The sequence below is a fragment of the Paenibacillus sp. FSL H7-0331 genome, assembly GCF_001956045.1.
Genome location: NZ_MRTH01000007.1, coordinates 288,358 through 328,788 on the forward strand (window position 1 = coordinate 288,358; position 40,431 = coordinate 328,788).

Consider the following 40,431-nt stretch of genomic DNA (forward strand, 5'->3'; position numbering starts at 1 on the left):
TAAACACATCATGGCGTACAACCTTCGCATGCTCATCAAATTCCATCTCACAAGACATCGTCAGCCTGTCCACCTGCGGATTCAATGAACAAATCCCGTTCGACAGCCGATGAGGCAGCATTGGAATGACACGATCCACCAAGTACACACTACAGCCCCGATTATAGGCTTCCCGATCCAGTGGAGAGCCTTCACGCACATAATAGCTAACATCAGCAATATGCACACCTAGTACGTAATTCCCGTTATCCAACCGCTCTACATTAACCGCATCATCCAGATCCTTGGCATCCTCGCCGTCAATCGTAACAATACGTTTGCCGCGCAAGTCACGTCGTCCGGCCAGATCAGATTCGGCAATCACCTCAGGAACCGAAGTCGCTTCCTCCAATACCTCTTCAGGGAACGATTCTGGCAAGCGATGCTTGCGAATAATCGAAATAATATCGACACCCGGATCATTTTTGTGTCCGAGAATTTCGATCACTTCGCCCTCCGCAGCCGCACGACCTTCTGGATAGGACAAAATGTTAACAACTACCTTATGCCCATCCATCGCTCCATGGAAAGCTTCCTTAGGAATAAAAATATCTCGTCCTATCCGCTTATCATCCGGCAGCACAAAAGCGTATCCCTCATTCATCTGGAACAACCCGACGATCTGCGTGTTAGCCCGGGTAACCACCTTGGCTACCTCACCCTCCAGCTTTCCTCCGGCCGCTCCTCTGGTTGTAATACGAACCAGAATGGTATCTCCATTCATTGCGCCGCCCATATCGTTTGCATGAATATAGACATCCGGGTGATCACGATCCTCAGGAATAAGGAATCCAAACCCTTTGGCATGCGCCTGCAGTCTACCTCGCAATAAATTCATGCGTTCCGGTATTCCATAACGTTCCGTTCTGGACCTTACGATATGGCCCTCATTTTCCAATTCATTCAATAGCTTGAGAAAGCTTTTAAAATCCTGTGCACCTGTAATCTGAAACTGCTTCTCCAGCTCCTGGTAAGTCATCGGTTTATAATCCGTATCATGCATATATTCCAATACTTGTTCACGTTGAATCAAGCTTCATCAACCTCCTTCTTTTCTATATGTAAACTATAAATAGTCCTTCTTCTTAGTTTTACCCAATTTTCAATTATGAATCATCCCAACACATGCCGGGCACTATAGTTTACGTAAATTAACAGTAACCGGTAACGGCGGTTTTGAGTCATTCGTGCTTGGCAGAGGCCCGATTTCCAACAAAAAAACAGCAGGAGTAAAGGTCCCCTGCTGTGTTGCTTGTTATTTAAATATGCTTAACGAAATAAGCTACAACCACCGATAGAATGAAAAACGTTGCAGCCAAGCCCATAGTTAAACGAGATAAAAAGAGCTCCATGCCACGAGCCTTTTGTTTACCAAATAAATGCTCTGCACCTCCGGAGATGGCACCGGATAAACCCGCGCTTTTCCCTTGCTGTAGCAATACCGCAGCGATCAAACCCAAGGATGCAATGACCAATATTATTTTCAAAGCAATTTCCATATTCCCACCTCGATCCTAAATTACACAGTACTATTATAATAACATAGCCTTGTCCGGCTGGCAAACCTAATCTCCTTCTTAGCACCTAGACAAATGAAGCACACATACAAACCGACGCCGCAGAACTTTAACTCCGATATCATGGCACAATAAATCAAGCCAACCAACATCATGTCTGGTTAGCTTGTTTCTTGCCTTATTTCAATTTCAGTACACGCATGGCGTTTAAAACCGCAATCAGGGTTACACCCACATCTGAGAAAACAGCCTCCCACATCGTCGCGATTCCGAAAGCGCCAAGTAAAAGGAAAACACCTTTGACCGCTAAAGCAAAAATGATGTTTTGCCAAACAATCCGTCGTGTACGTTTCGCGATATCGATTGCAGCGGCTATTTTAGAAGGTTCATCCGTCATAATTACAATATCTGCTGCTTCTATCGCAGCGTCCGATCCTAAGCCACCCATCGCGATTCCCACATCTGCACGAGCCAGCACCGGCGTATCGTTAATCCCGTCTCCCACAAAAATGATTTTCTCATTTTTGGTTTTCAGCTTATCTAATTTTTCAATTTCTTCCACTTTGTTCTGTGGGAGCAGTTCCGCATGAACTTCATCAATTGCCAGTTTACGGCCTACAGCCTCAGCAACAGCTCTCGCGTCCCCTGTCAGCATGATCGTCTTTTTGATCCCAAGACCTTTTAACAAACGGATCGCCTCTGCTGAATCTTCTTTCACTTCATCAGCTATGACAATGTATCCAAGATACTGTTTCTCAACGGCAATATGAACAACCGTTCCCACTTCTTCAGGTGATAGAAAAGTAATCCGTTCCTTGCTCATCAGCTTGGCATTCCCTGCAAAAACTTCTTTTCCCTGAACCATGACCTGAATCCCGTGTCCGGAAATTTCATTATAGTCTTTAATATCCGCTTCGTTGATCTCTTTCCCAAAGGCGGCTCGAATCGATTCAGCGATCGGATGCGTGGAATGTGCCTCCGCATATGCGGCAATCTGCAATAGCTCATCCTTGGATGTGCCACCTACCGACTTGATTTCTGTTACTTTAAAGGCTCCCTTGGTCAAGGTACCGGTTTTATCGAACACCACATATTTCACATCATTTAATGCTTCCAGGTAATTGCTCCCTTTAATCAAAATACCAGATTTGGATGCCGCACCGATTCCACCGAAGAATCCAAGGGGAATCGAGACCACCAAGGCACACGGGCAAGAAATAACCAGAAATATCAAAGCACGGTAAATCCAATCTGAGAAGGTTGCCCCATTTATGATCAAAGGAGGTACCACAGCTAATAATAAAGCCACAATGACGACAACAGGCGTATAATAACGTGCGAATTTAGTAATAAACTTTTCGGTTGGCGCTTTTTTGCTGCTCGCATTTTGAACCAATTCCAAAATCTTTGAAACGGTTGATTCTCCGAAGCTTTTCGTAACCTCCACGGTTAATACACCGTTTTTGTTAATAAATCCGCTTAATACATCATGACCGGCTTCAACCTCCCGCGGCACCGATTCCCCAGTCAGCGCTGATGTATCCACCATGGAGCTGCCTTCTAGAACTTTACCGTCCAAAGGCACCTTCTCACCGGGTTTTACAACAATATAATCGCCAATATTTATGGCTTCAGGGGATACACGCTTCGTATCGCTGCCGATTTTAAGGTTGGCATAATCCGGGCGTATGTCCATCAGCGAGCTAATCGATTTACGTGAGCGATTGACCGCGATACCCTGGAACAATTCTCCGACCTGATAAAATAACATAACCGCAACACCTTCGGGATACTGGTTAACGGCAAAAGCTCCAATCGTAGCAATGGCCATTAAAAAGTTTTCATCAAATACTTGGCCTCGAATCACATTTTTGGCAGCCTGAAGGACAATGTCCCCACCTACAATCACATAGGCCAGGAGAAATATCCCAAGCTCCCATAATCCTGAAACCGGCGCAAACATCCCAATCGCGGTTAAAACGACGCCGATTCCTAAACGAATCGACATTTTTTTGGCACTACCGCTGCCGTGATCATGGGTGTGACCTTCTGCTCCGTGATCGTGTGCATGATCTTCTGATCCATGTGCGTGAACGTGTCCCTCGGTTCCATGATCATGAGAGTGACCCTCAGACCCATGGTTATGGGTGTGACTATGTGTTCCATGATCGTGAGAATGTCCCTCAGTTCCATGGTCATGAGCATGTATGTTAGAATCCATACTGTTAGCTTGACCTGCAGCACCATGGTCCCGATGCGCTGATTGTCTCGCAGTGCTTCCTATTGAGGTTGCTTTTACTTTTTCCATCACTTGAATGTGAGGCTCTAACCTATTCACCTTTTTCTTCGCTTCTGCTATTATCGCTTCATCCTGACCTTTTTCAGTTTCCACAGTTAATGTCTTGGTAACAAAATTAACGGAGCACGAGGAAACACCTGGTATTTTTTGTACACCATTCTCAATTTTCATAGCACAGTTGGCACAATCCAAACCCTCTAATATCAGCTCACGCTTCACATGTTCTTTGGTTTCCATTGCGATCAGCCCTCTTTTCAACAATCATATGAGCACATATTCATATATTAGTGTATAAATCATTATATTCACTCTATCACTGGAATGTCAATCCCTTTTCACGTCGTTTATTATGCGGAGTTGTACCGATAATTAAATCACTTTGCTCCTAATGTGCTCAAATTGTATTCAATAGACTATGGTTTAAAATAGGTGAACGCAAAAAGGACTGCCTAATGGCAGCCCTTAGCTCATTTATAAGGTTAAACGGATCCAGGCCTACTTGTAAGACGAATAAGCTGGAGGTACTGCTTTAGGTATTCTGCGATTCAAAAATGCCCCTATTGCGCTCTTAGCGCACCATAGCGAGAAAAGCGTAAACAAGATCGCCCATACGATTGTCGGAATCCAGGTGAGCTTTGCCAAATTGGCTGCATCTCCTGCCGCCGCAGGATTATTGACCGCATAGATGATCAATGTAATTGGCCCCATAACGGACTCCTCCAACGTCAGAAATGCCAACAGCAAATAATAGCCGTCCCGCAGCCAGCGCGGCACTACGAATAACATCACAACATTGAGTGCAATAAACCCAATCGACCATATCATACCGTATCCATTACGAACAAAGAGTATTAAGGAAATGAGAGCCAGCAGCGTCATAATTTGAAGTCCGAGCTGCTGCTTGCCATAAGATTGCAATTTGAACAATAACACAGCAAATAAGGAAGCAGCTGTATACCCGGCCAATGCGATCGGCAGCAAGCTCCAACTATTGGTGACAGAGGAATACGTTACCCCACTGTGGTCAGCATTCAACTCGATAAACATCACACGACCCGACAACGCCAAAGTGGCAACAGCATGGCCGAACTCGTGGATCATTGTATCCAGACTGCGAAAATACGAAGAAAAGGGAATCCACCGCGTAAGCAAGGCAGACCCTATAAGAAAACATACAGTCTTTAACCAGTTGCTCATCGTTGATTCCCCCTGAGAAGCTGCATACGTAGAGCGCGTAACACTATTCATATGCAGCTATTATTTAATTATTTAAAATTTTTAAGGTTGTAGAATGCTTTTTTACCAGCGTAAATAGCAGTGTCACGCAATTGGTCTTCGATACGAAGCAATTGGTTGTACTTAGCAACACGGTCTGTACGTGATGGTGCACCTGTCTTGATTTGGCCTGCATTGGTAGCAACCGCAATATCAGCGATTGTGCTATCTTCGCTTTCACCCGAACGGTGAGAGATAACAGCTGTATAGCCAGCGCGTTTAGCCATTTCAATCGCATCAAATGTTTCAGTCAAAGTACCGATTTGGTTAACCTTAACCAGGATGGAGTTACCGATATTTTCGTCGATACCTCTGCCCAAACGTTCTGTGTTAGTAACGAACAAATCGTCACCAACCAATTGAATTTTGCTGCCAAGCTTCTCAGTCAACAGCTTCCAGCCTTCCCAATCATCCTCGGAGCAGCCATCTTCGATCGTGATGATCGGATACTTGTCTACCCAAGCTGCCAGGAAGTCTACGAACTCAGCGGAAGTGTAAGATTTGCCTTCGCCTTCCAGATGGTATTTACCGTCTTTGTAGAATTCTGTAGAAGCAACGTCCATACCCAGGAATACATCTACACCTGGTTTGTAGCCAGCAAGCTCAATTGCCGTCAAGATTGTAGTGATAGCTTCTTCGTTGGAAGCAAAGTTAGGAGCAAAGCCGCCTTCGTCGCCAACTGCAGTGTTCAAGCCTTTTTCTTTCAGAACTGTTTTCAGAGCATGGAAAATTTCCGCGCCTGTACGCAATGCTTCCTTGAAGGAAGGAGCGCCAACCGGGATAACCATGAACTCTTGAACGTCAACATTATTGTCAGCATGAGCGCCACCGTTGATGATGTTCATCATCGGAACCGGAAGCTGCTTCGCGTTAAATCCACCTAAGTATACGTACAAAGGAATATCCAGAGCATCGGAGCTTGCACGAGCAACTGCCATAGAAACGGCAAGAATAGCGTTAGCGCCCAATTTGGCTTTATTCGGTGTACCGTCAAGCTCGATCATTTTTTGGTCGATACCGACTTGATCCAGAGCGTCCATACCGATCAGCTCAGGAGCGATGATATCATTAACATTGTCAACCGCTTTGATAACGCCTTTGCCCAGGTAACGGGATTTGTCGCCATCACGAAGCTCAACCGCTTCATAAGCACCAGTGGAAGCACCGGATGGAACGATAGCGCGGCCTCTTGCGCCGGACTCCAAATATACTTCTACTTCTACAGTCGGGTTACCGCGGGAATCCAATACTTCACGTGCATACACATTACCAATCGTTGTCATAACTACGTAACACTCCCTCAATATTTTATTTTAGGGATGAATATCCCCTTTTAAGTCAAGGCTCTGCATGAACACTGCTGCTCTTAAACTTAAATTAATGTCGTACCCGTCATTTCAACCGGCTTTTTTACATCGAGCAGACTGAGAATCGTTGGGGCAATATCTGCCAGTATGCCATCGTTTCTTAGTGTAACATGTTTGGACGTCACAATAAAAGGCACCGGATTCGTCGTATGGGCCGTATTACGGGTTCCATCCCCATTCGTAACCAGATCCGCGTTCCCATGGTCAGCTGTAATCAACGCAACCCCGCCTTTGGCAAGCACTGCTTCCACAACTCTCCCCATGCAGGTATCGGTAGCTTCAACCGCCTTGATCGTCGGCTCCAGCAAGCCGGAATGGCCAACCATATCGGGATTGGCAAAGTTCATGATGATGACATCCTGACGCTCCGCTTCAATCTCCTTAACCGCTGCTTCTGCAAGCTCATACGCACTCATTTCCGGCTGCAGATCATAAGTAGCTACTTTAGGAGAATTGATTAGAATCCGTGTTTCCCCAGGCAACTCATGATCACGTCCGCCGCTGAAAAAGAAGGTAACATGAGGATACTTCTCAGTCTCGGCAATACGCAGCTGGGTCAGGTTATTTTGAACCAGTACCTCACCAAGAGTATTGTCGAGGTTCTTGGGACTATACGCTACATAACCGCCAACCGTTTCACTAAAAAGTGTCAAGCATACAAAATACAGATCATGCGGCCACTTGTCTCCGCGGTCGAAGCTTTGAAAATCTGTATTCGTAAACACATTCGATAATTGAATCGCACGGTCCGGTCGAAAATTGAAGAAGATTACGGAATCCTCGGATTCAACCAAGCCCACAGGCTGCCCATCTGCCTTGACGATAACCGTTGGCAATACGAACTCATCGAATACGGAAGACGTGTAAGAGTCTATAATCGCCTGCAGCGGATCGGTATAATTTGGACCCTCGCCATAAACCATCGCACGGTACGACTTCTCTACACGATCCCAGCGCTTGTCGCGGTCCATGGCATAATAACGGCCTTGAACGGTCGCGATCTTGCCTACACCGACCTCTGTAATTTTGGCCAGCAACTGCTCCATATACATCTTCGCACTGTCTGGCGCTACATCGCGGCCATCGAGGAATGCGTGTATGTAGACGTCCTCGAACTGCTGCTTCTTGCAGGCTTCCAGTAAAGCGAACAGATGAGCGATATGGCTGTGAACGCCGCCATCCGACAATAAACCGTATAGGTGCAGCTTCTTGCCGTTCAGCTTGGCATGGTTGATTGCACCCAGAATCGTTTCGTTATCAAAAAACTCTCCATCGCGAATCGATTTCGAGATTCGAGTCAAATCCTGGTATACGATACGTCCTGCTCCGATGTTCAAATGGCCCACTTCGGAGTTGCCCATTTGCCCTTCGGGAAGGCCAACCGCTTCACCGCAAGCTGTTAAGGTTGTATGCGGATATTCAGCCATGTACCGGTCATAGTTCGGTTTGTTTGCTTGTGCAACTGCGTTGCCCATGACTTCACCCCGCAGGCCGAAGCCATCCATGATAATTAAAGCTACCGGTTTAGGTCTGGACATCTTACTTAGCCCCCTGAACAAGCTGCGTATAGGATGCAGGCTCCAGGCTCGCTCCGCCTACCAAGGCTCCATCGATATCCGCTTCCTGCATATATTCGCCGATATTGTTCGGCTTCACGCTGCCGCCGTATTGAATACGAACCGCATCTGCTACGGATTGACTGTACAAGCCAGCAACCAGCTCACGAATGTAGCTGATAACTTCATTGGCATCAGCCGCTGTGGACGATTTACCTGTGCCAATAGCCCAGATCGGCTCATAAGCTACGACTACTTGAGCCGCCTGCTCTGCACTAATTCCGGCAAAAGCAGCTTCCGTTTGTACCTTACATACGGATTTGGTATCGCCTGCTTCACGCTCTTCCAGCTTTTCGCCTACGCAAACAATCGGAGTTAAGCCATGCTTGAAAGCTGCATGTACTTTTTTATTAACGGTTTCGTCAGTCTCAGCAAAGTAAGCACGACGCTCGGAATGGCCGATAATGACGTAGTCCACGCCCAGATCCTTCAGCATTACACCACTGATTTCACCTGTGTAAGCTCCGTTATCTTCCCAGTGCAGATTTTGCGCACCGATCTTCAAGGTTGTGCCTTTGACCGCTTCTACAAGCGCAGGCAAGCTGATATAAGGTGCGCAGATTACACTGTCGACACCGTCAACCTCAGCCTGTCCTTTAATTTCATTAATGAAAGCAGTTGCTTCGCTTACGGTTTTGAACATTTTCCAGTTACCTGCAATGATAGGTTTACGCATATGTGTCACTCCCTGTATTTATTTATCGTTTAATGCGACAACACCCGGTAGAGCCTTGCCTTCCATAAATTCAAGAGATGCGCCGCCACCAGTCGAAATATGGTCCATTTGGTCGGCCAGATGGAATTTCTCAACCGCTGCTGCGGAATCACCGCCGCCAATGATGGTATAACCTTCAGTAGCTGCGCATGCTTGTGCAACGGCACGTGTACCATGGGAGAAAGGCTCGATTTCGAATACGCCCATCGGTCCGTTCCAAACGACCAGCTTGGATTCAGCAATCGTTTTGGCATAGAGCTCACGCGTCTTGGGACCGATATCAATGCCTTCCCAATCTGCAGGAATTTCGTTGACAGCAACTACACGGGTATTAGCCTTCGCGCTAAAATCGTCAGCTACAATAATATCAACTGGAATCAGGAAGTTCACGCCTTTTTCCTTTGCTGTTTCAAGGAAGCTCAGTGCAAGCTCCAACTTGCTGTTGTCTACCAAAGATTTACCGATTTCGTTTCCTTGAGCTTTCAGGAATGTATAGGACAAACCGCCGCCAATGATGATATTGTCAGCAATGTTCAGCAGGTTCGTAATCACATTGATTTTATCCTTAACCTTGGAGCCACCAACAATCGCAGTGAACGGACGCTCAGGATTGTGCAAGGCTTTACCCAATACTTCTAGTTCCTTCTCCATCAATAGTCCGGATACAGCAGGCAAATGATGAGCGATGCCTTCAGTCGAAGCATGCGCACGATGAGCCGCGCCAAACGCATCATTGACATACAAATCAGCCAATCCTGCAAAAGACTTCGCCAGCTCTGCATCATTCGCTTCTTCACCTGGATAAAAACGCACGTTTTCGAGCAGCAGTACATCGCCGTCTTGCAGTGCAGCGACTTGTGCATGAACCGCTTCGCCAATCGCCTCATCCGCTTTGACAACCGACTTGCCCAATAACTCGGACAAACGTGCTGCAACCGGCGTCAAACGCAGCTCTTCAACTACTGCGCCATTCGGACGGCCTAAGTGACTTGCCAAAATAACTTTAGCGCCTCTTTCAGTTAAATATTGAATCGTCGGAAGTGTTTCGCGAATTCGTGTATCATCAGTAATGGCGCCGTTCTCCAAAGGTACATTGAAATCGACCCGCACAAACACTCTTTTGCCGCTTACTTCTACGTTACGTACGCTTTGTTTATTCATCCAGGAACGCCTCCTTGTGAGTATCTATTTATCTGCATACAAAAATTGTGGGTATGACTTTTGTGAAAAGCATCTTGCGGTAACCACAATGAGAAAAGCTCCGGAAGCCGGGGCATCTTCCCATTGTCTGTTAGCACAAGATAGTTCGTTCACAAGCTAATTGTCATAACCACAATGTGAATTACAGGCCTTTTTTCGCGATAAAAGCAGCCAAGTCTACAACACGGTTGGAGTAGCCCCACTCGTTGTCATACCAGGAAACAACTTTTACCATGTTGTCGCCAACAACCATTGTGCTAAGTGCATCAATTGTGGAGGAAGCTGGGTCGCCATTGTAGTCGCTTGATACAAGCGGCTCGTCGGAGTAGTTCAAGATGCCTTTCAAAGTGCTGTTAGCTGCTTCTTTCAAAGCTGCGTTCACTTCGTCTACAGTTACGTTCACTTTCAATTCAGCAACCAGATCCGTAACGGATACGTTAGGAGTAGGTACGCGGAAGGACATACCGTTCAGCAAGCCTTTCAGCTCAGGCAATACCAGAGAAACTGCTTTGGCTGCGCCTGTTGTGGAAGGAATGATGTTCTCAGCGGCTGCACGAGCACGACGAAGGTCTTTGTGCGGCAGATCCAATACGGATTGGTCATTGGTGTAGGAATGGATTGTTGTCATCATACCTTTAACGATACCGAATTTGTCATTCAATACTTTTGCAAAAGGTGCCAGACAGTTTGTTGTGCAAGAAGCATTGGAAATGATGTTGTGTGCTGCTGCATCGTATTTATCTTCGTTTACGCCCAGAACGATTGTGATATCTTCGTCAGTAGCTGGAGCGGAGATGATTACTTTTTTAGCGCCGCCTTTAATATGCAAGGAAGCTTTTTCTTTGGAAGTGAAAATACCAGTGGATTCAACAACGATTTCTACACCGTTTGCTCCCCAAGGCAGGTTTTCCGGGTTGCGCTCAGCAAATACTTTAATGGATTTACCGTTAACGATTAGTGCGCCTTCAGCGGCTTCAACGGTTGCATTGATTCTGCCGTGAGTCGTGTCATACTTCAACAAATGTGCCAATGTGTTTACATCTGTCAAATCGTTGATAGCTATGATTTCTACATCAGGATTACCCAAAGCTGCGCGAAACACGTTACGTCCGATACGTCCAAAACCGTTAATACCTACTTTTACCATTGAAAAAGCCTCCTAATAATGTGTATTGGATTTATGTCAAGACGGGCTATGCCCATCAAGATGTAGCATTTGCACAATCTCCATAGCAGCGGCTTCATCTGTCACAAGAATATCCTCATGTCCGAATTTCAGCACAGCAGCAATGGCCTCACCTTTACTTTTACCCCCAGCCACACCGATGACACAGTCCATTTCCTGAATGTCTTCAATGCGCAAGCCGACTGTAGGCATCTTATGCAGTATCTTCCCATCACGGTCAAAATAATACCCGAACGCTTCTGCCAAAGCCCCGTCCTGCTGTAAAATCGCTGTAGTCGACTCATCAACCTTACGCCGTCTTGCCATCAGCATAGCTTCTCCTATGCCATGAATAACGATTCGAGCGCCTCTGATGAAGGCAATGCTCTCCAATATGGAGCTGTCCTGCATCAAGGATTGATAAGCTTCCTCACCAAGCTGGTCAGGAACATGCAGCAATCGGTAGCGAGATCCGGTTTTTTTTGCCATTGTCGAAGCAATCGTATTCGCCTGGAAATCCATACTTTCTCCTAGCCCGCCGCGTGCTGGTACGAATACGCAGCGTTTGAGCGATATAGAGGAAGACAGGTGATTCGCGACTTCAGCCATTGTGGACCCACCGGTTACCGCAATGACCTCATCCTGGGTTACGTACTTGCGCAGAATGGCCGCGCCTACGAGTCCCAGTTCCTTTTTGGTGTGGGGTGAAAGTTCTGAATCGCCTGGGACAATAACAACCTGTTTCAGGTTAAAATGCAATCGAATCTGCTCCTGAAGATCAGCCAGTCCGAACAGCTCCTTGACTAACGGTTCGATTTGCTCGAGCAGTTGCCGACCCGTATCGCTGATCCGGATACCGGAAGCCTCGATTTCAAGCAGTCCCTGCGATTTCAAAAAATCGACCTCGCTGCGCATGATACGCTCCGTGGTGTTCAGTGAACCTGCCAGCGTCCTGCGGCCTACAATGCCGGATACACGAATGAAGTGCAGAATCGTATACCTTTTTTTCATCGTATCCAATAGATCGGGCAAAAGCTGTTTTTGAATATCGAGAATTTCTCTCATACTTTACACTCCCGCTATGCATTGGACTTTTTTTGTCCCACCACTACATTTTTCGTCCCACATCTTCCAAAAAAAAGCACTAAGACTTTCTTAGTAATTTCATTATAACGAATTGACTTGTTAATTTCAACAGCAATTCACAATTTGGTCAAAAATCATGTACCGACAAAACAAGGTTGCAATTTACTCCTGCATATCATATAATAACCCTTGCTCGTTCATTTTAAACTATATTTTTAAATGTGCGCCCGTGGTCCAATGGATATGACGTAGGCCTCCGAAGCCTGAGATCAAGGTTCGATTCCTTGCGGGCGCGCCATTACCTTCAACGAATTCGTGTTATTCACACAAACATCCATAGCCTTTACGATACGGTCATCAGCTTCAAGACTGCGTTGTAAAGGTTTTTTAATGCAGACCGTTTGACCTTTCTTGACCTTTGTTTATATTTCCGTTATGATGGTTATAGTGTTATCAAACATTCATGTACTTTTAGGAGGCTGCAGCTTATGAGTTTTATACCCATGGTAGTTGAACCCGATGCCAGAGGAGAGCGAGCGTATGACATATACTCCCGTTTGCTGAAGGATCGCATTATTTTTCTCGGTACGGCCATTAACGACCAAGTAGCGAATGCCATTATTGCCCAGTTGCTGTTCTTGGCCGCGCAGGATCCTGACAAAGACATTAATATTTATATCAACAGTCCAGGCGGTTCCATTACTTCAGGCATGGCCATCTTCGATACAATGCAGTTCATCAAGCCCGACGTTTCAACCATTTGCGTAGGTATGGCAGCTTCGATGGGTGCATTCCTGCTGGCTGCTGGTGCCAAAGGCAAACGTTTTGCGCTTCCGAACAGTGAGGTTATGATCCATCAACCACTTGGTGGTGCCGAAGGCCAAGCCAGTGATATTGCTATTCGTGCCGCTCGTATTATTAAAATGCGTGATAAATTGAATACAATTTTGGCAGAACGCACAGGACAAACCTTTGAACAAATCGAAAAAGACACGGATCGCGACAATTTCATGTATGCGGAAGACGCGCGGATCTATGGTCTGATCGATAAAGTCATAACCAAACTATAAGTATTACCCTATTTACATCGAGGGCCGTCTTTTCAGTAGCACAAGCTGCTGATGGACGGTTCTTTTTTTATTAAAAATAAAAGCCCTCCCCTTAATATGAAAGGGAGAGCCTTAAGCTAACGATTTGATTTATTATTTATCATCCAATGGAAAGAAGATCAGGTCAATCGGGAACGCAGACCCTGCTGGTGGTGTGAATTCAATATCCAAGGCTGCTTCCTCACCCGTCGTTCGGGCCAGAATCTGCATCCCGTCAAACGCGGTAATCACCCCTGATTGCGGTATCAGACTGATCTCACCATTGATTTTGATCGGTCCTTTAAATATACCGCCATACGCTAACAGCATGATCGCCATTTTTCTCGGCTTGTCCGAATGGATTTTGTAAACCACTCCATAATTGCCTTCGTTTAATACATTCTGCTTACGCATCGGATCGTAGCCCGGCTGGAACGGATCCGTCGTGCCATCACCGATAATCAAGCGGTTCGGCTTGGTGAACGAACTCGCATCTATATTCCATTTGACCTCTGACACCGGGAACGTCCCTCTGACATGCCCTGTAAAAGGAAGCAGCGGCAGCTGACTGAGTGTCGTTTGCGATACCTGGCTAGTAGCGACAAAGGAAAATTCAATTTCGCCATTCGTTTCTACGTCATAGAACAGGTTGACACCTTGGCCTGGATAAAATTCCGGCATTTGCGAATAGATAAAAGTTTGATTGGCTGGAATCTCCATCGAATCGCTCCGCGGATCATTCATCAGAAAGTCCACAGAGGCTTCATTACCGATCAGGTTGGCATACACAGAAGGCCACACTTCGCCCTTGTTCGTTGTTTTGATCGTAACCGGTTTGTTGGTCGTATTCTTGGCCAGAATCGCCAGAGTAACCTTTTCCTTCGTTCCATTGATGTGATCCGCGTATAGGCGACCTTTCCCATTGACCTTATCCTGATACAGAATGCCTTTTTCCGTAAATTCCTCCGGACTGTCACTCACCAGCAGCTTACGAGAGCTGTCATTGGTAACCTGCTTAGGCAGCTGTGGTAAGTTCCAAAAGTTACCCCATAGCGTACTCCAATCGGTTTTAATAAAACTGCCAACCGGCTTCATGTAGATCGGGTATTCAATCTCACTCAGATACACCTTATCTTCAATCGTCAGATTGCGCAGATAGGTTTCGCTTTTATTGCCATGTGCGTCCCATACCGTCAACGTGATCGGATACGTACCTGGTGAGAAAAACACCGATTCGTTGCCTTGCCACTCATATTTCACTAAACCTTCGGAATCGGGGTCATAGCTCAGATCGACATATTTGACTGGTTCGCCCATCTTATATGTCTGCTTGGCAAAATTGAATTTGGCCACTGGATTGGAATTGCCTGTATTCGGTATGTAAATCCCCGTTGGCGTTTTGGTATGAATAATTTCAACCCGGCGCAGCTCATCATTATAGGTATAACGTGCTCCCATATAATCAGCCAGCCAAGTCAGCTTAATTAACAGCTTGCCTTCCTTGCTGATCGCAGCAACGGAATCGAATGGGTTCAATACCCCGTTAATCCAAACTGCTTTGCGGTCACTGTCGAGCACAATGTTAAAGCCCGGTGTGGTCATTTCGATCTGACGTGTTACCGCGTTCCATTCTACCTTTAATCCCATCGCATCAGCCAAAGCTTTGGCAGGTACGAACATTTTGTCTTTGATAATGGTTGCAGGTGATTCCAGCATAATCTGCTTACCATTTATAAAAGCTTCTGCCTTATCCACATAAAGCAGCATGTAAGTCGTTGAAGTCGATTGCGCCGCAGATGCGGTGGACGAAATCAGAAGACTGAACAACAGGCTCATAACGACCAGCAGCGATAATTCTCTTTTCATCGGTTTCATTTCTCTACTCCTTCAATTGGGTAAAATAGCACGGGTCTACGCAGCAAAAAACCTTTCCACAGAAGAACTCGTCATAATAGACGCTCAGCTTCAGAAAAGGTTGCGCTTTTCTTGTTATGTTATAGGTCTTGGCTGTGTCACTGACAAGCTTCCTTAGAGGAAGCCAGTGACAATGGTTATTGGTTCTCCAGCTCTTCTTTGCTTACCAATGTGACTAAAGCGTTTACAGCCTGTTCTGCGTCCGAACCCTCGGCACTAATATAAACCTCAGTACCCGTACTGATGGCCAAACTCATAATGCCCATAATACTTTTGGCGTTTACTTTCTTCTCGTCCTTCTCAACAAAGATCTCGGAAGAGAACTTATTTGCTTCCTGAACAAAAAGCGCTGCTGGTCTGGCATGAAGGCCTGTTTTCAACTTCACAACTACTGGGCGTTTCGACATTCCAACCAATACCCCCTAAATCTTAAATTGCAAATGACCATTTAATTCAATGATCATGAAAAAGCGATTTTTCAACCATTATATCATTTTTAAATCCTTTACACTAGAACAATTGAAAATTTACATAAAATATCTGCATGAAGCACGTCCGCTCAAGCTTTTCGAATTTTTTCTGCCATCTCATCAATTTTGCGAAGCCTGTGGTTGACACCGGATTTGCTTACAGTGCCCTTTAGCAGTTCCCCGACCTCGGTTAAGTTAATATCAGGGTTTTGCATCCGCACCTCAGCTACCTCGCGCAATTTTTCCGGCAGGTTCTCCAACCCGATTTCTTTTTGGATCAGACGAATATTTTCGATCTGGCGTACGGCAGCACCGATAGTTTTATTCAAATTGGCCGTATCGCAGTTGACCAAACGATTCACAGAATTGCGCATATCCTTCATGATCCTGACATCTTCAAAACGCAATAAAGCTTGATGGGCACCAATAAGACTTAACAATTCAATGATCTTCTCGCCTTCCTTGATGTACAGCACAAAGCCTTTTTTACGTTCGATACACCGTGCATTCAATTCAAAACGATTGGCAAGATCACATAAAGCATGACAGTGCTCTTCGTACATCGATGAAATTTCCAAGTGGTAGGACGAACCCTCCGGATTATTAACAGAACCGCCTGCCAGAAAAGCTCCCCGCAAGTAAGCTCGCTGACAGCATTCATCCGGAATCAATGTCTCGTCAATACCCGGGGTAAACATAAAGCCTTCGGATACGATTCGCAGCTCGGACAGTATATCCTGGACCTGATTCGGAATCCGCACCATGTACACATTGTTTTTTTTCAGCCGCATCTTTTTACGAACCAGCAATTCGATGTGCACGTTGAATTTCTTTTTGAGCAAAGAATAGATACGACGGGCAATAGCTGCGTTTTCAGTACTGATGTCAAGGACGACTCGTTGATTCGTCAGCTGTACGGAACCGTTCATACGAATGAGGGCAGAAAGTTCAGCCTTTTCACAACAATCATCAGACTGAATTAAGGTTAGTTCTTTTTTCGTTTGTGCGGCGAAAGACACGGGGAATCACCTCTTCTTGTGCATCCAGCTCTCCACCAGCTGATAAATATGCTGACTAAGCTTTTCCGCATCGTGGCGCAGGTAAGTTCGGAATAAAATTAATTGATCTGCGATGACTTTATACCCTTGTAGAGTTACCTCATCGAGATCAAGATGAACGACCTTGGCACCCTTTTCTGCATATCGATCTTGGACCTGAGGAGGAATCTCCCCGTTATTAACAATAACATAATCGAACAGATCTTGCTCAACATGATCGTGAAGCGCCTGAATATGGTCACTCACACTGTAGCCATCCGTCTCGCCAGGCTGCGTCATCACATTGCAAATATAAATTTTGAGCGCTTTGGATTGAACTATCGTACGAGCGATTTCTGGAACGAGCAGGTTCGGCAAAATACTCGTATACAAGCTGCCGGGACCGAGCACAATCGCATCCGCCTGCTCTAGCGCTTCAATCGCTTCAGGCAGCGGGGATACATCGGCAGGTTCGATAAACACACGTTTGATGATTTTGCCTGCCTTCGGAATTTTGGACTCTCCGACAACGATGCTGCCATCGGTCATTTCCGCCTTCAGCACGATAGCGTGATTAGCTGCTGGAAGCACACGACCACGAACGGCGAATACACGGCTCAGCTCACGAACACCAGTTACAAAATCACCTGTAATATCTTGCATCGCAGCCAAAATTAGATTACCCAAACTATGGCCTGCTAATCCTTGGCCTTTCTGAAAACGATACTCCAGCATTTTGCCAAGCAGCGGTTCTACGTCTGCGAGTGCAGTTAGCACGTTGCGAATATCACCCGGGGGGACCATCGCAAGCTCCGAGCGCAGAATGCCTGAGCTGCCTCCATCATCCGCTACAGTCACAATCGCTGTAATATCCAATGGCTTTTCCTTGAGTCCGCGCAGCATGACGGATAGACCGGTTCCGCCTCCGATGACAACGATACGAGGTCGATCATTTCCCCCGTAAACATAGGTCATATTTTCACCTCAACCCGATCCCGCTCAGCGTCTCGGTGATTGACTCGCACGATCTCCGTTTCACTATTCCCCATCACTTTACCCAAATATTCAGCGATAGCCACGGACCGATGCTTGCCGCCTGTACATCCTATACCGAGTACAACCTGGCTTTTGCCTTCCTTCTTATACTGTGGAATCAGAAAGTGAAGCATATCGAGCAGTTTGACCAGGAATTCCTGAGTTTCACCCCACTTCATCACATAGTCATACACTTCGGAATCCTGACCCGTATTGGGCCGCAATGCGTCCACATAGTGGGGATTAGGCAAAAATCTCACATCAAATATTAAATCGGCATCAATCGGTATCCCATATTTAAAGCCAAACGAAATCACATTAATCGAAATTCCGTCTTTTTCGGTATGGGTGAACCGGGATACGATCTTTTCCTTCAACTGGGCCGGCTTCAAACTGCTAGTGTCAATAGCTTGCGTCGCCATACCCTTCAGTTCCTCCAGCAGCTTGCGTTCCTGCAGAATTCCTTCCAGTGGCGCACCCGCAGGAGCCAAGGGATGCTTGCGGCGGCTTTCTTTGTAACGTTGGACAAGCACCGAATCGGTAGCATCCAGAAACACAATTTCGTACTTTAAGGCCTGATTTTCCCTTAAAAAACGCAGAGACTCCGACAAGGATGTGAAGAATTCCCGGCCGCGCAAATCAATGACCAGAGCAACCTTGCCAATCCGGCCCTTTGACTGCTCAATCAATTCTGCGAATTTGGGAATCAGAACCGGGGGCAGGTTATCTACACAGAAAAAACCGAGATCCTCCAGGCTCTGCACCGCAATCGTTTTGCCCGCTCCGGACATACCGGTAATGATGACCAGCTTGCCAAGGGAATGCAATTCTTCCATGCGAGTTTCCTCCTAATTCAAGAATGCAGGTTCAAGCCTGCAGCTCCGACTACACCAGCATCGTTTCCAAGGGTAGCTGGAACAATATCTACGCCTTCTCTGGCTGTTTCCTGCGTGTACTCATGATAATACTTACGTATCGCATCGAATAAAAATTCGCCAGCCTTGGATACGCCACCACCAATAATAAAACGTTGTGGATTTAATACAACAGAAACAGCTGCCATCGATTTACCTAAATACATCGCAGCGCGGTTCACAATCCGCAAAGACACCTCATCACCGGATTTGGCTGCATCCAGCACATCTTTGGCTGTCAACACTTCGACTAATGCCAGCGACGTATGCTCGCCACGTTCGACCGCTTCCTTACCCATACGGATAATTCCCGTAGCCGAAGAGACCGTCTCCAAACAACCGTACATGCCACAGCCGCATCGAATGGCCTCAACATCCGGTACTACCTTTATATGACCCAATTCGCCAGCCATTCCTTTAAAACCTTGATAAATTTTTCCGTTTATTATAATTCCGCCGCCAACACCCGTACCTAAAGTATAGCATACCACATTCGGGATACCTGCTCCCGCACCGCTCCATGCCTCGCCAAGTGCAGCTACGTTGGCGTCGTTGTCGATTTTCACCGTTTTGCCGAGCTTTTCTTCCAGGATCTTCTTCACAGGCACATTACGCCAGCCCAGGTTAGGAGACAGCTTGATGAAGCCTTCAGGAATATCCATAAATCCGGCAATACCCGCTCCGATTCCAGCTACTTGCTCCCAATCATGTGATGAATCCGCAACGAGCTTACGTACATATTGCGCAATATTTTCCAAAACTACGTCCGAACCGTGCTCCGTTCCAGTCGGTCCTTCATACGTATGCAGCAGCTTGCCTGACTCATCGCAAAGGCCTACCTTGATCGAGGTTCCTCCCAAGTCGACTCCAACATAAACGTTCTTTCCCATTACCAGGTCACCTCATAAGCTATGATTGCATAAATCTTCATACCAACTATAAGCCAAGCCTAACTACAGGTCAAGGCAAAGGAAATTAAAAAAAGACTAAAAAACGTGGGTCCTGAACGCCCACGTTTTGTAGAAATTATAGGGACTGGCTCCAATCGTGAACCATATGACCATCCAAAAACTTCTCACAATCAAGTGCTGCCATACAACCACTGCCGGCTGCTGTAATGGCTTGACGGTATTTGCTGTCCTGCACATCGCCACAGGCGAATACACCCTCAACATTGGTAAGGGACGTGCCAGGTTTTACGATAATATAGCCAGTTTCATCTGTAGTAATTTGCCCAGCAAGAAACCCAGTGTTCGGTCTATGTCCGATCGCAACAAAGATACCGTCGGTTTCGATCACTTCTTCTGCGCCGGTTTCGTTGTCCAGTACCTTTAAGCCCGTTACTCCACGATCACCAGAAATAACAGCTACCGGCGTTTTGTTAAGTCCCCAAGATACCTTGGCATTCTCACGAGCGCGATCCTGCATAATTTTGGAGGCACGCAGCTCGCTGCGGCGATGTACAAGCTTCACATCCGTGGCAAAACGTGTCAGGAAGTTGGCTTCCTCCATCGCGGAGTCACCGCCACCCACTACAATTATTTTCTTGCCGCGGAAGAAAAACCCATCACAGGTTGCACAGGTGCTGACACCGTGACCGATACTTTCCTTCTCATTCTCAATACCCAACAGTTTAGCAGAAGCTCCTGTCGAAATGATGATGCTTTCCGCTTCAATATCGCCCAGACCTTCAACCGAAAGCTTGAATGGGCGGTTCGACAAGTCGATTGAATTTACCCAACCCGTCTTGAACTCGGCTCCAAAGCGCTCCGCCTGCTTACGCATGTTGTCCATGAGTTCGGGTCCCATAATACCTTCAGGGAATCCCGGAAAGTTCTCAACCTCGGTTGTTGTTGTCAACTGGCCTCCTGGCTCCGGTCCTTCAATAACTAGAGGATTCAGGTTCGCACGAGCCAAATAAATGGCTGCAGTCAACCCCGCAGGACCTGTTCCGATTACGATTGTTCTGTACATGATGGTATCCTCCTTCATCTTTTGCTAACAGCATCATCAGCATATTGTTAAACCTAAAATCTTCTTAAACAAAATAAAATTTTATTTAGCTTTATTATCAAAGCTGGAAAACTTCGAAAAAATAGTTTCCATTTTCTCTCGCAGGCCGCAGGCATCATCAATGATCTTCACATTTTTACTGATGGTTGTGACCGATACCTCGTATCGATGCGACAGCTCTTGATACGAAATAGCGCGACGATGCATTTTGGCCGTTAAATATTCCAAGGCCGCTGCCCAGCCTTCAACCTTTGAAATTTTGGGCGTATGATCCGGTGAGACACGAGACAAGAATTCCACCCACAGCGTCTGCAAATCATACTGCTGTACCATATCATAGCGGCGATCCATTTGCTCCAGCGCCATATCCATAATTTGCTGCCATTTGGGTTCCCAGACGGGCAAATTCGGAGAAAACGGGGAAGCAGGGACGACCAACTTCCGACCTTCCAGCACGGCTTCAACGGGCTCCTGAATACCGATACTGCGAAGCACGAAGATAGCTACTTTTTTCAAATAATCGTCTTCTCCAGGCTCCTGTACGAACTCCAGCAAGGCTTCCTTCACTTCATTGTCGGCTATCAAGCCAAACGCCTGAATAACCTGAAGCTTCGTTTCCGTGTCTCCGTGACGCAGTGCCCAGAAGAATGAAGATCTGACCAAAGGGTCACGCTTTAAATGATCCGGCAAGCCTTCCGTCGACTTCTCCAAACCACGGAACTGCTCTTCGAACGGAAGATGATAATGATAGCTCACCGAAGGTTTTTCTTCTTCATGACGTGACTTTTCAAGCATACTCAAATAGAACTTCGGTATGTCCGATCCAGGATCAAACTTATCCGCTTGCCGCCATTGGCGCTCAGCCTCGCCATACCGCTTCGTATGATAGGCCGCAACAGCCGTATAATGAAATAAACAAGGGTCTAGTCCAGCCTCACCCGTCTTCAACAATCGTTTGAACAGCCGATACGCAGTCTCATGCTCACTTAAGATACCCATTGTAGTAGCTAGTTTAAACACATGATCCTGATGAAACGGATACGTCTTGCGCAGCACATCCAGCAGCTCGCCAAGCTTATCCAAATCACCGAAATGCTGGTAAAAAATAGCAAGGTTGCACAAAGCATGCAAATTGCCATGATCCAGCTCCAACACCTGGCGAATCATGTCAATCGACTTGTCGAAATAACCCATGTAATAATAAGCCAAAGCCAAATTGTTGCGCGCAGCCATAAAGTCGCTATGTTTTTCTACAATATTCTCCAATATACGGACCGCTTCCGTAAACTTGCCTTCTTCCAGCAAAGCCCGTGCGCGATCGTGCTCGAACATGCCCTCACGGCTTTTGATTCCGGTCAATTGGGTCGGACGATCCAGCTCATAGGTAAGCAGCTCGATCATCTCTTCGGATTCCTCCAGGAATTGTCCGGATTCATCGTGCTCCAAATAATGTATAATCGCTTTTTCAGCCGATTCATAATTTTCCATATTGGCAAAATTGTTAGCCATATAAAAATAGCATTCCGTCATAGTCGGATCGACTTGATCCAGCACCTGCTGCAAAATAACATTCGATTCCTCGTAATTCCCCATCTCCGAGAGAAGCCCCGCCAAGTTGCAATGATTAACCGGGTTCTCCGGTTCATATTCAGCGGCACGACGAAAATACTTCAATGCCTTATCGTAATGATATCGGTCCAAAGACTGAACGGCTCGTTCGAAAAAGAATGTTGCATCCATTTTTATCGGTATCACTTTGTTAGGTTGAGTTTGGGCAGCACGTTTTTTCTTCTCCACTCGGCAAGGCACCTCCGGTTCCGTCTGGAATACGCAAAGAAATCAGCGTTAATCTACAAAAATTATAGCATACTAGCGAACGAATACATACGGATTAAGTCAATTTTAAATACCGCCATATTTAAACAGCGAACTGATCGAACCGCCGTCTTTAATAATCCGGATCGCATTGGACAATAGTCCCGCTACAGACAGCACCTTAAAGCGCGACGAGTGGTCCTGCGGTATCGCAATCGAATCGGTTATAATGACTTCCCTGATATTCGGGTGGTCCAGACGCTGCAAAGCAGGTCCCGAGAATACAGGGTGGGTAGCACAGATGAATACATCGTTGGCGCCCCGCTCCTTCAAGCCCTCCACTACGTTAACAATCGTTTTGCCTGTATCAATCAAGTCCTCCATAATGATCGGAGTTTTACCTTCAACATCACCGACTACATGAGTAACCGTAGCTTCATTGTGCGCATAACGCTTTTTGAACATCATAGCAATGGGTGCCTCCAGTACATTAGCCAAATTCTCGGCTCTTGTCACACCACCGGCATCCGGAGATACTACGATCAAATCTTTAATATTTTGGTTCTTGATGTGACTGCTTAACAAGTCCAGCGCCGTTAAATGGTCGACCGGTATATTGAAAAATCCCTGAATAGCCGGAGCATGCAGATCGATCGTGATCACACGATGAGCTCCTGCGGAATTTAGTAAATCCGCTACCAACTTGGCCGTAATCGGTTCACGCGGGGCAGCCTTACGTTCCTGCCGGGAATAACCGTAGTAAGGAATGACCAGATTGATCGTTCTGGCCGACGCACGTTTGGCCGCGTCCATCATCACCAACAATTCCATGAAGTGCTCGTTGATCGGATGGGAAAACGTCTGCACCAGAAACACATCACAGTTACGAATGGTTTCCTCATAATGACAGTAGATTTCTCCGCATTTGAACCGGGACAGCTTGATTTTGCCAAGTGGAACATCCAATTCCTTACAGATACGTTCGGCAAGTAGAGGATTGGATGATCCTGAAAATATTTTCAATTGGTCGCTAAACATGGTAACCTCCATCAACGGATTGTTTACATTTACAAAGATAAAATAAAAATCAACAAAAACTGCATAACCCTATTATACATGAAACCCATTGATTAAGAAAAAGTCATTTAGGTGAAATTGTGAAAATATGCTTGACCATTTTATGGATTCAGCTTAATTTCCCCATAATAAACCAATTACATCCGAAGCATCGTCCGCTGTCTCTGACGAAAAGTCGCGAGTTCAGTAAATCCAATGTCTTGTAGCAAATCAACAGCTTGGTCCAAGTACTGGGTGAGTCGATCAGGCTGGTGGGCATCAGAGCCTATTGTCAGCGGAATTCCTTGCTGATAGCAGTATTCCAGCATGCGGCGGCTCGGGAACATTTCCTTGACCGGCATCCGCAGTCCGGATGCATTAAGTTCAATGGCCATTCCAGCAGCACGTACTGCATCCAATGCTTGATTCTCCAGATGCTCAACATTTTGCTCCGGTTTGAATCCAAAACGCTTGATCACATCAATATGACCGATATAATCATAGAAACCGGTGCGAACTGCTTTGCCTACCGCGTCATAATACTGTACATATACGTCATAGGGGTCACGGCCGTTCCATTTATCGAGCTGGCGATAATCGGAAATATCCCATTCGCCCAAAAAATGGACAGAACCAATCACGTAGTCCCACGGATACGCACGGATAATGCGCTCAATGTCTTGCTCATAACCTTCAATGTAATCGCCTTCGAGACCTACACGTATATCAATCTGGTCCTTATATTGCTTCTGCAACCGGAAAGCTTCCTCCACATAACGCGGCAATTCGTCCATCGCCATCGCCATTCCCGGCAAATAGGTAGCGGGGTCTACATGGAGCAAGGGCATGTGATCGGATAGCCCCAGTTGGGTCAGTCCGAGCTCAACGCCCTTTTGTACATATTCCTCTAGCTCTCCGGATGCATGTCCACAGCGGACGTGATGAGTATGGTAATCGATGAGCATCGGAATCTCTCCTGTTATTTTTTTGAATGATGGCGACGATCCAATTCCATCATGAGCTCATCGAGCGGAAGCTTCGCTTCACGCAGCAAAACCAGCAGATGGAAAATCAAATCACTCGCTTCATAGCGAATTTCGTCGTTATCGCGATTTTTGGCGGCAATAATAACCTCTGACGTTTCTTCGCCGACTTTTTTCAATATTTTGTCGATACCTTGTTCAAACAGGTAGGTCGTATAGGATCCAACTGGGCGTTCAGCATCACGTTTGGCGATAAGAGCTTCCAATGAGGCTAAAATAGCAAAGCGATCCTTATTAGCAGAAGCGTCCGCAGCACCTGCAGTTTGTCCCTTGATCGGTACATTGTTAAAGAAACAGCTGTAAGCGCCGGTATGACAAGCTGGACCTGTTTGATCTACCAATACAAGCAGGGTATCACCGTCACAATCGTATTTTAACGCCTTGACCTTCTGGATATGACCAGAGGTCGCACCTTTGTGCCACAGCTCATTACGTGAACGACTCCAAAACCACGTTTCTCCCGATTCCACAGTCAGCTTCAAAGATTCCTGATTCATATAAGCCATCATCAATACTTCTTTGCTTGCAGCATCCTGGACAATCGCCGGAACCAAGCCTTGTGCGTCCCATTTAATAGCTGCGTTTAATTGCTCCGCGGATAACGGAAGCTGAACGTTCTCTTGCGCTTGCTGCTTACTATTACTCATCTGACTTCCACTCCCCTATGCTTCAATTGTTGCTTAACCTCTTCAATCGTCAGCTCTTTATAATGAAAAATCGTTGCAGCCAATCCTGCATCCGCTTTACCCTCGGCAAATACATCATAAAAATGATCTTTTGTTCCCGCACCACCCGAAGCGATCACAGGGATCCCAACACTTTCAGACACGGCGCGCGTCAAGGGGAGATCGAAACCATCCTTTGTACCGTCCGCATCCATACTCGTCAGCAATAGCTCGCCCGCACCCAACTGCTCGACACGCTTGACCCATTCCAGCGCTCTAATGCCTGTACTGTTGCGTCCGCCGTGCGTGAATACTTCCCAGTCTTCCCACTCCTTGTTATAGCGGGCATCGACAGCCACAACGATACATTGTGAACCGAACCGTCTGGCCCCATCCGATACCAACTGCGGATTGCGGACAGCTGCTGTATTGATCCCGATCTTATCCGCGCCCGCGCGCAGCAATCGCTTCATATCGTCAACACTGGATATACCGCCGCCAACCGTAAAAGGAATCGTGATCTCGCCTGCCGTCTTTTTAACAACCTCGATCATGGTCGAACGTCCTTCTACAGAAGCTGATATATCGAGAAATACGAGCTCATCTGCACCTTCCTGATCGTAGATCGCCGCCAGCTCAACCGGATCTCCGGCATCACGCAGATTAACGAAATTAACGCCTTTAACAACGCGACCATCTTTTACATCCAGACAAGGAATAATACGTTTTGCAAGCATCATTGATCTCCTCCAATCTTTAACAATCAAGCTAACGTTACTACAACGATTTACAGCTTGCTTAGGCCAAGAAAGTTACTCAAAAGCTGCATACCGATACTGCCGCTTTTCTCCGGGTGAAACTGCATGCCATATACATTGCCGCGCCCCACAATAGCAGTAACCTGTTGATAATAGTCCGTTACTGCCAATAAATCCGATGCTTGCTCTGGCAGTGCATGAAAGGAATGAACGAAATATACATGGCCTTCTTCGATGCCTGCAAACAACGGACTCTTTTGCTGAAACTGAAGTCGATTCCAGCCCATATGCGGAATCTTGTAGCTGCCCTGGAACCGGACCACCTTGCCTGGCAGCAGGTTCAATCCCTCGTAAGAGCCATGCTCCTCACTGCTGGTGAACAGCAGCTGCATACCGAGGCAAATACCGAGCAGCGGCTTGCCGGACTGTGCATAACGCACAGCTACTGCATCGAGGCGAGACTCACGAAGATGCTCCATCGCATCACCAAAAGCGCCTACACCGGGTAGGATTGCACCGTCTGCGGCCATAATTTCATTCTCATCAGATGTCACCAACGCTTCATAACCCAACCGCTCGACAGCTTTGCTGACGCTGTGCAGATTACCCATTCCATAGTCGATGATTGCGATCATACTACAGGACCCCTTTCGTCGATGGCACGCCTTTCACGCGCGGGTCAATGCTCGTCGCTTCGTCCAGTGCACGCCCTAATGCCTTGAAAATAGCTTCGATCATATGATGCGTATTTTGACCGTAGTGCACGATCACATGCAGTGTAATCCGCGCTTCAAGAGCAAATTTCCACAAAAATTCTTGCACCAGCTCGGTTGTAAAGCTGCCTACCTGTGCAGACGGATATTCGGCACGATATTCAAAATGCGGACGGTTGCTGACATCGATCACGACCTGAGCAAGCGCCTCATCCATCGGAATAAATACACTGGCATACCGTTTAATACCTCTTTTGTCTCCTAAGGCTTCGCGTAGTGTAGCTCCAAGACAAATTCCGATATCCTCAACGGTGTGGTGGTCATCAATATCGATATCGCCATTTGCCGTTACCTTCAGGTCAAATTGTCCATGCTTCGTGAATAAATCCAGCATATGATTCAAGAATGGTACATCGGTTTCAAGCTGTGATGTCCCTGTTCCATCTACGTTAAAGGATAGTTGTATATTCGTCTCATTCGTTTTACGATCAATATTTGCCGAACGTACGGCCTGCTGTTGGTCAGCCAATGGAATTCCCTTCTTTCTCAAGTCTGATTTGGATGGCTCTGGCATGCGCTTCGAGCCCTTCATGCTGGGCCAAACTGATAATTTTTGCACCATCACGCAGCAGTGCTTCCTTACTATAATAGATAACACTCGATTTTTTCATAAAATCGTCGATGTTGAGCGGCGAGGAGAACCTTGCGGTGCCATTGGTTGGCAGCACATGATTCGGACCGGCAAAATAGTCGCCTACCGGCTCTGAGCTATATGGACCGAGGAAAATCGCGCCTGCGTTTTCAATTTTGCTCAAATACTGGAATGGATCAGCTGTAATGATTTCGAGATGCTCGGGCGCAAGCTCGTTAACGGCTTTTACGCCTTCTTCTAGGGTTGCAACAGTCAGAATGGCGCCATTATCGCGAATCGACTGAGCAGCTATGTCACGCTTCGGCAAGGTGTCCAGTTGTCGCGCCACCTCTGCCTGCACGGCCTCAGCGAGTGCTTGCGAAGGCGTAACCAGTATGGCAGACGCCATCTCATCATGCTCAGCCTGAGACAACAAATCTGCCGCTACATAAGAGGCATCGGCCGTATCGTCGGCTAACACGACAATTTCACTTGGTCCGGCGATACTATCGATATCCACAACACCGAACACGTAACGTTTGGCCAGAGCAACGTAAATATTACCGGGACCAACGATTTTATCAACTGCTGGAATCGTGTCCGTTCCGTATGCCAGAGCCGCTACCGCTTGTGCACCACCGACACGGTAAATTTCGCTGACACCAGCTTCTGCAGCCGCCACGAGGATATGAGGATCAATACCGTCAACCCCGGCTGTTGCAGGAGGGGTGACCATTACAATTTCTGGAACGCCTGCTACCGTGGCAGGTATCGCATTCATCAGCACCGATGATGGATAGGCTGCTTTCCCTCCTGGTACGTATAGGCCAACACGCCGCAGCGGTCGGACAACCTGCCCCAGAATGCTGCCATCCGGCTGCAAATCCATCCAGGAAGTACGCTTCTGCTTCTCATGAAAGCTGCGGATCCGAACCGCGGCCTCACGCAGCGCTGTGAGAAAGCTCTCATCGACTGACGCATAGGCAGCTTCAATTTCCTCCTTGCTGACTCGCAGCTCCTGTACACTCACCCCATCGAACTGCTGTGAGAAACGACGCAGCGCTGTATCACCCTCGCTTCGCACAGCCTCGATAATAAGCTTAACCCGATCATTTTGCTCCTCTGAGCCATATTCAAGCTCGCGTCGCAGCGAAAATTCGCTTGCCGGCACAATTTTCATGGCTGACTCCCCTTTCTTTCTTATCACATCATGATTCTGTAAACTTTTCCGTAATATTAGCGTACAGACGCAAGCATCTGCTGCAGCTTGTCACAAAGCGCTTGAATGGTTACATTTTTCATCCGGTAGCTGACACGATTGGCAATCAAACGGGTCGTAATCGCAAAAATCTCTTCCTGCTCCACGAGTCCATTATCCCTCAGTGTTTGCCCGGTCTCAACCATATCCACAATACGATCTGCAAGACCGATTAAAGGAGCCAGCTCAATGGAACCGTTCAGCTTAATGACCTCTACCTGCTGACCACGCTCACGAAAAAATTGGGAAGCCACATTGGGATATTTCGTCGCTACTCTTGGGTTCAATACCGGTTGCCAATCGGGCAAGCCAATAACGGACATCCGGCAACGTGCGATACCCAAATCCAGTAGCTCATACACATCACGGTCTTCTTCCATTAATACATCCTTGCCCACAACCCCGATATCAGCCACGCCATACTCCACATAAGTGGGTACATCGACCGGTTTAGCCATAATGAATTCCATATTAGCCTCAGGCACTGGAATGATCAGCTTTCGTGAATCATCCATATCCTCAGGAATCAACAGACCCGCCTCGCGAAATAACCGGGAAGCCTGTTTATAGATACGCCCTTTGGGCATCGCCACTTTCAATACATCCTGCATAGTCCCGCTCCTTTATTCAAACTCTATAACATCCCCATAAGAAACGCCGTTCACTACAAACGTATCGTCATCCAGCCGAACAGCTGCCAATTGTCCATCTTCTTCAGAAAGCAGTCTGGTCTCAACCTTCGTGCCTTCCCGCGCACGCAGCTCCTTGGCTGTCCGAAAGGCAGCTTCTCGCCCACTAGCTTTATAAGCTATCAATACACGGAAGCTGGATTCGCTAGGCTGCTTGCTGACCACTTCCAAAATCCGGTTTGTTTTAAGCGCAAATCCCGTAGCTGGAGCTGGTCGTCCGAATTGCGTAAGCAAATTATCATACCGACCGCCGCTGCACACCGGAAAACCTAAATCAGCTGCATATCCCTCAAACGTCATACCCGTATAATAGGAAAAGTCTCCGATCATCGTTAAATCAATCAACACATGCTCACTGACACCGTAAGCCTTTAACACATCCCATACCTGACACAAATGTGCTATCGATTGCTGAGCTACCGGATCCTTTGTAACCTGTCGAGCCTGGGCACAGATTTCCTCGCCGCCACGCAATCTCAGAATACCTTCCAGCTCTGCTTGCAGCGCTTCGCTTAAACCAAGTGCCTTGATATGTTCCCGATAGCCTACATAATCACGATTCAATAAACATTCCTTCAGACTCTGCTGCTCATCCTTACGCTCCTGAAGTGTTTCATTAAAGAGCCCTGTCAGGAAACCTACGTGGCCAAGCGCAATCTTGAAATTCTTGACCCCGGCCGCTTGCAGACTCGCTATCGCCAAGGCAATCACTTCCGCATCGGATTCTGAGGATGCATCCCCTACAAGCTCAACACCAGTTTGGAAAAACTCTGCATCCCGTCCCGCTTCCGCTTCAATCGCACGAAATATATTCGCATGATACGAAAGTCGTATTGGAAAAGCTTGCTGCTTCAACAGGGAGGATACGACGCGTGCAATCGGTGCTGTCATATCGGAACGCATCACAAGCGTCGTCCCCTTGCGGTCCAATAATTTAAACAGCTTCCGATCCTCCGTAGAGCTAGCTACCCCCACCGTATCATAAAACTCTAATGTTGGCGTAATAATCTCCGAATATCCCCAACGCTCCATACAGTTCAATACATTCGTTTCAATGGTCCGCAATTTAGCTACTGCCTCCGGAAGATAATCCTTGACTCCGGTCGGCTTTTCAAATACCTTTGGTTTGGACACCGATCTTCACCCACCTATATCCTGCTTAATTATTTTTCCGTTTACTTTAGTGCGATAGTGTGCTACCATACTACCAAGTTAAAGAATATAATCGTTAGTGTACCATCGAAAGTGTCTAACGTCAATACAGAATTGACCGTACATGTACGGCAAATTGTATTCAGGTGGAGCTTATGAAATAATTCCCAATTGGGAATCCTATATATACGTAAAGCACCTATTATACTGGCATATCGTACATATCCATATCTCCTAACATGTTTGAAATATTACCTGATTGAGTAATGATTAATAAGGAAAAGTCTCGTTATAATCTATTTGTGGAGGCAAGAACATGCAGCTACCTGAAATCAGGCCGGATCGGTTCAAAAGGTTGTTTTTAAATAATAAGTTTGTTTTATTTTTGCTAACCCTGCTGTTGATCGGTCTTAACATCTTTGTCCTGAACAAAATTCCTTTTGTATTTAAACCGTTCATTGTGCTTGTCAAAACTGTCCTGCTGCCGCTGATTTTGACAGGAGTCGTATATTATTTATTAAATCCGATTGTCGATCTGCTCGAACGTAGAAATATGAAGCGAATTTATTCGATTATCTCACTTTACATCTTGATTCTTGCCGTCATTACGCTTTTGATTCTTGCTGTTATCCCCGTCATTCATACGCAAATTATGGAGCTCGTTCATAATTTTCCAGCTTACAGCGAGCAGGTTCAGCTTAATTTTGAATCGTGGATAGGGAACGACATCTTCAATCAAATTCAGCAAACGACCGGCTTCAATCCAAGCGATTGGACCCAAACCATAACCCAGCGACTGAGCTCTTTTGTTAGTCTCGCTGGAGCCAGCATCGGAAGTTTTATTGGTTTTATTACCGAAACCTTGCTCGCGATTGCTGTCGTTCCTTTTATTTTGTTCTACTTGCTTAAAGAAGGTAAACGATTACCCGATTACATACTAAGCTTCCTTCCTAATTCGTTTCGTAATCAGACCTTCGAGGTCATGTCCGAAATGAACCATCAAATCAGTACCTATATTCGTGGCCAGATTATTGTCAGCTTTTGCATCGGATTTCTGCTCTATATCGGCTATTTGATTATCGGTCTGAAATATTCTCTGATTCTTGCCATTATCGCTGCTTTTACCAGTGTTGTTCCTTATTTGGGGCCCGCCATTGCGATTACACCGGCTCTCATCGTTGCAGCTGTCACCTCTCCCGTCATGCTGCTCAAAATGATTGTTATCTGGACCATCGTGCAGTTAATAGAGGGTAAATTTATTTCGCCGCAAATTATGGGCAAAACTTTGAAAATCCATCCGATTACGATCATTTTTGTCATTTTGACGGCAGGTAACCTGTTCGGACTCGTGGGAATTATTCTTGCTGTTCCTGGCTACGCTGTGCTTAAGGTCATCGCTTCCCATCTGTTCGACTGGTTTAAAAGACGATCAGGGCTTTATCGAACTTTTGAATAAATTGTTTGCTGTAAATATATAGGTTTACTAGAATACATAACAAAGAGCAGTACCCAGCTATTTAGGCTGGACACTGCTTTTTTTATTATTCCTGGAGATCAGCAAGATTTACTCTTACATCTTGACGTATCACCTGCAGCGGATTACCAGCCACAAAGCTGTAAGGTGCCACATTTTTATGCACGACAGAACCTGCGCCTATCACCGCATGGTCTCCAATCGTCACACCTGGAAGAATGGTTGTATTAGCCCCGATCATCACATGAGAGCCAATACGCACCGTTCCTATGCGGTATTCTTTAATTAAATATTCATGAGTGAGAATTGTCGAATTATAGCCTATGATCGTATTGTCCCCGACCTCAATACGCTCTGGAAAAAACACATCGACCATGACCATTAAAGCAAAGGAAGTTTGATGTCCTACCCTCATCCCCAGCATATGACGATAAATCCAACGCTTCATAGGAAGTGACGGCGTATATCTCGAAATTTGAATGCATACAAAATTACGAACCGCCTTCCAGCGGCTAACTGTCCGATACATTTGCCATAGCGAATTGGGTCCATCTACCGGAAACTTATCCGTTTGTCTCAAGCGATTTCTCCTCGACTCCTGTGATCTTAAGCAATTCCTTGATGTCCTGTATGATATACGTAGGGCTGTACTGCTGCAAATACGGAATTCCTTTGAGTGACCAGGCAACAGCTACTGCAGGAATACCTGCATTATGGGCTGCCTCTATATCGTAATGACTATCTCCGACCATGACAGAACCCTCTGCGTCAGAGTCCAGCTCCTTCAAAGCTTTGCGTATACCTTCCGGATCAGGCTTTGGCCATTTGACATCCTCAACCGTAACGATTGTATCAAAATAATCATATAACCCGCACAACCTTAAACCCATTTCTGAAGTAATTCTAACCTTGCTTGTGACAATTCCCATTTTGATGCCTGCCACATGCAGCTTACCCAGCGTTTCACGAACACCCGTAAACTCTGTCACCAGCTCATCATGCTTTTCAATGTTAAACGTCCGGTACTTATGCACCAGATCACCTACACTGTCTCTACCTGAAAAAAACTTCATTTGTTCGATTAACGGTCGACCCATGTTAGGAATAATATGCTCCCTGGTTACCGGCTGTTCGGTAATACCTTCAAATGTATGCAAAAACGACTGTATAATCAGCTCGTTCGTATCGATAATTGTTCCATCAAGGTCAAATAATACGGTATGAATCATGTGTCTGAATTGTCCTCCCTAATTTTCATTACCCTCCCAAACCCTCCCTATAGGGAGGGCCCCAAAGGGCTCTGCCCTCTGGACTCCCTTGGAGCGTATGCAGACTTTATGTGTTCTCGGGACGCTGCCGTCCCTACGGGACACGCTTGACTTGGGTGGGGCTATATCGTTTGCTGACTGACGTGTATTCGGGACGCTTTCGTCCTTCGGACACGCTGGACTTTGGGTGATGCTGCTTTCTCACTGCCATGTTCATTAGACGCATCGTCCCTGCGGGACACGCTCTAGCTGGGCCACTTATTTTATTCAGAAGGTTTGTTTGGCTTATTTTCTTCCTTCTCAAGTTGAACGCTCTGAACTTCCGCAGATTCTTTATTTTTATCAGAAACATGTTCAGCATGCTCGGCCACAATTTGATCTGCCGAAGGTGGGGTAACTACCGGAATACCTGTTAGAACAGGTACCGTAGATTGTTCTGACGGGTCAGATGACGCTTCCTCCACATATCCAATAGGTCGGATAGGATCGGAATAACGTTCCACTGATGCACCGCTTTTTCTACGGTACATCATAAATACCACGGCGAATATGATGATCAATATCGCAAGCAGCTGTGAAATCCGGACATTGCCGCCATAGGTCATAAAGCCCGATTCAAAGCCTAACGCTCGCATAGGCGCCCATAAACCGTTCATCAGGGAAGCCAGCCAAGCAGGTCCAGTGAAATCCAGACTATCTGTTCTTAAGCCCTCCACGAAAAACCGGACAATCGAATACCCAATGAAATAACTTAAAAACAGCTCTCCCGCGCGTAAAAACGGCCGTCTGCGCAGCACTAGCAAAAGCAATAAAACAATAAAATTAAATACCGATTCATATAAAAAGGTCGGATGATAATATTGGCCATTGATCAGCATCTGATTCACAATAAAATCCGGCAAATGCAGTGAGTTTCTTAAAAACGCCTCACTTACAGGCCCTCCATGGGCCTCCTGATTAATAAAATTCCCCCAGCGCCCGATAGCCTGACCGATAATCAAACCCGGTGCACACACATCAGCAATACGCCAAAAGCTGTAGCCCTTGCGACGCGTATAAATCACTGCACAGATAACGGCTCCGATCAGTGCGCCATAGATAGCGATCCCGCCATGCCAGACCATAAATACCTCGGATAAATTATCCCTGTAATCCTCCCACTTGAAAGCGACATAATAAATACGCGCGCCAATAATAGCCGAAGGGACTCCAAGCAGCACCAAATCCATATAGAAATCTGGATTCATCCCAAAACGCTTACCTTCTCGAATAGCCAATAATAAGCCCATTAAGGCCGCCGTTCCCAAAATAATACCGTACCAATGCACCTGTAGTGCCCCGATTCCGAATGCAATCGGATTCATTGCCAACCACATGTTGTTCTCCCTTCTGAATGCCGAAGCCTTCTCTTATTCCATATCATCCATATCCTCGGCTAATGTTTCCGTAAGCTTGTTTGTAAACTGCAGCGCAGCATTATAACCCATCCGCTTTAACCGATAGTTCATGGCTGCTACCTCGATAATAACCGCCAGATTTCGTCCTGGGCGAACCGGAATCGTGACCAATGGAATATCCGTTTCTATAATACGTGTTGTCTCTTCATCCAAACCTAACCGATCATACTGCTTGTCCTGCTGCCACGTTTCCAGCTTAATCACGACTGAAATTTTCTTCAAATTGCGAATCGCACCAGCACCGAATAAAGTCATCATATTAATGATACCCACACCACGGATTTCTAACAAATGACGGATCAGCTCCGGCGCATTACCCACCAGCACATGATCAGCCGTTTGACGAATTTCAACTGCATCATCCGCAATCAACCGATGTCCACGTTTTACCAGCTCCAGCGCAGTCTCGCTTTTACCTATACCACTGGAACCGGATATCAAAATCCCAATCCCGTATACATCAACTAGAACGCCATGAATCGTTGTGGATGGCGCAAGCTTGTTTTCCAAAAAACCTGTAATTCGGCTTGCCAAAATCGTAGTGGACTGAGGTGTACGCAGCACCGGAATCTGTTTATCATTTGCAGCGGCCAACAGTTCAATCGGCACATCCAAACCACGGCTAATTAAAATACATGGTGTCTCCTCTGGCGCGCACAGACGTGTCATCCGATCCATTCGTTCCTCGGAGGACAGACCGTGAAAGAAGGTCAGCTCGGTCTTTCCTAGAATTTGCACACGTTCCATAGGATGGAACTCATAATAGCCTGCCATCTCTAATCCAGGGCGGTACAAATCTGCTACGGTTATCGGTCTTTTCAGTCCTCCCTCACCGCAAATGACTTCCAAATGAAATTCCGCCACAAGATCGGACACTTTTACTTTTTTAGGCATCTCTCTTCCGTCTCCTTCATTTTCCCGATAATTCCATCGTATATAAAATACCGTCATAAATCAACTCATGCAGAGAATTCCAGCTCAATTTCCATCAAATTTCAATAAAAAAAGACCAGTCGCTAAGACTGGCCTTCCTCGTTATAGGCAAATTATGATGTGAAAATGGATAATGTCGATTCTTTATCGAAGAAATGAACTTTATTCATGTCTACAGCTAATTTTACATTTGTATTTTCTTTGAAGCCTGCACGGCCGTCAACACGAGCAACGACGCTGTTTTTGCCAATACCAGTCAAGTAAAGGAACATTTCATGACCCAAGTTCTCAGCAACTTCGATGTGTGCATTAACAACGGAGTTAGGGGAAGCTTCCAGGAATACTGGCTCTTCGTGAAGATCCTCAGGACGGATACCCATAACTACTTCTTTACCCAAGTAACCTTTTTCACGTAAGAATTTCGCTTTACCTTCTGGCACTTCTACGTTCACGCCATCAGCTTTGAAGTATACGCTGTTGTTAGCATCTGTAAAGTTTCCAGTAATGAAGTTCATCGAAGGCGATCCGATAAAGCTCGCAACGAACATATTTTTCGGGAAGTTGTAGATTTCTTCTGGTGTATCGGCTTGTTGAATAATTCCTTTTTCCATAACAACAATACGATCGCCCATTGTCATAGCTTCGGTTTGGTCATGCGTTACATAGATAGTTGTAACTTCCAAACGTTTGGACAATTTACTGATCTCAGCACGCATCTGTACGCGAAGTTTGGCATCCAAGTTGGAAAGTGGCTCATCCATTAAGAAAACTTGTGGCTCACGTACAATCGCACGACCCAAGGCAACACGTTGACGTTGACCCCCGGAAAGAGCTTTTGGTTTACGATCAAGCAAATGTGTAATATCTAGAATTTTGGCTGCATCACGAACGCGAGCGTCGATATCAGCTTTTTTGAATTTACGAAGTTTAAGTCCGAACGCCATATTTTGATAAACACTCATATGAGGATACAAGGCATAGGATTGGAAAACCATCGCGATATCGCGGTCCTTAGGTGCCACGTCGTTAACCAAACGGTCGCCGATGTAAAGTTCACCCTCAGTGATTTCTTCCAAACCTGCAATCATACGAAGAGTTGTGGACTTACCGCAACCGGAAGCGCCTACAAGAACGACAAACTCTTTATCTTTGACTTCAAGGTGGAAATCTTTAACTGTTGCTTCTTCTGCACCCGCGTATTTTTTTACGATATGGTTTAAGCGTACACCTGCCATGGTTCAATTCCCCCTACATATTTATGATCAATTTATATCCTTATCTTACCCTACCAATCCGTTTGTGACTATGCACAATCCTCACAAAAAAATCACTTTCTTTTCGTTACTTTGTACAATAGCAGAGCAATCTTGACCAATACCGCATCATTAAATGTACGAACATCCAAACCTGTCTCTTGTTTGAACTTGTCCAGTCGGTACAAAAGCGTATTTCTGTGAATATAGAGCTTCTTGGCAGTTTCGCTCACATTGCAATCAATTCGGAAAAAATGCTCCAGTGTCGTCATCGTCTCTGAATCCAGGGCAACGTCAAGCCGCTTCAATACACGTTCCAGGAAGCTCGTCTTATCTGCCTCAGGGATCTGATGAATGAGCTTTTCCAGCTGCAAGGACCATGGCAAATGCATATTGCTTCCTACATGGTAGGTACGACCTAGCATAATGGTCTCACGCAGCTGCAGAACACTTGCATACAGCGACTTAGCCGGCAAAATAGGATAGTGAATAGCCAGATGACATTCTCCGATCCATTCATTCTCCAGCATGGCGTGCAAGCCAAATCCGATCGCCGCAAGCGTATCCTCCAGACTCTCTTCATCCCCATTATCACGCTCATCAGCCGCATCGATCGATAGCATTTTCTCGGAGCCAAGAATCAACCATTCCTTATCCATCAACGGAATCAAAATCATCTCCGTATCAAAAAACGACTCCAGCAGCTTTTTCAGCTCCTGATAACTGACTCGTTGTGATTGTGAATAATCGCCATAGAGCAACAAAGGAATTTTGGTGGAATACAAGGAAAGCTGCGATACCAGGGTGTCAGGCATTTCTGCATGAACAAGCCCAAGCTCCTGCTGCTGTTTGAACCAGTCTTTTACCATGGCTGCCTTACGCTCTTCCTCACTGGTCGATGAGGTGTTTTTCTTCTCCTGTAAGCGCCGTGTTTCGAGCATGAGCTCTACGAGCTGCCGTTCTGCCAATGTCACACCTTGTGCCGATACCAATAAAACAAGCGCATCCTGAGCGTCCTTGTGAACAAAAAAGACCAGTTGATCCTCTTCAACAATGCTTTTCGTTGGAGTTCCCTTGTCCTTATCTTCGGAATCAACCCGATTCAGCCAATACTCCCAAGTCCATTTGGATAAACGTACAGACCCTTTGAAAATCTGCTCCAGCTGCTGCCTTAATGGCTCCCAGTCCATACTTGAGCCCCCAACCTATTTTAGTTTAACAAAGTTAGATAAATAATGTTGTTCTGGTCTACAGAGCTTGTGATCCTATCTTTATCATAGCAAAATAGCAATAAACAACCAAGTATCAAACAAACAAAATCACCCTGCGCAGCTTGCACAAGGTGATGTCTCCGATTCACAGCCTATTTAATCAATCACCCTACGAGCCGTTACATAATGATCTTTCCACCAGCCGCTGTCGATCGTACTGTATTTAACCCCGCCTTCTCCATAAGTATGTACCATCATGCCATCACCGATATACATGCCAACATGACCAATCTTGCCATTGGAATCCTTTGTTGTGAAAAATACAAGGTCGCCCGTATCCAAATTACTTTTGCTGATGAATTTACCTTCCAGTGCCTGATCCCGAGAAACGCGCGGCAGTGAGATATCATACTTGGCAAAAATCCATTTCATAAAAGAGGAGCAATCAAATGTCTGGGTTTGTCCATATTTGGCACCAAAAACGTAAGGAGTCCCCAGATACTTTTGGGCTTCAAGCACCAGCTTGGCTCGTACCTGATCGTTGGCCGACAGAATTCGGCGTGCTCCAATAAATTCGCTGCGAAACGTATTAACAGAGTAAGTGACCACTTCGTCCTTGGATTTTGATGCCATTACGAGCTTATCGTTACCGATATAAATCCCCGATGAGCTTGGTGTATTATCTTTCCCGAAAAATAAAACATCCCCTTCAATCACACTCGATAACGATTTAATCAGCAGTTTATTCATATTAAATTGGTCGTTCAAAGTTCTCGGCATCTTATAATCAAGCATCTTATATACGTAATAGTTCAGTCCCGATGCATCAAAGCCTTTAGCTATCGTTTCCTGACCTGCTGCATAATCTTTACCAACCAGCTTTTTACTCAATGACACCGCATCCATATCATCATAGGCAGCATAAGCTGATCCTGCCATAACCCCACTCAAAGTCACTGCCATAACAACGGTGATACCTGCAGCTCGTAACATACTGCCTTTCGTCATCATTAATTCCCTCCAATTTCACATATGTTATCCATATTTGGGCGATTTCTATTCCCGTAGCAACACATTACCATGGAAAATATGTGAGATTCATTGAGCAAAATGTACCTCAACTCTGAAAAGGTTGGGGCCCGGTCCACAATCAGGAAGGTTCGCTTGCATCAACAACTACAAATCATACACTTTTTAAATGCTGATGACTAAACCGAAGGGATCTTCATAGAATAAAGCCTCTCATTTTACAATTTCTCAAAAAGTATGCTACAGTTTAATTAAATGCTTTATAACAAAATAGGTTTAAGCACAAGAACTACGACTTCATTTAAAAATCAAGGAGCTGCTTCCTATGGCCATAGTCGAAATCACCATAATCCCGGTCGGTACCTCATCCACCAGCCTGAGCGCTTACGTCGCCAATATGCAGGTCGTGCTCGCCCAGATGAAAGAGCCCATCAGCTATCAAATGACGCCAATGAGCACAATTATTGAGGGTGATCTCGATGATTTATTCAAGGTCATACGCCGCTTGCATGAACTTCCCTTTCAAAAGGGAGCAGAGCGTGTTTCCACTTCCATTAAGATTGACGATCGTCGCGATCAACCGAGCTCCATGCGGCAAAAAATGAAATCTGTTGAATCTAAGTTGATTCCGTGAATCGATTTAATGAATTCCAAATATCCAATAAAGTTTGCTAGTTCAAAAATATGCGAAAAAAAGAGACCTTCGCAGGTCTCTTTACTTTCTGTATGGATGAGACATGTAGGATTCGAACCTACGACACCCTGATTAAAAGTCAGGTGCTCTACCAACTGAGCTAATGTCTCAAATCATGGTGGAGGATGATGGATTCGAACCACCGAACTCAGAGAGAGCAGATTTACAGTCTGCCGTGTTTAGCCACTTCACTAATCCTCCATAATGGATGATGCTGCTTGTGCCGTCGAGAGGACTTGAACCCCCAACCTACTGATTACAAGTCAGTTGCTCTACCAATTGAGCTACAACGGCAAGTTTGAATGATGTCCTTCAACAAGTATGTGAAGTAATCAACATTATTATTCTTCATAACAGTAAATGGTGGAGGCTGACGGGATCGAACCGCCGACCCTCTGCTTGTAAGGCAGATGCTCTCCCAGCTGAGCTAAGCCTCCATAAGTTAACCAAATCAAGACGAATCATAACATATTTCATTATGTAAAATCAATAATAAAATAAGTGGTAGCGGCGAAGGGAATCGAACCCCCGACCTCACGGGTATGAACCGTACGCTCTAGCCAGCTGAGCTACACCGCCACA

At 46.1% G+C, this 40,431-nt stretch carries 37 protein-coding genes and 6 tRNA genes (1 of these 43 only partly in view); 4 read left to right on the forward strand and 39 right to left on the reverse strand.

What is annotated here, in order from left to right; translation table 11 throughout:
- From rnr to BK127_RS13265, 10 genes are all read right to left on the reverse strand, one after another.
- Positions 1-1,072, reverse strand: partial view of a ribonuclease R gene (gene rnr, locus BK127_RS13220; RefSeq protein WP_083689274.1) — the 5' end (the start) only. Its footprint begins 1,898 nt before the window's first position; only the first 1,072 of its 2,970 coding nucleotides appear in the window; it begins with the start codon at positions 1,070-1,072; its stop codon lies off the left edge, out of view.
- Between the two features lie 226 nt (positions 1,073-1,298).
- Entirely contained in the window at positions 1,299-1,538 is a 240-nt protein-coding gene (gene secG, locus BK127_RS13225; RefSeq protein WP_076230540.1) for a preprotein translocase subunit SecG, read from the reverse strand.
- 196 nt (positions 1,539-1,734) lie between these two features.
- Positions 1,735-4,092, reverse strand: coding sequence for a heavy metal translocating P-type ATPase (locus BK127_RS13230; protein ID WP_076230542.1), 2,358 nt, complete (start codon positions 4,090-4,092; stop codon positions 1,735-1,737).
- 258 nt (positions 4,093-4,350) lie between these two features.
- Positions 4,351-5,052, reverse strand: a complete 702-nt coding sequence (locus BK127_RS13235; RefSeq protein WP_076230545.1) for a M50 family metallopeptidase — start codon at positions 5,050-5,052, stop codon at positions 4,351-4,353.
- 68 nt (positions 5,053-5,120) lie between these two features.
- On the reverse strand, positions 5,121-6,413 hold the full coding sequence (eno, locus tag BK127_RS13240; protein WP_076230547.1) for a phosphopyruvate hydratase: 1,293 nt from the start codon (positions 6,411-6,413) through the stop codon (positions 5,121-5,123).
- An 89-nt stretch (positions 6,414-6,502) separates the two neighbouring features.
- Positions 6,503-8,035 carry a 2,3-bisphosphoglycerate-independent phosphoglycerate mutase gene (gene gpmI, locus BK127_RS13245; RefSeq protein ID WP_076230549.1) on the reverse strand — a complete coding sequence of 511 codons (1,533 nt, stop codon included), beginning with the start codon at positions 8,033-8,035 and terminating at the stop codon, positions 6,503-6,505.
- Position 8,036: 1 nt separating this feature from the next.
- A complete protein-coding gene (gene tpiA, locus BK127_RS13250; RefSeq protein WP_076230552.1) occupies positions 8,037-8,789 on the reverse strand; it encodes a triose-phosphate isomerase in 753 nt (250 codons plus the stop codon).
- 18 nt (positions 8,790-8,807) lie between these two features.
- Complete coding sequence (locus BK127_RS13255; RefSeq protein ID WP_076230554.1) at positions 8,808-9,989, reverse strand: phosphoglycerate kinase; 1,182 nt, start codon at positions 9,987-9,989, stop codon at positions 8,808-8,810.
- A gap of 181 nt (positions 9,990-10,170) precedes the next feature.
- A complete protein-coding gene (gap, locus tag BK127_RS13260; protein ID WP_076230556.1) occupies positions 10,171-11,175 on the reverse strand; it encodes a type I glyceraldehyde-3-phosphate dehydrogenase in 1,005 nt (334 codons plus the stop codon).
- Positions 11,176-11,211: 36 nt separating this feature from the next.
- A complete protein-coding gene (locus BK127_RS13265) occupies positions 11,212-12,258 on the reverse strand; it encodes a sugar-binding transcriptional regulator (RefSeq protein WP_076230559.1) in 1,047 nt (348 codons plus the stop codon).
- Between the two features lie 244 nt (positions 12,259-12,502).
- Here BK127_RS13265 and BK127_RS13270 point away from each other — a divergent pair.
- Positions 12,503-12,577, forward strand: a tRNA-Arg gene (locus BK127_RS13270).
- A gap of 190 nt (positions 12,578-12,767) precedes the next feature.
- Positions 12,768-13,349, forward strand: a complete 582-nt coding sequence (gene clpP, locus BK127_RS13275; protein ID WP_076230561.1) for an ATP-dependent Clp endopeptidase proteolytic subunit ClpP — start codon at positions 12,768-12,770, stop codon at positions 13,347-13,349.
- Positions 13,350-13,481: 132 nt separating this feature from the next.
- Here clpP and BK127_RS13280 read toward each other — a convergent pair whose 3' ends face one another.
- The 17 genes from BK127_RS13280 to BK127_RS13360 all read right to left on the reverse strand — a co-directional run bounded on the left by BK127_RS13280 (position 13,482) and on the right by BK127_RS13360 (position 30,512).
- Positions 13,482-15,242, reverse strand: coding sequence for a stalk domain-containing protein (locus BK127_RS13280; RefSeq protein ID WP_076230564.1), 1,761 nt, complete (start codon positions 15,240-15,242; stop codon positions 13,482-13,484).
- A gap of 176 nt (positions 15,243-15,418) precedes the next feature.
- On the reverse strand, positions 15,419-15,688 hold the full coding sequence (locus BK127_RS13285) for an HPr family phosphocarrier protein (RefSeq protein ID WP_076230567.1): 270 nt from the start codon (positions 15,686-15,688) through the stop codon (positions 15,419-15,421).
- Between the two features lie 152 nt (positions 15,689-15,840).
- A complete protein-coding gene (gene whiA, locus BK127_RS13290; protein ID WP_076230570.1) occupies positions 15,841-16,770 on the reverse strand; it encodes a DNA-binding protein WhiA in 930 nt (309 codons plus the stop codon).
- Between the two features lie 6 nt (positions 16,771-16,776).
- Positions 16,777-17,763 (reverse strand): gluconeogenesis factor YvcK family protein, encoded by a 987-nt coding sequence (locus BK127_RS13295; protein ID WP_076230573.1) that lies wholly within the window; start codon positions 17,761-17,763, stop codon positions 16,777-16,779.
- Positions 17,760-18,659 (reverse strand): RNase adapter RapZ, encoded by a 900-nt coding sequence (gene rapZ, locus BK127_RS13300; RefSeq protein ID WP_076230576.1) that lies wholly within the window; start codon positions 18,657-18,659, stop codon positions 17,760-17,762. The genes BK127_RS13295 and rapZ overlap by 4 nt, the downstream gene beginning before the upstream one ends.
- Before the next feature lie 17 nt (positions 18,660-18,676).
- On the reverse strand, positions 18,677-19,627 hold the full coding sequence (locus BK127_RS13305; protein WP_076230578.1) for an ROK family glucokinase: 951 nt from the start codon (positions 19,625-19,627) through the stop codon (positions 18,677-18,679).
- A 136-nt stretch (positions 19,628-19,763) separates the two neighbouring features.
- A complete protein-coding gene (trxB, locus tag BK127_RS13310; protein WP_076230581.1) occupies positions 19,764-20,711 on the reverse strand; it encodes a thioredoxin-disulfide reductase in 948 nt (315 codons plus the stop codon).
- 81 nt (positions 20,712-20,792) lie between these two features.
- The gene (locus BK127_RS13315) at positions 20,793-22,547 is read right to left on the reverse strand and encodes a tetratricopeptide repeat protein (RefSeq protein WP_076230584.1); all 1,755 of its coding nucleotides are present in this window, start codon (positions 22,545-22,547) and stop codon (positions 20,793-20,795) included.
- 105 nt (positions 22,548-22,652) lie between these two features.
- Entirely contained in the window at positions 22,653-23,603 is a 951-nt protein-coding gene (locus tag BK127_RS13320) for a ribose-phosphate diphosphokinase (RefSeq protein ID WP_076230587.1), read from the reverse strand.
- 176 nt (positions 23,604-23,779) lie between these two features.
- Positions 23,780-24,586 carry a histidinol-phosphatase HisJ gene (gene hisJ / locus BK127_RS13325; protein ID WP_076230589.1) on the reverse strand — a complete coding sequence of 269 codons (807 nt, stop codon included), beginning with the start codon at positions 24,584-24,586 and terminating at the stop codon, positions 23,780-23,782.
- A gap of 14 nt (positions 24,587-24,600) precedes the next feature.
- Complete coding sequence (gene hisIE / locus BK127_RS13330; protein ID WP_076230592.1) at positions 24,601-25,311, reverse strand: bifunctional phosphoribosyl-AMP cyclohydrolase/phosphoribosyl-ATP diphosphatase HisIE; 711 nt, start codon at positions 25,309-25,311, stop codon at positions 24,601-24,603.
- Positions 25,308-26,066, reverse strand: a complete 759-nt coding sequence (hisF, locus tag BK127_RS13335) for an imidazole glycerol phosphate synthase subunit HisF (RefSeq protein WP_076230699.1) — start codon at positions 26,064-26,066, stop codon at positions 25,308-25,310. Before hisF ends, hisIE begins: the two co-directional genes overlap by 4 nt.
- A gap of 50 nt (positions 26,067-26,116) precedes the next feature.
- Positions 26,117-26,722, reverse strand: coding sequence for an imidazole glycerol phosphate synthase subunit HisH (gene hisH, locus BK127_RS13340; RefSeq protein WP_076230594.1), 606 nt, complete (start codon positions 26,720-26,722; stop codon positions 26,117-26,119).
- 1 nt (position 26,723) lies between these two features.
- Positions 26,724-27,329 carry an imidazoleglycerol-phosphate dehydratase HisB gene (gene hisB / locus BK127_RS13345; RefSeq protein ID WP_256711291.1) on the reverse strand — a complete coding sequence of 202 codons (606 nt, stop codon included), beginning with the start codon at positions 27,327-27,329 and terminating at the stop codon, positions 26,724-26,726.
- A complete protein-coding gene (gene hisD / locus BK127_RS13350) occupies positions 27,322-28,611 on the reverse strand; it encodes a histidinol dehydrogenase (protein ID WP_076230598.1) in 1,290 nt (429 codons plus the stop codon). Before hisD ends, hisB begins: the two co-directional genes overlap by 8 nt.
- A 56-nt stretch (positions 28,612-28,667) precedes the next feature.
- Positions 28,668-29,300, reverse strand: coding sequence for an ATP phosphoribosyltransferase (hisG, locus tag BK127_RS13355; RefSeq protein WP_076230601.1), 633 nt, complete (start codon positions 29,298-29,300; stop codon positions 28,668-28,670).
- 12 nt (positions 29,301-29,312) lie between these two features.
- A complete protein-coding gene (locus BK127_RS13360) occupies positions 29,313-30,512 on the reverse strand; it encodes an ATP phosphoribosyltransferase regulatory subunit (protein ID WP_076230603.1) in 1,200 nt (399 codons plus the stop codon).
- A gap of 334 nt (positions 30,513-30,846) precedes the next feature.
- Between BK127_RS13360 and BK127_RS13365 the strand changes: the two genes are divergently transcribed.
- Positions 30,847-31,986, forward strand: a complete 1,140-nt coding sequence (locus tag BK127_RS13365; protein ID WP_076230605.1) for an AI-2E family transporter — start codon at positions 30,847-30,849, stop codon at positions 31,984-31,986.
- An 85-nt stretch (positions 31,987-32,071) separates the two neighbouring features.
- Here BK127_RS13365 and BK127_RS13370 read toward each other — a convergent pair whose 3' ends face one another.
- From BK127_RS13370 to BK127_RS13400, 7 genes are all read right to left on the reverse strand, one after another.
- Positions 32,072-32,584 (reverse strand): acyltransferase, encoded by a 513-nt coding sequence (locus BK127_RS13370; RefSeq protein ID WP_076230607.1) that lies wholly within the window; start codon positions 32,582-32,584, stop codon positions 32,072-32,074.
- Positions 32,568-33,233, reverse strand: a complete 666-nt coding sequence (ppaX, locus tag BK127_RS13375) for a pyrophosphatase PpaX (protein ID WP_076230609.1) — start codon at positions 33,231-33,233, stop codon at positions 32,568-32,570. The genes BK127_RS13370 and ppaX overlap by 17 nt, the downstream gene beginning before the upstream one ends.
- 302 nt (positions 33,234-33,535) lie before the next feature.
- Complete coding sequence (gene lgt / locus BK127_RS13380) at positions 33,536-34,648, reverse strand: prolipoprotein diacylglyceryl transferase (protein ID WP_083689276.1); 1,113 nt, start codon at positions 34,646-34,648, stop codon at positions 33,536-33,538.
- A 33-nt stretch (positions 34,649-34,681) separates the two neighbouring features.
- The gene (gene hprK / locus BK127_RS13385; protein WP_076230612.1) at positions 34,682-35,623 is read right to left on the reverse strand and encodes an HPr(Ser) kinase/phosphatase; all 942 of its coding nucleotides are present in this window, start codon (positions 35,621-35,623) and stop codon (positions 34,682-34,684) included.
- Between the two features lie 152 nt (positions 35,624-35,775).
- On the reverse strand, positions 35,776-36,897 hold the full coding sequence (locus BK127_RS13390; RefSeq protein WP_076230615.1) for an ABC transporter ATP-binding protein: 1,122 nt from the start codon (positions 36,895-36,897) through the stop codon (positions 35,776-35,778).
- A gap of 92 nt (positions 36,898-36,989) precedes the next feature.
- Positions 36,990-38,105: a PucR family transcriptional regulator gene (locus BK127_RS13395; protein ID WP_076230618.1), complete on the reverse strand. Its 1,116-nt coding sequence runs from the start codon at positions 38,103-38,105 to the stop codon at positions 36,990-36,992.
- 177 nt (positions 38,106-38,282) lie between these two features.
- Positions 38,283-39,134, reverse strand: a complete 852-nt coding sequence (locus BK127_RS13400; protein ID WP_179097472.1) for an NlpC/P60 family protein — start codon at positions 39,132-39,134, stop codon at positions 38,283-38,285.
- 346 nt (positions 39,135-39,480) lie between these two features.
- Between BK127_RS13400 and BK127_RS13405 the strand changes: the two genes are divergently transcribed.
- A complete protein-coding gene (locus BK127_RS13405; protein ID WP_076230621.1) occupies positions 39,481-39,789 on the forward strand; it encodes an MTH1187 family thiamine-binding protein in 309 nt (102 codons plus the stop codon).
- A 97-nt stretch (positions 39,790-39,886) separates the two neighbouring features.
- Here the strand turns inward: BK127_RS13405 and BK127_RS13410 are convergent.
- From BK127_RS13410 to BK127_RS13430, 5 genes are all read right to left on the reverse strand, one after another.
- Positions 39,887-39,959, reverse strand: a tRNA-Lys gene (locus BK127_RS13410).
- 6 nt (positions 39,960-39,965) lie between these two features.
- Positions 39,966-40,050 (reverse strand) — tRNA-Tyr (locus tag BK127_RS13415).
- A gap of 20 nt (positions 40,051-40,070) precedes the next feature.
- Positions 40,071-40,143 (reverse strand) — tRNA-Thr (locus tag BK127_RS13420).
- 67 nt (positions 40,144-40,210) lie between these two features.
- Positions 40,211-40,286: transfer RNA gene (locus BK127_RS13425), tRNA-Val, on the reverse strand.
- Positions 40,287-40,351: 65 nt separating this feature from the next.
- Positions 40,352-40,428 (reverse strand) — tRNA-Met (locus tag BK127_RS13430).
- Positions 40,429-40,431 lie beyond the last annotated feature (3 nt).

Bases quoted from the DNA above. Each gene is read 5' to 3' on its own strand.
- secG (WP_076230540.1), bottom strand. From the start codon at position 1,538: ATGGAAATTGCTTTGAAAATAATATTGGTCATTGCATCCTTGGGTTTG.
- BK127_RS13230 (WP_076230542.1), bottom strand. From the start codon at position 4,092: ATGGAAACCAAAGAACATGTGAAGCGTGAGCTGATATTAGAGGGTTTG.
- BK127_RS13235 (WP_076230545.1), bottom strand. From the start codon at position 5,052: ATGAGCAACTGGTTAAAGACTGTATGTTTTCTTATAGGGTCTGCCTTG.
- eno (WP_076230547.1), bottom strand. From the start codon at position 6,413: ATGACAACGATTGGTAATGTGTATGCACGTGAAGTATTGGATTCCCGC.
- gpmI (WP_076230549.1), bottom strand. From the start codon at position 8,035: ATGTCCAGACCTAAACCGGTAGCTTTAATTATCATGGATGGCTTCGGC.
- tpiA (WP_076230552.1), bottom strand. From the start codon at position 8,789: ATGCGTAAACCTATCATTGCAGGTAACTGGAAAATGTTCAAAACCGTA.
- BK127_RS13255 (WP_076230554.1), bottom strand. From the start codon at position 9,989: ATGAATAAACAAAGCGTACGTAACGTAGAAGTAAGCGGCAAAAGAGTG.
- gap (WP_076230556.1), bottom strand. From the start codon at position 11,175: ATGGTAAAAGTAGGTATTAACGGTTTTGGACGTATCGGACGTAACGTG.
- BK127_RS13265 (WP_076230559.1), bottom strand. From the start codon at position 12,258: ATGAGAGAAATTCTCGATATTCAAAAACAGCTTTTGCCCGATCTATTG.
- clpP (WP_076230561.1), top strand. From the start codon at position 12,768: ATGAGTTTTATACCCATGGTAGTTGAACCCGATGCCAGAGGAGAGCGA.
- BK127_RS13280 (WP_076230564.1), bottom strand. From the start codon at position 15,242: ATGAAACCGATGAAAAGAGAATTATCGCTGCTGGTCGTTATGAGCCTG.
- BK127_RS13285 (WP_076230567.1), bottom strand. From the start codon at position 15,688: ATGTCGAAACGCCCAGTAGTTGTGAAGTTGAAAACAGGCCTTCATGCC.
- BK127_RS13295 (WP_076230573.1), bottom strand. From the start codon at position 17,763: ATGACCTATGTTTACGGGGGAAATGATCGACCTCGTATCGTTGTCATC.
- rapZ (WP_076230576.1), bottom strand. From the start codon at position 18,659: ATGGAAGAATTGCATTCCCTTGGCAAGCTGGTCATCATTACCGGTATG.
- BK127_RS13305 (WP_076230578.1), bottom strand. From the start codon at position 19,627: ATGGGAAAGAACGTTTATGTTGGAGTCGACTTGGGAGGAACCTCGATC.
- trxB (WP_076230581.1), bottom strand. From the start codon at position 20,711: ATGTACAGAACAATCGTAATCGGAACAGGTCCTGCGGGGTTGACTGCA.
- BK127_RS13320 (WP_076230587.1), bottom strand. From the start codon at position 23,603: ATGTTTAGCGACCAATTGAAAATATTTTCAGGATCATCCAATCCTCTA.
- hisJ (WP_076230589.1), bottom strand. From the start codon at position 24,586: ATGCTCATCGATTACCATACTCATCACGTCCGCTGTGGACATGCATCC.
- hisIE (WP_076230592.1), bottom strand. From the start codon at position 25,311: ATGAGTAATAGTAAGCAGCAAGCGCAAGAGAACGTTCAGCTTCCGTTA.
- hisF (WP_076230699.1), bottom strand. From the start codon at position 26,066: ATGCTTGCAAAACGTATTATTCCTTGTCTGGATGTAAAAGATGGTCGC.
- hisH (WP_076230594.1), bottom strand. From the start codon at position 26,722: ATGATCGCAATCATCGACTATGGAATGGGTAATCTGCACAGCGTCAGC.
- hisD (WP_076230598.1), bottom strand. From the start codon at position 28,611: ATGAAAATTGTGCCGGCAAGCGAATTTTCGCTGCGACGCGAGCTTGAA.
- hisG (WP_076230601.1), bottom strand. From the start codon at position 29,300: ATGCAGGATGTATTGAAAGTGGCGATGCCCAAAGGGCGTATCTATAAA.
- BK127_RS13365 (WP_076230605.1), top strand. From the start codon at position 30,847: ATGCAGCTACCTGAAATCAGGCCGGATCGGTTCAAAAGGTTGTTTTTA.
- ppaX (WP_076230609.1), bottom strand. From the start codon at position 33,233: ATGATTCATACCGTATTATTTGACCTTGATGGAACAATTATCGATACG.
- lgt (WP_083689276.1), bottom strand. From the start codon at position 34,648: ATGTGGTTGGCAATGAATCCGATTGCATTCGGAATCGGGGCACTACAG.
- hprK (WP_076230612.1), bottom strand. From the start codon at position 35,623: ATGCCTAAAAAAGTAAAAGTGTCCGATCTTGTGGCGGAATTTCATTTG.
- BK127_RS13390 (WP_076230615.1), bottom strand. From the start codon at position 36,897: ATGGCAGGTGTACGCTTAAACCATATCGTAAAAAAATACGCGGGTGCA.
- BK127_RS13395 (WP_076230618.1), bottom strand. From the start codon at position 38,105: ATGGACTGGGAGCCATTAAGGCAGCAGCTGGAGCAGATTTTCAAAGGG.
- BK127_RS13400 (WP_179097472.1), bottom strand. From the start codon at position 39,134: ATGACGAAAGGCAGTATGTTACGAGCTGCAGGTATCACCGTTGTTATG.
- BK127_RS13405 (WP_076230621.1), top strand. From the start codon at position 39,481: ATGGCCATAGTCGAAATCACCATAATCCCGGTCGGTACCTCATCCACC.